The organism is Streptomyces sp. NPDC058051, from assembly GCF_042885475.1.
Lineage (GTDB): Bacteria > Actinomycetota > Actinomycetes > Streptomycetales > Streptomycetaceae > Streptomyces.
This window is the reverse complement of record NZ_JBHVRW010000011.1, coordinates 221,859-267,103: the sequence shown is the minus strand read 5'-3', so window position 1 is coordinate 267,103 and position 45,245 is coordinate 221,859. Positions and strand designations below refer to the sequence as shown.

Below are 45,245 nucleotides of genomic sequence, written 5' to 3'. Positions count from 1 at the left end.
ACCAACTGACGAATCAACGTCCCCAGATCATCACTCGAACCACGCGACTTCGACGACAGACTCGTAAGAACCTGCGCCCCCATGTCGAACTTCATGCCGGCGTCTCCCCCGTCCCGTGCATGGGCCCATGCCACATTGAGCTGACGAGGGTACCAAGGTGCCCTGTGGTGTGACGAGTGTTTCACCCGGCACTGAAGCGGCGCGGGTTCGTCCCGGGAACCGCGGAGTTCGGTCCTGTCGTCCTCACGCGCGCCACACCACGGGCCACGGCCCACGTCCCCCACGCAAGGAGCAACATGAGCGTCCATGGCAGCACGCGTACCCGGAGCGGCAGCGGCATCGTTTCCTTGACGCCCCGCGGTTCCCGTACGGCTCTGCTGGACGGTGCGAAGGCGGTACTCGCCGTCGCGCTCGTCCTGGGTGCCGCCACTGCCTGCGGTCCGTCGTCCAGCAGCGGGAGTGACAAGGTCAGGGAGTGGAAGGTCGGCGACTGCGCCGGGCCCGACCAGAGCGAGTCGAAGGACGGCTACCAGGCACTGGACTGCGACGACGACAAGGCGACGATCAAGGCTCTCGAAATCAAGAGCGGCGCCATATTCTCCGACTCCATCCAGTGTCCGGCCGGGACGGACACGATCATCTCGGTGAAGGTCTCCTACGGAGGCAAGGCCAGTTCCGGCATCCCCACCAAGACCATCTGCGGCCGCAACCTCTCCGGCGACCACCCCGGTGACGCGGGCGCGGGCGGCGGCCAGTTGGTGAAGGGCGACTGCGTGGACGACAACGCCAAGGAAGTCCCCTGCGGCAGCGGAGGCAGCGGGGTGAACAAGGTGCTCGACCTGACGAAGACGGTCGAGGAATGCCCGGCAGGAACGGACAACCCCCTGGAGTTGTTCCCGAGCCCGGGCAGGCCGTACAACGCGATCTGCACCACCAAGTCCTGACGCCTCTCCATCACGCCGCGCCCACGGGCACCTCATCACGCCGCGCCCACGGGCACCTCACCACCGACGCGGCACGCCCCCACCACCGACGCGGAACAGGGCCGTCCAGAGAAAGGACTCGCCGAAGTACGCGGAGTCCGGCGGCTCGTCGTGCATGCGGCGGAGTTCGACCTCCGTCAGGTCGGAGAAGATCCAGCGCAACGACTCCGGCGTGTAGGCGAGCCCGCCCCGCAGTCCGGCCCGGTCGTAGAAATCGGCATCGGAGAGTTCGGAACCCATGCCCGCCTCACCGGCTGCGAAGCAGGTGAGGGCGAGATGGCCACCGGGGGCAAGGAGTGCGTCGAGGAGACCGAGGTAGCTGACACGGCGGTGCGGCGGCAGGTGGTGGAAGCAGCCGGAGTCGTAGATCAGGTCGTACGGGCCGGTCAGCCCGTTCGTCGCGAGGGCGAACGCGTCACCGCAGTGGAACCGGACGTCGGCCCCTGCCGCGCGGGCGCGGTCCTCGGCCCAGGTGATGGCCGCCCGGGACAGATCCACCGCGTCGACCTCGAAGCCCAGGGAGGCGAGGTGAAGGGCGTTGCGCCCCGGGCCGCAGCCGAGGTCCAGGGCGCGGCCCGGGGCGATCAGGCCGCGGTCCGCGTACGAGACGAGATTCTCGTCGGGTTTCGCCACGAAGAACGGGACCGGCCGGGTCCGGTCCGCGTAGAAACCGTCCCACCACGACGCCCCGTCCGCGGTCCACCGGTCGGCCTCCCGGGTGAACAGCCCGTCCAGGAGGCTCAGTACGTCGTCCACCGTGCGTATGTTCCGGTCCATGCGGATTCGATCTCCTCTCCAGGAGGCGAACAGTAGAGCTGTTCGGCAGCGGAAACCCGGCCGGGCCGAACCGGTGAACGCCATCGGCGGGCTCCCGATGGCCCCGCGTGAGTGGGGCGGCAACCCCCCATCGCCCGCGGGTCGTTCGGCTGCGCGCACCCCCGTGACGTGGCGTGAAGAGGGGTTCTGCGGGTTCGCCGAGGGGTGTTTCTCGGTTCAGGGACGGCCGCTCGGAGTGTGCGTGTTCCGGATCGAGGTGCGTGGGGGGCTCGGGAGGTCCGAAACGGCGAACGCCTCGTATGTGTCGTCCGCCGGACCGTCCCGCGGCCTTCGGCGCGGGCGCGGGAGCGAAGTCGAAATTCAGACCGTAGCAGCAACGGTTCGATGCGCAATCGGACTTGATCGAGCTGCCGCCCTACGCGTGCCCGAACGCGTGGCGGACACCCCACCGACGCGGCGGAGAGTGGAGAGTGGGGGCAGCGGTACGGACGACGAAGGAGGACCGATGGTGGGTGTCGTGGCGAACCAGCGGAACAGAGCGGTCGGACAGACTCTGGAGGGACCGGGAGCGCGGGACCGACTCCTGGAAGCCGGACGTCAGTTGTTCGCCGCGTACGGATACGCGCACACGAGTGTCGAGGATCTGTGCGAGAAGGCGAAGGTTCCCGTCCACGTCTTCCAGCAGGAGTTCGTCTCGCGGGAGGTGCTCCTGATGGCGATCTACGACGAGGTGGCGACGCACGGGCTGCGCGCCGCCGAGAACGCCCTGATGGCCGAGGGCATGGAGGACTGTCCGACCGCGCGGCGGGTCCGGCTGCTCTTCGACGCCTATGTGAAGGCGGTCACCGAGGACCCGTGCACGGCGCGGGTGGCGTTCGTCGAGGTGCTGGGCGTGAGCCGGGAGGTGGACAACCACCTCGCGACCTGGCAGGCGATGTGGATCGACTTCCTGTCCTCCGAAGCCGAGCGTGCCGTGCGACGCGGCGAGGCGGAGCCGAGCGACCACATCGTGACCGTCACGGTGCTGAACCACGCGGTGGACGAACTCATGGCCCACCACGGACGCCGGCCACGGCAGGTCGACGCCGAGTGGCTGACCGATGAGCTGACCCGGCTCTCGCTCGCCATGATCCTGCCGTCCTGACACGCCCCGTTGCCGGAACGGCAACCCGGTAGGGCGAATAATGGGGAGATGGAAGAAGACGGCGACCGGCCGGGGCGCGAGGCCCCCGCGGACGACGAGATCGCGACCGTCCTGACGGGGGTCGGCCCGCGGCTGCGCGCTCTGCGCCAGGAACGCGGTACGACCCTGGCGCAGCTCAGCGAGACGACCGGGATCTCCCTCAGCACCCTCTCCCGCCTGGAGTCGGGCGGCCGCAAACCCACGCTCGAACTGCTGCTGCCCCTGGCCAGGGCCTACGGCGTGCAACTGGACGAACTCGTCGGTGCCCCCGCCACCGGGGATCCGCGCATCCACTTCCGCCCCTTCACCCGGGACGGCATGACGTTCGTCCCGCTCACCCGGCACTTCGGCGGGCTGCACGCCTACAAGCAGATCCTGCCCGGCGGCCGGGGAGCGACGGGGCCGCTGGAACAGCGGGTGCATGAGGGGTACGAGTGGGTGTACGTACTGGCGGGGCGGCTGAGGCTGGTGCTGGGCGAGCACGATCTGGTGCTCACGGCCGGCGAGGTCGCCGAGTTCGACACGCGTACGCCGCATGCGTGGGCCAGCGCGGGGCCCGATCCGGTCGAGTTCCTCAGCCTGTTCGGGCAGCAGGGCGAGCGGATGCACGTGAGGGCCAAACCCGCGAACCGGTGAGAGCCTGCCGGGTGACCTCCGACCGGGCGGCCACGGACGCGGCTACGGGCGGGCCGCGTACCGGCCGTACAGGCCCCACGCCTGGTGCATCGCGTCGGCGAACGCGGCCGCCAGCTTGTGCTCACCGGTCGGACCGGGGTGCGTGCCGTCGTACGTGTCCCGGTGGATGTCGTACCCCGGTGGGCGGGAGGCCAGCAGGATCGGGGACGCCGGGCCGTCGAGGTCGGCCACGGCCTTCGCCAGGAGGTCGTTGAAACGGTCGCACTCGGCCGCGAACGGGGCGTCCGACTCGGCCCGCACGTTCGGTATCACGGGCAGCAGCACCATCTTGACGCGCGGGTTCGCGGCGCGGGCCGCCGCGATGAACGCCCGAGCGTTCAGGGCGGTCTGTCGACTGTCCGTGTAGAACCCGAGGTCTATCAGGCCGAGCGAGACGAGCAGGATGTCCGTGCGGTGCGCGGTGACCGTGTCCGCGATCACGGGGGCCATGTGCAGCCAGCCCTCGCCCCAGCCGGCCAGATGGGCGCGGGCCTCGGCGGGGAAGTCCGGTGCGCCGTACGCGCACGAGACGGGGGCGTTCGCCTCGGTGTCGTACAGCTCGCTGCGCGGGCCGACGATCGCGAACGGGGCACCGGAAGCCGAGGCGAGGTGCTGCCACATCCGGTAGCGCCAGGTGATGTCGCCGGCGCGACCGATCGTCATGGAATCGCCGACAAACGTGAAACGCATGGCGTCATCATCGCGGATCACTCCTCCGACCTGCGACGTGACGATGGACACTTGGGTCATGCGTTCGTACCTGACTGCGTCCGGAACCGCCGCGCTGCTCCTCCTCGCCGGGGCGGCCCCTGCTGTGGCGTCCGGAGACGGCGCCGACCGGAGCTTCACGATCGAGGACCCCAGGATCATCGAGTCCAGCGGCCTCGCCGCCAGCCGCGCCCACCCCGGCATCTACTGGACGCACAACGACAGCGACGACGGGCCGTACGTCTACGCCGTCGACTCCCGCACCGGGCGCACCGTCGCGACGATCACCATGCGGGGGGTGGGGCGGCCACGCGATGTGGAGGCCATCTCGCTCGGACCCGACGGCAACCTGTACGTCGGAGACATCGGTGACAACCTGAACGGCACCTGGGACCACGTGTGGATCTACCGCTTCCCGGAGCCGAAGGAGCTGAGGGACGCGACGGTCCGGGCGACCCAGTTCGACGTGAAGTACGCGGACGGGCCGCGCAACGCCGAGGCACTGATGGTCCACCCCACGACCGGGCGCGTCTACATCGCGTCGAAGAACGAGGACGGCGGCGGACTGTACGAGGGCCCCGCGAAGCTCACCACCGGCTCCACCAACGTCTTCCGGCGCGTGGACGAGGTGCCGTGGGTGACGGACGGGGCGTTCTCGCCGGACGGCAAGGAGCTGGTGCTGCGCTCCTACTTCAGCGCCCGTGCGTACGCCTTCGAGAACGGCAGGCTCGGCGCCGACCACGCGGTCCGGGCACCGCTCCAGCGGCAGGCCGAGTCGGTGACGTACACGGCGGACGGCTCGGCGCTGATGTTCGGCTCGGAAGGGAAGCGGAGCGATGTGGTGCGGGTGGAGGTGGACCGGCCCGACGGCGGGGGCGACGGGAAGGCGTCGCCGTCCCGGGACAGCGGCTCGCCGTCGGCGTCCGCCGAAGCGGGAGGCGGGGGCGACGGGAACACGAAGGGCACGACCCTGACCGGCGTCCTGGTGCTCGCCGGGATCGGCTTCCTGGTGTTCATGGGGCGGCGGCGGAAGGCGGGCTGAACTCCGGCGCACCGTCGACCCCGGCGTGTGTAGGGTCGGGCACCCATGGAGAACCGAACGATTCCCGAGCCCGAGCCCTTCGCCACCGCCCGGCTCGACGCCCTGCCGCTGCGGATCGCGCACGCGGACGAGATGGCCGCGGTGCTGGACGACCCCGCCCTGCACACCTACACCGGAGGCGCCCCGGAGACGGTCGACGAGCTGACGGCCCGCTACGAACGCTGGAGCGCCGGTTCGCCGGACCCCGGGGTGGCCTGGTGGAACTGGGTGCTGCGGGTACGCGAAGAGGACCGCCTGGCCGGATACGTACAGGCGACGGTCCAGGCGCGGGACGCGGAGGCGGAGATCGCCTGGGTGATCGGGACGCGCCGGCAGGGGCGGGGGTACGCGAAGGAGGCCGCGGCAGGGCTGGTGGCCCGGCTGCTGGAAACAGAGGTGGTGCGTACCGTCGTCGCCCACATCCATCCGGACCATGCCGCCTCCGCGGCCGTGGCCGCCGCGGCGGGGCTGGTCCCCACACAGGAGTGGTGCGACGGTGAACGGCGCTGGAGGCGGGGCGGCGGCACGGACTGACACACACCGGGTGATCAGGACGTGGCGCGACCTGCCCGGATGAGTTCGGCCACGTCGAGTGTCACCGGGGCGCCGATCGAATCGGGCAGCGTGGCCGACTGCCCGGGGGCGTACACCTGGTGGCTGTCGTAACCACCGCCCATGGGCTCGGTCAGGACATGCACCCGGCCGTGCTTGCGGTCGACGATCACGTACACCGGGATCTTGGCCTCGGCGTAGGCGGCGACCTTGTTGCGCAGGTCGTTGTTGTAGTTGCTGGAGGTGACTTCCAGGACGAGGCGGAAGACGGCGGGGTCGTAGCAGTTGTTCTCGACGTGATGCTCGTCGAGATCGGCGTCGACGACGGCCAGATCGGGGATGGCGTAGTCCTCGGGGCCGCTGGGGAGCCACAGACCGATGCCTTGAAGGACCTCGGTCCCCCCGTCGTCGAGACCGGCGGCGAGAAAGGGAATCATGAGCGTGGTCAGCGCATGGGCGTGTCGGCCGTTCGGGAGCGGGGCCACCGTGACGACGCCTCCGATGATCTCGACGCGGTATCCCGGGTGCTGCTCCATGATCATTCCGGCGGTATCGAGCAGCGTCCTCGGCTCACCGTCACAGGGGTGCTCGACTTCTGCCGCAGACATTGCGGGCCTCCTGGAGGGGTGATGTCGAGGCCATCTTCGTAGAACGGACGGGACGGAATCACCGGAAGCCGTTCCGCCACCCGGACGGGTGAACGACGAAGGGCCCCGCGTACGGGGCCCTTCTCCTGCGCGTATGCGGATGCGTTACAGCTTCTCGATCACGTAGTCGATGCACGCGGTCAGCGCCTGGATGTCCGACGGGTCGATCGCCGGGAACATCGCGACGCGCAGCTGGTTGCGGCCCAGCTTGCGGTACGGCTCGGTGTCGACGATGCCGTTGGCGCGCAGCGCCTTGGCGACGGCCGAGGCGTCGATCTCGTCGGCGAAGTCGATCGTGCCGATGACCTGCGAGCGCTTCGCCGGGTCGGTGACGAACGGGGTCGCGTACTTGGACTCCTCGGCCCAGCCGTACAGGTTCCGCGCCGACGTGGCCGTGCGGCCGACCGAGAAGTCCAGGCCGCCCTGGCTGTTCAGCCAGTTCAGCTGCTCGTTCAGGAGGAAGAGCGTGGCCAGGGCCGGGGTGTTGTACGTCTGGTTCTTGAGCGAGTTGTCGATCGCCGTGGGCAGGCTGAAGAACTCGGGGATGTGCCGGCCCGAGGCGTGGATGCGCGCGGCGCGCTCCAGGGCTGCCGGGGAGAACACACCGATCCAGAGGCCGCCGTCGGAGGCGAAGGACTTCTGCGGGGCGAAGTAGTAGACGTCCGACTCGGTGATGTCGACCGGCAGGCCGCCCGCACCGGAGGTGGCGTCCACCAGGACGAGGGAGCCCTCGTCGGCGCCGTCGACGCGCTTGATCGGTGCGGCGACACCGGTCGACGTCTCGTTGTGCGTGAAGGCGTAGACGTCGACGCCCGCCTCGGCCCGCGGGTCCGGGTGGGTGCCCGGGTCGGAGGCGATCACGGTCGGGTCGGCCAGCCACGGGGCGAGCTTGGCCGCCTTCGCGAACTTCGACGAGAACTCGCCGAAGTTGAGGTGCTGGGACTTCGTCTCGATGAGTCCGTGCGTCGCGATGTCCCAGAAGGCGGTGGAGCCGCCGTTGCCCAGGATCACCTCGTAGCCCTCGGGGAGGGAGAAGAGGTCGCGCACGCCCTGACGCACCGCGCCGACCAGGTTCTTGACCGGGGCCTGGCGGTGGGACGTACCGAGAAGAGACGCCCCGGTGGCGGCCAGCGCGTCGAGCGCCTCCGTCCGCACCTTGGAAGGACCGGCGCCGAAGCGTCCGTCGGCGGGCTTGATGTCAGCGGGAATCTGGATATCGGCCACGAAGCGGAGCGTAGTACCTCACGGACACGGCCGAGGACCGTGTCCGTCGGATGAGACACCCGCTCCGGCCCGTGGGCCGCCTGCCGGCAGTGGGTCAGCCCAGTTCCACCGGCAGGTCGTACAGGTCGTTCTGGGTGACGATCGGCTTGTTCCGCAGCTCGGAGGCCGGGACGGCGAGATCCAGATCCGGGAACCGTTCGTACAGGGCGGGCAGTGCCACTCCGGCCTCCAGGCGGGAGAGTGCCGCACCGGGGCAGACGTGCGGGCCGTGGCCGAACGCGATGTGGCGGTTGGGGGAGCGGGTGATGTCGAAGTCACCGGCCGTCGGGCCGTGCTGCGCCTCGTCGCGGCCCAGCGCGCCGAACGAGACGATCAGCGCCTCGCCCTTCGGCAGGACCTTGTCCCCCACCTCGACGTCCTCCGTGGCGAACCGGATCAGGACATGGGACGTGGGGGTGTTCCAGCGCAGGGTCTCCTCGATCACGTTCTCCCACGGCACCTGACCGCTCAGCACCTGCTTCCGCTGTTCGGGGTGGGTCTGGAGGGCGGCGACCGCGTTCACGATCAGGCTGATCGTGGTCTCGTGACCGGCGGCGATGATCAGCTGGAGGGTGTTGACGATCTCCTCGTCGCTGAGGTGGTCGCCCTCCTCGGAGGCCGCGATCAGGGCGCTGGTGAGGTCGTCGCCCGGGTTCTCCCGCTTCGAGTCGACGATCTTCGTGAAGAGCGTGCCGAGGTCCGCCATCATCTGCGGGACCTCCTCCGGCGGCGTCTGCGTCGAGAAGAACTTCTCGAAGAGTTCCTTGAGCCGGGGGTGATCGGCGCCGTCCACGCCCATCAGCTCGCTGATCACGTTCATGGGCAGCGGGTACGCGAACTCCGCCTTCAGATCGACCTTCTCGCCCTTGGGCAGCGCGGCCAGCCGGTCCAGGCTCGCCGTGGTCAGGGCCTCGATGCCGGCCCGCAGCCGCTCCACCCGCTTGACCGTCAGCGCCTGTGCGACCAGGGTGCGCAGCCGGCGGTGGTCCGCGCCGTCGACCGTGAGCATGGAGCGGCCCGGGTTGGCGAGGCCGATGAGCGGCCAGTCCATCGGTATCTCACCGCGCTGCCAGGCGCCCCAGACGTTGATGTCCTTCACGATCCGGCTGTCGGTGAGCAGTTGCCGCGCCTCGGCGTGGTGGGTGACCGCGTAGCAGTGCACCCCGCCCGGCAGCTCCACCTCGGCGAGCGGGCCCGCCGCACGCAGCCGGGCGCTCTCGCCGTCGAGGTCGGCGACGAAGGGGTCAAGGGCGATCCGGGTCATCTCTGGCCTCCGGTGGCGTGTTCGACGGCGGGCACGGCTCTGACAGTGGGGGCGGGGGTGAAGACGACCGGCAGGTCCGTCAGACCCCGCAGCCACGGGGACGGGCGCCGGGTGAGCCGCTCGGCGGGGACCGCGAGGTCGATGTCCGGCAGCCGGTCCAGCAGCACCTCGATGCCGGTACGGGCGATGACCTCGGCGGTCTCCTGGGCCGGGAACGGGCAGCGGTGCTCGCCGTGGCCGAAGGAGAGGAACGCGTTGTTGCCGCCGGTCAGCGCGGAACCGTCGGTGCGTACCTGCGGGTCCGCGTTGGCGGCGGCGATGCCCAGCAGCAGCAGGTCGCCCGCCTGGATGTGGCGCCCGCCGAGATGGGTGTCGCGCGAGGCCCAGCGCCCGGCGACGTTCTGTGTCGGAGTGTCCTCCCAGAGGACCTCGTTCATGGCCTCGGCGACGCTGTGCCGGCCGCCCGAGAGGGAGGCGGCGAACCGGTCGTCGGTGAGCATCAGCCGCAGCGAGTTGCCGATCCAGTCGGCCGTCGGCTGGTGGCCCGCGGCCATCATGACCATCAGGTCCTGGGCGACCTCCTCGTCGGTGAAACCGCCCGTGTCGGCGAGCATCCGGGTGGCGACGTCGTCGCCGGGCCGGGCGTGCTTGTCGACCAGCAGCTGGACCATGGACGTGGCGAGGTGCCGCTGCCCGGCGAGGGCCCGCTCCCGGCCGTCGATCATGTCGTTGATCGAGCCGACGAGCTCCGCGCCGACGGTGTCGCTGAAGCCGTAGATCTTCGCCAGGACGAGGGCGGGGAGCAGCATCGCGTACTCGGCGATGATCTCGGTCGCGCCCGTGGAGCAGAACCGGTCGACGAGTCCGTCGGCGAAGTCCTCCGCGTACCGCTTGAGCGCGAACGGGTCGACGGCCTCCAGCGCGTTGCTGATCATCCTGGCCCGCTCGGTGTGCCGCGGGCCGACCGTGTAGAGGATCGACGGCTGCTTGCGGCCGATCATCGGCAGCAGCGGCCAGTCGTCGGAGATGCGGTCCCACTGGTTCCACAGGTCGGAGTCGCGGCTGAAGAGCACCGGGTCGCCGGTGACCTGGTGCAGTTCGCGGTAGCCGAGCACGAGCCAGGCGGGGATGTCGCCGTCGAGGACGACGGGTGCCACGGCTCCGTGGTCGCGGCGCATCTCCCGGTACAGCCGGGTCGGTTCGGTCTGGAACCGGGGGCCGGAGAGCGGCGCGCGGCCCTGGGACGCGGGGCAGCCGGCGGGCGGTGCCGGGGGCTGGGTCACGAGGTGGGCTCCGGGGTCTTCTCCGGCGTGGTCTCCGGAGGGGCGGCGGACGGGGCGGAGGCCTTGCCCTGCGACAGGGCCTGGAGGTATTCGACCAGCGTGATCAGTACGTACTTGCTGGACGAACGGTCCCGGGCGTCGCACTCCACCAGGGGTACGTGCTCCGAGAGGTCGAGCGCCTCCCGTATCTGCTGTTCGGTGTGGAGCGGTCCGCCGAAGTCGTTGCACGCCACGATGAACGGCGTGCCGTGGTGCTCCAGGCGGTCGATCGCGTACCAGGAGTCGGCGAGCCTGCGGGTGTCGACGAGGACGACGGCACCGAGCGTCCCCGAGAACAGCCGGTCCCACAGGAACCAGAACCGTTCCTGGCCGGGCGCGCCGAAGAGGTACAGCACCGAGCGTTCGTCGAGCGAGATCCGGCCGAAGTCGAAGGCGACCGTGGTGGATGTCTTCGCATGCACACCGTCGAGGTGGTCGACGGCCTCGCCCGCGCGGGTCATGGTCTCTTCCGTGTTCAGCGGACGGATCTCGCTGACGGAGCGGACCATGGTGGTCTTGCCGACCCCGAAGCCGCCGACGACGACGATCTTCAGTCCGTTGTCGGCCGTCGCCTGCAGGGCGGCACGGTCAGAGGTTGCGGAGTCCAACGAGCACCTGTTCCAGGATGTCGGGGTCGGGGAGCCGGTCCGCGACGCGGGCGGTCCGCGGGTGACGTGCGCTGATCCGGCCGGTGTCCAGCAGGTCGGACAGCATGATCCGGACGATGCCGACGGGCAGCTTGAGGGCCGCCGCGATCTCCACGACCGCGATGGGCCGCGTGCACATCCGCAGGATCGTGACGTGTTCCGACTGCATGCCGGGGGCCGGCTCGCACTCGGAGACGATCAGTGTCACCAGGTCGAACGCGTCCGAACCGGACCGGCTGCGGCCACCGGTGAGGGTGTACAGCCGGTCCGGGTCGTCGTCCCGGCCAGGGCGGGGGCGGGTCATACGTTCGCGGTCGCGTCGACGACCGCGGATTCCGAGGGGGAGCGCGGCGGGGCGCTCAGGTGCTCGCCCAGCTGCTCGACGAGTTCGCTCATGTTGTGGCCGACGAGGCCGACGTCGGCGTCCTCGTCGGCGACGACCGCGAGATGGGCGCCGGCGCCCGCCTCGACGATGAACAGCACGCCGCCGTAGAACTCGGCCATCGCGGACCGTACGCCGCCGGTGCCGTCACCGAACTCGACGGACGCGCCGTGCGACAGGCTCTGGATACCGGCGGAGATCGCGGCCAACTGGTCGGCCTGATCGACGGAGAGCTCGGGGGTACGGCACAGCTTGAGGCCGTCCCTGGACAGGACGAGGGCGTGACGGGTGCCGGGGGTGCGCTTCAGGAGCCCCTCCAGCAGCCAGTTGAGCTTCTCGTCGGTGGTCGCGGTCATCGGGTGTTGCCTTCTTCCGGGTGCGGGGAGTTGGCCCGAACAGCTCGGCGGAAGCTGCTGAAGCGGGCTGCCTGTTCCTTGGGGTCGGCGGTACGGGGCCGGGCAGTCGGGGTGGTGCCGCCCGCGTGGGCGCGGGCCTCGGCGGCGGCGAGGGTCCGGCCGCGGGGGCGCTTGGGGAGCCCGCTCTCGCCGAACAGGGGGAGGTTGCCGGTGGTCTCGGACGCGGGGGCGTCCGTGGAGTCCGTCGAGTCCGGGGAGTCCGTCGAGTCCGGGGAGTTCGTGGAGTCCGGGAAGTCCGGCGAGTCCACGGGGGTGGTACCGGCCTCCGGGCCCTGCCGGTTCTGCGGGCGCTGCGCGTCCGTCGTGGCCGGTGCGGCAGCCGATTCGTGCGCGGGTTCCGGCTCGGGCACGGCCGCGGACGGCGGCTCCGGGACGGTGACCCGGGTGAGCAGTTCCTGCGGGAGCATCATCAGGGCGCCGGTGCCGCCGCGCGCGGAGGGGCGGAACGAGACGGTCAGGCCGTGCTTCCGGGCCAGCCGGCCGACGACGGCGAGGCCGATCCGGGTGCCGGAGAGCCCCGTCAGTCCCTCGTCGGTGGCCGACACCGCGCGCTCGGCGCGGCGCAGCTGCACATCGCTCATGACCAGACCGCTGTCCTCGACGGTCAGGACGATGCCGGCCGGCACCTCCTCGACGTAGACGTGGACCTCCGCCGTGGGCGGCGAGAAGTTGGCCGCGTTGTCGAGGAGTTCGGCGAGTGTGTGCATGACGCCCTCGGCGGCGTGGCCGGCGACCGCGACCTCACTGGTCGAGTGGAGACGCACCCGCTGATAGCCGCTGATCCGGCCCATCGCGCCGCGCAGGATCGACTCCATCACGATCGGCTTCGCCCAGCGCCGTCCGGAGCGGGCTCCGGTCAGTACCGCGATGGAGTCGGCGAGCCGGCCCGCCTGGGCGGTGCGGTGGTCCAGGTGGAGCAGGTCTCCGAGCACGTCCTCGGCGGAGTGCCGGTGCTCCATCTGGCGCAGGTCGGCGAGCATGCTGGTGGTCAGGGCCTGCATCCGTCCCGCGGCGTTGGCGCAGGCGGCGACCGCGGCGGAGCGCTCGGTGTCGCTGCGGGCCGCGCGGGCTGCGAGCCGTTCGACCTCGGCGGTGAGCCGTGCGGAGTCGGCGGCGGCCTGCGCGGTGAGCCGGGCGGTCTCGGCCTCGGCCGCGGCCCTGATCCGGGCGGTCTCGGCGGTGAACCGCTGGCCTTCGGCCGCGGAGCCGGAGACGAGCCGGCTGATCTCACCGGTGAAGCGCTGGCTCTCCGCCGCGAGACGGGCACGCAGCCGGTTCGTGGTGGCGCGGGCGTGGACGGCGGTGGCCACGGCGACGGACAGCAGCACGGCGGCGGCGCCCGCCCCCCAGGCCGCCGTGGTCCGTACCGAGTCGGGGGCAGCGACGACCGCCCACAGGCACAGGGAACCGGTGACGGCCAGTGAGATCAGCAGGGCCAGTGCGGTCGGCCGGGATGAGGGGCTCAAGTGGAGTCCTTGGGGGCGGACGGGACATACGGACGGGACGCGACGGACGCGACGGACGCGACGGACACGACGGACGCGACGGGTGGGACGGGTGGGACAGGTGGGACGGGCCGACGATACGGGCGGACGAGATGTGGCGGGTGGGACGGGTGGGGTGCTCGGACCGGCGCCTCGCGCACGGCGGGCGGGCCGACAGGTCTGACGGGACAGTTCGATACGACGGGGGAGAAACGCGACAACTGGAGCTGCAAATTCCCAGGCAAGTCGTGGTCACTATATGAGAATTGACGCTCATTTTGGGAAGTGCATATGGCGTTCTCTGTCGCTCGGATGGCTACGCGCTCGGCGTATTCCGACGTATTGACTTTCGGGGAACTCTTGTCGACGTATTCGGGGACTCGCGCGGGCGTGGCGGCGCCGTGCGACCGGATCGGCGGCATCCTGGGCCCATGGCCGCACATCGGAGTCCCGCAGAACGCACCGCACTCGCCCGGGCGCTGGGCGCCACGGTCCGCGGAGAGGTCGATTTCGGACCCACCGCACGGGCGTTGACGACGATGGACGCCTCCAACTACCGCCGCGTACCGCTCGGCGTCGTCACCCCGCGCGACGCCGACGACGTGGCCGCCGCACTCGCCGTCTGCCGTGCGCACGAGGTGCCCGTGGTCCCGCGCGGCGGCGGCACCTCCATCGCGGGCCAGGCCACCGGTACCGGTGTCGTCCTCGACCTCACCCGCCACCTGCGGAGGATCGTCGCGCTGGATCCCGACTCCCGCACCGCCGTCGTCCAGCCGGGGGTGATCCTGGACGACCTGCGCACGGCCGCTCGCGCGCACGGCCTCACCTTCGGACCCGACCCCTCCACGCACAGCCGCTGCACGCTGGGCGGCATGATCGGCAACAACTCCTGCGGCGCGCATTCGGTCGCCTGGGGCACCACCGCCGACCAGGTGCACGCCCTGACCGTGGCGCGCTACGGCGGCGACACACTGCGTCTGGACCGGGAGGCCCCCCTGCCCGCGGGACTTCCCGGGCTCGCCGGACTCATCGGTACGAACCTGGCCCTTCTGCGCACCGGATTCCCCGAACTCCCGCGCCGTATCTCCGGGTATGCCCTGGACGCGCTCCTGCCCGAGCGCGGCACCGACCTCGCCCGCGCCTTCTGCGGCAGCGAGGGGACGCTCGGGGTGGTGACGGAGGCGACCGTGCGCCTGGTCGAGGCACCGGCGGCCCGCGCGCTCGCCGTACTGGCCTACGCCGACGAGTCGGAGGCCGCCGAAGCCGCCCCCGGCCTGCTCCCGTACCGCCCGCTGACCCTGGAGGGCATGGCCGCCGATCTCGTACGGGAGCCGGCCGGGCTGCCGCGCGGCGGCGCCTGGCTCTTCGTCGAGACGGGCGGCGCCGACCCGGCCGAGGCACGGGCGCACGCCGAGCGCATCCTGCGGGCGGCGGACGCGCTGGACGGCGCGGTCGTCACCGACCCGGCCCGGCAGCGGGCCCTGTGGCGCATCCGCGAGGACGCCGCCGGCACCGCCACCCGGATGCCGGACGGCACGGAGGCGTGGCCCGGCTGGGAGGACTGCGCCGTACCGCCTGCCCGCCTCGGCCCGTACCTGCGCGACTTCCGCGCCCTGCTCGCCGCCCACGGTCTGCGCGGCACCCCGTACGGGCACTTCGGCGACGGCTGCATCCACGTCCGGATCGACTTCGACCTGCTCGGCGCCGACGGCGTGGCCCGCTTCCGCCGGTTCTCCGAGGAACTGGCCGATCTGGTCGTCGCGCACGGCGGCTCACTGAGCGGTGAACACGGCGACGGCCAGGCCCGCGCCGAACTTCTCCCGCGCATGTACGGGGACGAACTGGTCGCGCTCTTCGCCCGGTTCAAGAACATCTGGGATCCCAGCGGCGGCATGAACCCCGGCATCCTCACCGACCCCGCCCGGCTCGACGAGAACCTGCGCTTCGAGGTCCTGCCGAAGCGCCCGGTCGACGTCACCTTCGGATACCCGCACGACGGCGGCGACTTCTCGGCCGCGGTCCGCAGATGCGTGGGCGTCGCCCGATGCCGTACGGCGGAACCGGCGGGCGCGGGCGTGATGTGCCCGTCGTTCCGGGCGACCGGTGAGGAGGCCCACTCCACCCGCGGCCGGGCCCGGCTGCTGCACGAGATGCTCGCGGGTGAGGTGATCACGGACGGCTGGCGGTCGACGGAGGTACGCGACGCGCTCGATCTCTGCCTGTCCTGCAAGGGCTGCCGCAGCGACTGCCCGGTGGGCGTCGACATGGCCACGTACAAGGCGGAGTTCCTGTCCCACCACTACCGGGGGCGGCTGCGCCCGGCCGCCCACTACACGATGGGACGGCTGCCGGCCTGGCTGCGCGCGGCGGCCCCGTTCGCACCCGTCCTCAACGCCCTGGCCCGGGTGGGACCGCTGGCGTCCCTGGTGAAACGGCTGGCGGGGATCGCCCCGGAACGGACGCTCCCGGTTCTGCCGCGGGAGACGTTCACCCGGTGGATCCGCAAGGGCCGGGACGGCAGGACGCACATCCTGTCGAGCGACCGGTGGCGGGCGCGGACGGTGACCGTCTGGCCGGACACCTTCACGACGTACCTCTCGCCGGAGGTCGGCAAGGCGGCGGTCCGGGTCCTGGAGGCGGTGGGCCGCACCGCCGTGTACCCCGGACGGGGCGTGTGCTGCGGCCTCACCTACGTGTCCACGGGCCAGCTCGGCAAGGCCCGCAAGGTCATGCGGCGGACCCTGGACCGGATGGGCGCCCGCCTGGGCGACCCGCTCGTCGTCCTCGAACCGAGCTGCGCCGCCACGCTCCGCACCGACCTGCCCGAACTCCTCCCCGACGACCCGCGCGCGGCCGAACTCGCGGGGTCGGTCCGGACGCTGGCGCAGTACCTGGAGGAGTTCGCCCCCGCCTGGCGGCCACCCCGCCTGGACCGCCCCGTCGCCGGACAGACCCACTGCCACCAGCACGCCGTCCTGGGTGACGCGGCCGACCGCCGCCTGCGCGAACGGGCCGGTCTGACCGGCGAGTTGAGCGGCGGCTGTTGCGGACTGGCCGGGAACTTCGGCTTCGAACGGGGCCATTGGGCGGTGTCGGCGGCCTGCGCGGAGGAGACCCTGCTGCCGTCCGTACGGTCCGCCGATCCCGGCACCGAGTTCCTCGCGGACGGCTTCTCCTGCCGGACGCAACTGGCACAGCTGGGCGGTGTGCGGGCCAGGCACCTGGCGGAGGTGCTGGCGGAGGGCCTGGGGGAGAAGCCGGGCGAGGAGCCGGGGAGGGACGAGGGGAGGGACGGGGGGAGGGGCTGACGGCCCGACCGGTGGCACCCGTCCGAACGTGAACCGTGACGTCCGGCCGGGTGGTGACGCACTCCCGGGCGGACAGCCGGAGTCCGAGCTCCGGGAGCCCGGCTTCGGTCTTCGAGCTTCGGCTTTCGAGCTTCGGCTTTCGAGCTTTGAGCTTCGGCCTTCGAGCTTCGGGCTTCAGGGAAGGCTTGTTCACTCTTTCGGGGTGCGCGGTGGGGGCCGGGGCGGGGTCGTGAGCTTCGGGCTTCGGGGGCCGGGATCCGGATGCCGGGATTCGAGCGGTGTCGTACAACCGGTGGGTAAGAGAAGGGGGTTGGGGAAACCTCCCCACCCTCCCCGACCTGTCACGGCCAGCAAGTATGACTAATCGTGACCAACTTGCGGCGCGGAGTCGCGGCTGCTTACCGTGCCCAACGTAACGACCCCGACGCGGTGTTCTCAGCACCGGCCGGGGTCTGACCCCAAGATCGAAAGAAGCGATCCCGTGGCTGTCTCAAACCTTAGCCCTGCCCTGCGCGCACCCGCATCCTCGCGCGCCCATCCGAAGGCCAAGCACGGCTACGGAAAGCGATCCGTTCCGAAACAACGCCCTTGTGGCGAGAGTGACTTCGCGTTGCTGCCCGAACGCGAGCGGCACATCGCCGGTTACGTCGACGCGCTGCCCGACGGCGCGGCGATGGACATCAAATCGCTGGCCAGGAGCCAGCCGCTGTACGGGCAGATGGCCGTCGGCAGTGCTCTGCGGGCCCTGGGCGTGGCCGGTCATCTGCGGCATGTCCGGTGCCTGAGCGGCGAGGGCGACCAGGTCCGCTGGGTCACCCGCACCTTCTGGTCCCGCACCGCCCGCGACAACGAGTGGTGGAACGCCTTCCTGACCGCCGAGGAGCGCAGTTCCGCCCCGCAGGGTGTCGCAGAGGCCGCGACGACCACCGCGCCCCCGCCGTGGATTCCCGCCGAACCCGCTGACCCCGCCGAACCCGCCGCTCCCGAGGCGGACGTCTCGTCCGAGGTCGCCGCACCCGGACGCGCGCAGTCGCCCCTCACGACGGTGCCGGTGCCGCAGGCGACTGCGGACCGGCCGTCCGCCGCTTTCCTGGCCCTGGCCCACCTCGGCCGTATCGACTCCCGCGTGGCCCTTTCGGGGGCGGAATGTGCGGCGCTGGAACAGGCGGCGGCCGAGTGGTTCGCCCGCGGCGTGGACGCCGACCACCTGACGCGCGCCCTCACCGCCGGACTCCCCGCGTCCATCGACACGCCCTTCGGTTTCGTCCGCCGCCGTCTCCGCGACAAGCTCCCGCCCCGCCTGCCCGCCGCAGCCCCGGCGGCGCCGGGAGCTCCCGTACGCCGCCTGATGGTCGAGTGCACCGACTGCGGCGTACCCGGAAGGCCCGAAGTCTTCCGCGACGGGCTGTGCAGGCCCTGCCGCGACACCGACCCGGCCTGACGGGCACAACGCCAACCGGCGCAACGCCAGGAGGCACGCGGCAGGCAGCGCGGCACTACCAAGCGGACGAACGCGCCGAAGGTGCCGAAAACTGTCAATTTCATGCGAAGGGGCGCTCTTCGCGCGACCGGCAGAGGGAGTTCGGCGCCCTGTTGTGTCGCCGACCCACACGGCTACGGTGCGCAACGGATCACCAGTCGCGGGAGGACACCATGGCTCGAAAACTGCGCAAGGTCGGCACCAACTCGGGCAACGACGGATGCCCGACCCTGTACGAGATCCCTGGCACCGATCGATACGTCGTCCAGGGCGACCGCGTTACTGACGCAGCCGAACTCGACCAGCTCGACAACCTGACCTCCGAAGAGGGCGCTGTCACCGTCCCGCGCGAACTGCTCGCGAACTTCGGCCCCAAGGAGCCCGTGCACGTGCCTCAGTTCATCACCTTCGACGTGTTCGCAGGCATGTTCGCCAAGCTGAAGCACTCGGCCTGGAGGCTGGAGACGCGCCGCCGCTATGCCTCGGACGAGGAGACCGACACGTATCGACAGTTCCTCGCCGAGGGGCGCGTCGACTGGGACCTCGACGACCCGTGGTGCACCGGACGGCGCGATCAGTCCGCGCTCGGCAAACGGTTCGAGCGCGTCCGTATTCTCGACGAGCCTCCCACCCCCGGGCAGCGCTACCTCCTCGACAACGCCCGCCGCAACACCGCGGTGGGCGAGAACATCCTCGTGCTGGCCCGCAGCAGGGCCGACGAACTCCATCTGCCGCAAGAGGACTTCTGGATTTTCGACAGCCGAGTTGTGGCCCTTCTCCACCACAACGACGCCGACGAGATGACCGGGGTCGAGCTGATCACGAACCCCGTGGATGTCCTGCGATACGCGCAGGTTCGCGAGGCTGCCGCGCACCACGCCGTGCCCTACGACCAGGCGCAGAGGTAGTTTCGCCGTGTGAGCACTGACTTCCAGCACGCCCGTGAGGCGCTCGGCCGTCGGCTCCGCGAGCTGCGTGGTACGACGACGCAACGAGCCCTGGCGGCCGAGCTGGGGTGGCCACAGGCCAAGGTTTCCAAGCTGGAGACCGGCCGGCAGACGGCCACCCCGGACGACCTCACGGCGTGGGCCACGGGCATGGGGCGCCCCGAGGCCGCTGAAGAGCTCCATGCCCACGTCCGGGGGCTGGAGACCCGCACCCGTTCGTGGCGCCGCCAGTTGAGTGCCGGTCACCGACCGGTGCAGGACGCGCTCACCATCGAGTACGAGCGGTCGGCCCACCTGCGGGCGTGGCAGGGGGCCATGGTCGTCGGCCTGCTTCAGACCCCGGACTACGCCCGGCACGTCTTCGCCGGGTTCGCCGCGCTCCACCAGTCGCCCCGTGACATCGAGGCGGCGGTACGGGCCCGTATGCGCCGCCAGGACCTGCTCTATCGGTCGGGCCGAACGTTCGACATCGTCATGTGGGAGGCCGCTCTTCACGCCGGAGTGTGCCCTCCCGATGTGCTCTCCGCTCAGCTCGACCGGCTCGTCGGTGCGATCGGATTGGACACCGTCCGGCTCGGCCTCGTCCCGCTCGGCGCACAGGTGGCCATCCCACCGGGGCCGGGGTTCTGGCTGTATGACGACCGGCTGGCCATCGTCGAGGACTGGCACGCCGAACTCTGGATCGATGATCCCGAGAGCACCGGTGTGTACCGACGAGTGTGGGACAGCCTCGCAGCATCAGCTGTGTACGGGACCGGTGCGCATCGGCTGATCGCACGGGCGCGGGCCCAATTGAACCTCTCGTGAGCATCATCGCGCATCACGCCGGACAGGCAGAGAATATTCGCGAATCGCGGCCTGGCCTGATTCTCCCGAACTCCTAACCTGCTGTTCATGGCCTTACGGACATGTGATCCGGACTCGGAATGGCCGGCGTCCTGCGCCCCGAACCCGGTACTGATTCACCGCAAGTGGGCGGTCGGCGGACTCGCGCCCGTCCGCACCGGTTGCGGCTTGGGGGCCCTGGCAGAGGTGTTCCGTTGACCGCCGCGGGTGTTCCTCGGGAGCTTCCCCCGGTCGCGTCGCTGTCGGATGCCCAGCAGCGCGGCGTGTGCTGTGTGTTCTGTGGCATCGCGTTGTCCGCCGGAACCGCCGTCGACCTTGGCCCCCGGGCGATCGACGCATGCGGATCCACCGTTCACTGGTTCCCCCGTTCTTGCCGGAAGGACATGCCGACGTGATCGCCCTGACGAAACTCGTCCGCTCGCGCAGCGACGAGGCGTACCGAGCGCTCCTCGGCCACACCTGCACCTGCGCTGCCTGCCGGTGCGTGCCGTGTTCGGTCGCGATCCGCCTCAACCGTGTGTGGCGGGAGGACCGCCGGTGATGCGCGACTGCTGCCGACAACCAGCTGTCCGAGGAAAGCCGGGCGACTTCCCGCGGACACTGTCCCGCCAGGCACGCCGTCCGGCCTGCCTCCTCGACGGTGATGTGGTGATATCCCGGCGAGGTCCGTTTCTCAGCCGGTGGTGCCCCGGGCCACGATCTCGCGGGCGAGCGCGGCCAGCTTCGGCAGCGCGGGATGGCCGGGGGCGTCGCGCCGGGCGAGCAGGACCGGGACGGTCGGGGCGTCGACGAGCGGGCGGAAGGCCACTCCGGCGTGCGGGTGCATGCCCACCGTGGACGCGGCGGAGACCCCGGCGCCGCGCCCCGCCGCGATGGCGGTCAGCCAGTCGTCGGTGTTGGCGACGGTGAGGGTCGCGACGGGCCTGGCGTCCGGCGGCCACAGGTCGAGGGTGGTGGTGCCCGAGACGGTGTTGAGGACGACGGTGCCGCCCGCCAGATCGGCGAGACGGAGCGTGGCGCGGGCGGCGAGCGGGCCGTCCGCGGCCACCGCCGCCACCCGGTCCTCGTCGAACAGCACCTCGGTGACGAGCCCCGGCGCCTCGACGGTGCCCCGCAGCAGTGCGGCATCCACCTCGCCACGGGTGAGCCCGGCGGTGCGGTCGTCGATCCGCAGCAGTTCGAGCGGGGTCTGCGGATACCGCTCCTCCCAGCGGCGCAGCAGCGGCGTGGTGTACGGGCCGAACGCGGACCAGGCGTGCCCGAGCCGCAGCGGCCAGTGGCGCAGCCCGCCGGGGTCGAGTGCCGTGTCGAACGCGGCGACCGCGGCGGAGGCCCTGTCCCGGAAGGCGACGCCCTCCGGGGTGAGGGCGAGATGGTGGGTGGACCGGTCGACGAGCCGGATGCCGAGGTGCTGCTCCAGTGCGGCGAGGGTCCGGGAGACCGCGGGCTGGGTGAGACCCAGGCGGGCGGCGGCGCGGGTGACGTTGCCCTCGTCGGCGATCGCGAGGAAGACGCGCAGATGACGGACCTCGATGCCGCGGCCGGAACCACGGCCCGCAGGACTCTCCGTGTCGCCGTCACCGCTGCGTCCAGGGCTCATGCGTGGGAAGCATAACGGGAGCCCACTAGGCATTTCACGGGGAACGCGGAGATACCTACCGTGAGAAAGGGGGCGAGCGGCGCGCAGTGCAGTATCTTCGATCGCACAGTGCATTGAAGTGAACTATCGGATTCGGGAGGAAGGCCGCAGGTGGACGATCAGCGCAGGGCAGCAGGGGCGGTGACTGCGGAGCGGGCCGCGGCCGTCGCCGTACCGGAGGCGGCGACCGCCGTGGGCGGCGCGGCGGATTCCGTGCGTCCCGGGAGCCGCAGGGCGGCGCTCGCCCCGGTCGCGCTGGTGGTCGCGGGCGGCCTCTCCGTCCAGTTCGGCTCCGCGGTCGCTGTCCTGCTGATGCCGCGGGCCGGTGCGCTCGGCGTCGTCAGCCTGCGCCTGGCCGCCGCCGCGCTCGTCCTGCTGGTCGTCTGCCGTCCGAAACTGCGCGGTCACTCGCGGGCCGACTGGGGCACGGTCCTCGCGTTCGGAGTGGCCATGGGTGCCATGAACACGCTGTTCTACCAGGCCGCCGACCGCATCCCGCTGGGCGCCGCCGTCACCCTGGAGGTGCTCGGCCCGCTGGCTCTGTCGGTGATCGCCTCACGCCGACTGGTCAACGTGGTGTGGGCGGGCCTCGCGCTGGGCGGGATCGTGCTGCTGGGCGGGGGCGGCTTCGACCGCCTCGATCCGGTGGGCGCCGCGTTCGCGCTGGGCGCGGGCGCCATGTGGGCCGCGTACATCGTCTTCAGCGCCCGCACCGGCCGCCGCTTCCCCCAGGCGGACGGCCTGGCCCTGGCCATGGCGGTCGCCGCACTCCTCTCCCTGCCCCTCGGCATCCTGGAGTCCGGCTCGAAACTGCTGGTCCCGTCCACGCTGGGGCTGGGCGCGGCGGTGGCGCTGCTGAGCTCGGTCCTCCCGTACACCCTCGAACTCATGGCGCTGCGCCGCCTGCCCGCACCCACCTTCGCGATCCTCATGAGCCTGGAACCGGCGATCGCGGCCACGGCCGGCTTCCTCATCCTCGACCAGGCCCTCTCCGCGACGGACGCCCTGGCCATCGCCCTGGTCATCGGGGCGAGCATGGGCGCGGTGCGCAGCCAGGTGGGCGCGAGAGCGAACGCCTGAGGGCTTGCGGGGAAGCAACACCTTCGATTCCCCGCAGGTTCCCGGAAAACCGGTTCCCGGAAAACCGGATCCCGGACGGCGCGTGGAAGCCGGGTCACCAAAATCATGCAAGCATGCTTGCTTGTTTATCGGCCCGCTGCCATGCTCCTGGGCACACCGCCTTGCCCCGAGGGGAGCGCACCGTGCCCGATGTCGCAGCCGTGATCGACGACTTGCGCGAGGAGAGCAGCGAACTCGACGCACTGGTGGGGGAGTTGAGCGCCGGACAGTGGGCCGCCGCGACCCCCGCGCCCGGCTGGAGCATCGCGCACCAGATCGCCCACCTCACCTGGACCGACGCGGTCGCGCTGCTCGCCGCGACCGACGCCGACGCGTTCGCCGGAGAGGTGGCCAGGGCCATGGAGGCGCCCGACACCTTCGTCGACCGGGGCGCCGAGGAGCTGGCCGTGCTCGCCCCGGACGTGCTGCTCGCCCGGTGGCGGGACGGCCGGGCGCGGCTGGAAGCGGCGTTGCGGGACGCTCCGGCCGGTGCCCGTCTCCCCTGGTACGGACCGCCGATGAGCGTCGCCTCGATGGCGACCGCCCGGATCATGGAGACCTGGGCGCACGGTCAGGACGTCGCCGACGCCCTCAGGGTCGCCAGGACCCCCACCCGCCGGCTGCGGCACGTCGCCCGGATCGGGGTGCGGGCCAGGGACTACGCCTACCTGGTGCGGGGCATCAAGGCGCCCGGGGAAGAGTTCCGGGTCGAACTCCGCGCACCGGACGGTGAGCTGATCGCGTTCGGGCCACAGGACGCGCCGCAGCGCGTCACCGGACCGCTGACCGACTTCTGCCTCCTCGTCACCCAGCGCGCCCACCGCGACGACCTCGCCGTCCGGGCGGTCGGCCCCGACGCCGACCAGTGGCTCGACATCGCGCAGGCGTTCGCCGGGCCCGCCGGAGCGGGCCGCGCACCCCGGGGAACGGGCCGCGCACCCAGGGGAGGAGGCATATGACGACGCCGCTGCGGATCGGCAACGCCTCCGGGTTCTACGGCGACCGCTTCGACGCCCTGCGCGAGATGCTCACCCACGGCCCCCTCGACGTCCTCACCGGTGACTACCTCGCCGAGCTGACCATGCTCATCCTCGGCCGGAGCCGCCTCAAGGACCCCGCACGCGGATACGCCACCACCTTTCTGCGCCAGCTCGAAGAGGGCCTCGGGCTCGCCCACGAGCGCGGAGTGAAGATCGTCACCAATGCCGGAGGGCTCAATCCGGCCGGGCTGGCCGACGCCGTGCGGGAGTTGGCGCAGAAGGTGGGCGTGCCCGTGCGCGTCGCCCATGTGGAGGGCGACAGCCTCCCCGTACCCGAAGGCTTTCTCACCGCCAACGCCTACCTCGGGGGTGCCGGGATCAGCGCCTGCCTGACCGCCGGGGCCGATGTCGTGGTCACCGGACGGGTCACCGACGCCGCCCTCGTCACCGGGCCCGCCGCCGCCCGCTTCGGCTGGGGGCCCGACGACCACGACGCCCTCGCCGGGGCCGTCGTCGCCGGACACGTGCTGGAGTGCGGAACCCAGGCCACCGGGGGGAACTACGCGTTCTTCCGGGACCACGACCTGCGGCGGCCCGGCTTCCCCCTCGCCGAGATCCACGCCGACGGGTCGTCCGTCATCACCAAGCACGACGGCACGGGCGGCGTCGTCGACGTCGGCACCGTCACCGCCCAACTGCTGTACGAGACCGGCGGCGCCCGGTACGCCGGGCCGGACGTCACCGCGCGGCTCGACACCGTACGGCTGACCCAGGAAGGCCCCGACCGGGTACGGATCACCGGCGTGCGCGGCGAGGCCCCGCCGCCCACCCTCAAAGTCGGCCTCAACCGGGTCGGCGGCTGGCGCAACGAGGTCGTCTTCGTGCTCACCGGCCTCGATGTCGAGGCCAAGGCGCAGCTCGTCCAGGACCAGGTCGCCCAGGCGTTCGACCGGTCCGGCACCCGGCCCGGCGACGTGCGGTGGGAGCTGGCCCGGACCGACCGGGCCGACGCCGGTACCGAGGAGAGCGCCAGCGCCCTGCTCCGGCTCGTCGTCCGCGACCCGGATCCGGAGGCCGTCGGGCGCGCCGTCTCCGGCGCCGCGATCGAGCTGGCCCTCGGCAGCTACCCGGGCTTCCACGTCACGGCCCCGCCCGGAAAGGGCGCACCGTACGGGGTGTTCGAGGCGACCTCCGTACCGGCCGGCGAGGTCCCGCATGTCGCCGTCCTCCCGGACGGGCGCCGGGAGAGCCGGCGCCCTCCCGTACGGACGCGGCCCCTCCGGGACGTCGCGGAACCACCCCTGCCGAAACCCCTGCCGTCCGGCACCCCCGCCCGTACCGCCCCGCTCGGCCGGATCGCGGGCGCCCGCAGCGGCGACAAGGGCGGCGACGCCAACGTGGGGGTGTGGGCCGTCAGCGACGACGCCTGGCGGTGGCTGGCCCACGAGCTGACCGTCGAACGGCTGCGGGACCTGCTGCCGGAGACCGCCGGCCTCACCGTCGTACGCCATGTCCTGCCGAACCTCCGCGCCCTGAACTTCGTCGTCCACGGGCTGCTCGGCGAGGGGGCCGCCGCCCAGCACCGGTTCGATCCGCAGGCCAAGGCGGTCGGGGAGTGGCTGCGCTCCCGGTGCCTCCCCATCCCCGTGACGCTGCTGGAAGCCGTCCACGCACCGGAGGTGAACGCATGAGCGTCCTGCCCACCGCGCTCGACACCGCGAGCCCCGAATACGCCGCGAACCGCGCGGCCATGCTCACGAAACTCGACGAACTGGCCGGTGAGCACAGCAAGGCACAGGCGGGCGGCGGCGAGAAGTACACCGAGCGGCACCGTTCACGCGGCAAACTCCTGGCCCGCGAGCGGATCGAGCTGCTGGTCGACGAGGACACCCCGTTCCTGGAACTGTCGCCGCTCGCCGCCTGGGGCAGCGAGGCCCCCGCGTACACGGTCGGCGCCTCGCTCGTCACCGGAATCGGGGTGGTGTCGGGCGTGGAATGCCTCATCACCGCCAATGACCCGACCGTGCGCGGCGGCGCCTCCAACCCCTGGACCCTGAGGAAGGCCCTGCGCGCGAACGAGATCGCGTTCGCCAACCGGCTGCCCTGCATCAGCCTCGTCGAGTCGGGAGGTGCCGACCTTCCGTCGCAGAAGGAGATCTTCATCCCGGGAGGGGCGCTCTTCCGCGACCTCACCCGGCTGTCGGCGGCCGGCATCCCGACCGTGGCGGTCGTCTTCGGGAACTCGACGGCCGGCGGGGCCTACGTGCCCGGCATGTCCGACCACACCGTCATGATCAAGGAACGGTCCAAGGTGTTCCTCGGCGGACCGCCCCTGGTGAAGATGGCGACCGGCGAGGAGAGCGACGACGAATCACTCGGCGGCGCCGAGATGCACGCCCGCACCTCCGGCCTCGCCGACCACTTCGCCGTCGACGAGCAGGACGCGCTGCGCCAGGCCCGCCGCATCGTCGCCCGCCTCAACTGGCGCAAGGCCCACGCCGATCCGGGCCCGGCCGAGCCGCCGAAGTACGACGAGGACGAGCTGATCGGCATCGTGCCCGGCGACCTGAAGGCGCCCTTCGACCCGCGCGAGGTCATCGCCCGCCTCGTCGACGGCTCCGACTTCGACGCGTTCAAGCCGCTGTACGGGACCAGCCTGGTCACCGGGTGGGCCACCCTCCACGGCTACCCGGTCGGCGTCCTCGCCAACGCGCAGGGGGTGCTGTTCAGCGAGGAGTCGCAGAAGGCCGCCCAGTTCATCCAGCTCGCCAACCAGCGCGACATCCCGCTGCTCTTCCTGCACAACACCACCGGCTACATGGTCGGCAAGGAGTACGAACAGGGCGGCATCGTCAAACACGGCGCGATGATGATCAACGCGGTGGCAAACTCCAAGGTCCCGCACCTGTCCGTACTCATGGGAGCCTCCTACGGGGCCGGCCACTACGGCATGTGCGGGCGCGCCTACGACCCCCGCTTCCTCTTCACCTGGCCGAGCAGCAAGTCCGCCGTGATGGGGCCGCAGCAACTGGCCGGGGTGCTGTCCATCGTCGCCCGCGCCTCCGCCGCCGCGAAGGGCCGCCCCTACGACGACGAGGCCGACGCCGGGCTGCGCGCCATGGTCGAGCAGCAGATCGAGTCCGAGTCGCTGCCCATGTTCCTGTCCGGGCGGCTGTACGACGACGGGGTCATCGACCCGCGCGACACCAGGACCGTGCTCGGGATGTGCCTGTCCGCGATCCACACCGCCCCCGTCGAAGGCGCGCGCGGCGGCTTCGGCGTCTTCCGGATGTGAGGCCAGGAATGACCAGGACGACGCAGACGACGCAGACGACGCAGACGACGCAGACGACCGGGACTGTCGGGGCCACCGGGGCCACCGGGGCCACCGGGGCCACCGGGACGACCGGGACTGCCGGGACTGCCGGGACGGCTTACGAGGCGGCCGGAACGGCTCGGACGACCGGGGGGCCGGAAATGATCTCCACACTGCTCGTCGCCAACCGGGGCGAGATCGCCTGCCGGATCTTCCGTACCTGCCGCGCGCTGGGCATCGCCACCGTCGCCGTGTACTCCGACGCGGATGCCGACGCGCTCCACGTACGGGAAGCCGACACCGCCGTACGGCTGCCGGGCGCCGCTCCGTCCGCCACCTATCTGCGCGGCGACCTCGTCGTCGCTGCCGCGCTCGCGGCCGGCGCCGACGCCGTCCACCCCGGGTACGGCTTCCTCTCCGAGAACGCCGGATTCGCCCGGGCCGTGCGGGACGCCGGCCTCGTGTGGGTGGGGCCACCGGCCGAGGCCATCGCGCTGATGGCGTCCAAGACCCGCGCGAAGGAGCTGATGGCCGCCGCCGGAGTGCCGCTGCTCGCACCCGTCGACACGGAGAAGGCCGGTGCCGAGGACCTGCCGCTGCTGCTGAAAGCGGCGGCGGGCGGGGGCGGGCGCGGCATGCGGATCGTCCGCGAACTGGCCGATCTCCCCGCTGAGCTGACGGCCGCCGCCGCCGAGGCCGCCGGGGCGTTCGGGGACGGTGAGGTCTTCGCGGAGCCGTACGTGGAACGCGGCCGGCACGTCGAGGTCCAGGTCATGGCCGACGAGCACGGCGGGGTCTGGGCGCTCGGCACCCGGGACTGCTCGCTCCAGCGACGCCACCAGAAGGTCGTCGAGGAGGCCCCCGCGCCCGGCCTCGACGACGCGCTGCGGACCCGGCTGCACGAGTCCGCCGTCGCCGCCGCCCGTGCCGTCGGCTACCGGGGCGCGGGCACCGTCGAATTCCTCGTCACCGCCGACGGGCGACCGTACTTCCTGGAGATGAACACCCGCCTCCAGGTCGAACACCCCGTCACCGAAGCGGTCTTCGGGCTCGACCTCGTCGCCCTGCAACTGCGCGTCGCGGAAGGCGAACCGCTGCCCACCGCCGCACCCCCCGAGCCGCACGGCCACGCGGTCGAGGCCCGGCTCTACGCCGAGGACCCCGCCCGCGACTGGCAGCCGCAGACCGGAGCACTGCTCACACTGGAGGTGCCGGTCGAATCCGGTCTGCGGCTCGACACCGGATACACCGGCGGCGACACCATCGGCGTGCACTACGACCCGATGCTCGCCAAGGTCATCGCCCACGCACCCACCCGCACCGAAGCCGTACGCCTCCTCGCCCGCGCCCTGGAACGCACCCGCATCCACGGCCCAGTCACCAACCGCGACCTGCTCGTACGGTCCCTGCGCCACCCCGACTTCCGCGCCGCCCGCCTCGACACGGGCTTCTACGACCGCCACGTGGACGACCTCACCCGCGCACCGGACGCCGCGGAGCGCCACCTCGCCGCCCTGGCCGCCGCTCTCGCCGACGCCGCCGCCCGCCGGCACGGACCCGGACCGGGCCCCACCCGCTTCGGCGCCTGGCGGAACATCTCCTCGCAACCCCAGGTCAAGCGCTACCGCGCCGAACCCGACGGCGCCGAACACCAGGCCGCGTACCGCACCACGCGCACCGGCCCCGTCCCCGAAACCGGGGAGCGCGTCCTCATCGCCCGCCCCGACCGCGTCACCCTCGAAGTCGGCTCCGTCACCCGCCACTTCGCCGTCACCCTGCACCGGGACACGGCGTACGTGGACACCGCCACCGGCTCGCACACCTTCACCGCCCTGCCCCGCTTCACCGACCCCGCCGACCGCACCGAACCCGGCTCGCTGCTCGCCCCCATGCCCGGCACCGTCGTCCGCGTCGCCGACGGTCTCGGCGCCGGGGCGGCGGTCGAGGCAGGGCAGCCGCTGATCTGGCTGGAGGCGATGAAGATGGAACACCGCATCCTCGCCCCGGCCTCCGGCACCCTCACCGCACTGCATGCCGCACCCGGCCTCCAGGTGGAGGTCGGTGCCCTGCTCGCCGTCGTGCACGACGCACAGGAGGAACCGAAGCCATGAGCACCGTCCTCGAAACCGAAGAGCACCAGGCCCTGCGCGCAGCCGTCGCCGCCCTCGGGAAGCGTTACGGGCGGGACTACATGACGTCCGTCGTGCGCGAAGGAGCCCACCCGCGCGAACTGTGGACCGAAGCCGCGAAGCTCGGCTACCTCGGCGTGAACCTCCCCGAGGAGTACGGCGGCGGAGGCAGCGGGATGGCGGAACTCTCCATCGTGCTCGAAGAGCTGGGCGCCGCGGGCAGTCCGCTGCTCATGATGGTCGTCTCCCCGGCCATCTGCGGCACCGTCATCGCCCGCTTCGGCACCGAGTCCCAGAAGCGGCAGTGGCTTCCCGGCCTCGCCGACGGCAGCCTCACCATGGCCTTCGGCATCACGGAACCGGACGCCGGCTCCAACTCCCACCGCATCACCACCACCGCCCGCAAGGACGGCGACGCGTGGCTGCTCACCGGACGCAAGGTCTTCGTCTCCGGAGTCGACATCGCCGACGCCACCCTCATCGTCGGCCGTACCGAGGACGCCAGGTCCGGCAGGCTCAAGCCCTGCCTCTTCATCGTCCCGCGCGACGCCCCCGGCTTCGGCCGCACACCGATCGACATGGAACTCCACGCCCCGGAGAAGCAGTTCGAGCTGGTGCTCGACGACGTACGACTGCCTGCCGACGCCCTCGTCGGCGATGAGGACGCCGGGCTGCTCCAGCTCTTCGCCGGACTCAATCCCGAACGCATCATGACCGCCGCGTTCGGCATCGGCATGGGCCGCTACGCACTCGGCCGCGCCGTCGAGTACGCCAGGACCCGGCAGGTGTGGAAGGAACCCATCGGCTCCCACCAGGCCATCGCGCACCCGCTCGCCCAGGCCCACATAGAACTGGAACTGGCCCGGCTGATGATGCAGAAGGCCGCCCGCCTCTACGACGACGGCGACGACATCGGTGCGGGCGAGGCCGCCAACATGGCGAAATACGCGGCGGGCGAGGCCTGCGTCAAAGCCGTCGACCAGGCCGTGCACACCCTCGGCGGCAACGGCCTCACCCGCGAATACGGTCTCGCGTCCCTGATCACGGCGGCCCGCGTCGCCCGGATCGCTCCCGTCAGCAGGGAAATGATCCTGAACTACGTGTCCCACCAGTCCCTGGGTCTCCCCAAGTCGTACTGACACGGGTCACGCTGCCCCTGCTCCTGCTCCTGCTCCTGCTCCTGCCCCCGTCCCCACCCGCCGCGACCGCCCGTCATCGCCGCGGAGCGCCTGCTTTCTCCGCCACAGCCCGTCACCGCCGTTCCTGCCGTCTCGAAGGGACCTACCGCCATGGTGCACGTGTTCCACAGCGACCATCCGGCCGTCCAGGCGCTCGACGTACCCATTCATGAAGCGGTCCTCGGAGAGGCCACCACCGCGTTCGGCGACACGGTCGCCCTGATCGACGGCACGAACGACAGCTCCACCCTCACCTACCGGCAACTCGACGCCTTCCACCGGAAGATCGCCGCGGCGCTCGCCGCCGCCGGAGTCCGCAAGGGCGACGTCCTCGCCCTGCACAGCCCCAACACCATCGCCTACCCGGCGGTCTTCTTCGGAGCGGCCCGGGCCGGCGCCACCGTCACCACCGTCCACCCGCTGGCCACGGCCGAGGAGTTCGCCAAACAACTCCGCGACTCCTCCGCCCGCTGGATCGTCACCGTCTCCCCGCTCCTCGAAACGGCCGGCCGCGCTGCCGAACTCGCCTCCGGCATCGAGGAGATATTCGTCTGCGACCAGGCCGACGGACACACCTCCGTACTCGACATGCTCGCCACGACCGCCCCCGAACCCCGCGTCGCCATCGACCCGGCCGAGGACATCGCCGCCCTCCCGTACTCCTCCGGCACCACCGGAACCCCCAAGGGCGTCATGCTCACCCACCGCTCCATGGCCACCAATCTGGAGCAACTGCGCCCCTTCATCCCCACGGGCCCCGGGAAAAGCATCCTCGCGGTCCTTCCCTTCTTCCACATCTACGGGCTGACAGCCCTGATGAACGCCCCGCTGCGGACGGGCGCCACCGTCGTCGTACTGCCGCGCTTCGACCTCGACCAGTTCCTCGCCGCGATAGAGAAGCACCGGATCACCGGCCTGTACGTGGCCCCGCCGATCGTCCTCGCCCTGGCGAAGCACCCCTCGGTCGACCGGTACGACCTGTCCTCGCTGGAGTACGTCGTCAGCGCCGCCGCACCGCTCGACGCGGAGCTCGCCACGGCCTGTTCGCGGCGCCTGGGCCTGCCGCCCGTGCGTCAGGCGTACGGCATGACGGAACTCTCGCCCGGCACCCATGTCGTTCCGCTCACCGCCGAGAACCCGCCGCCCGGCGCCGTCGGCAGACTCCTGCCCAGTACCGAGATGCGGATCGTCTCCCTCGACGACGCCGCCGCGGACGCCCCGGCCGGTGCCGACGGCGAGATCCTGATCCGTGGACCACAGGTGATGAAGGGTTATCTGGGCCGCCCGGACGCCACCGCCGCCATGATCGACGCCGACGGCTGGCTGCACACCGGCGACGTCGGACACGTCGACGCCGACGGCTGGCTGTTCGTCGTCGACCGGGTGAAGGAACTGATCAAGTACAAGGGTTACCAGGTCGCCCCCGCCGAACTCGAAGCGCTGCTGCTCGGTCATGAGGCGATCGAGGACGCCGCCGTCATCGGGGTGTACGACGCCGACGGCAACGAGGTCCCCAAGGCGTATCTGGTCCGCCGGCCCTCCGCGGCGGGCGAGGACCTCACGGCTCAGGACGTCATGGCGTACGTCGCCGAGCGCGTCGCGCCGTACAAGAAGGTCCGGCAGGTCGAATTCATCGCGACGGTACCCCGCGCGACCTCGGGCAAGATCCTCCGGCGCGAACTGCGCGAACTGCGCGAACTGCGCGACAGCGAGCCGGCCCGCAGGACGACCGGCTGAGGGGCCTGCGGGCCGGACCGGCTGAAGGACCGGGGGACGACCGCTGGGAAACGCTCCGGCTGCGAGGCCCGCAGGTCGCGGGACGGCTGCCGGGAACCGCTCCGGCCGAGAGGCCCGCAGCAAGACGAGCACGACGACCGGTTGAAGGCCGCCCGACAGGCCCCGCGAGAAGGAGACGGACCCATGACACCGCTCGCCGCCCCCACCCACGACCGGGGCATCACCACCCTCGCCCTCGACTCACCGGCCGGCCGCAACGCACTCTCCGCGCGGCTGGTCGGCGCGCTCTCCACCGCCCTGGACGCGTGCGCGGCCGACGACACCGTCCGCGCCGTCGTCCTCACCCACACCGGCACCACCTTCTGCGCGGGCGCCGACCTGACCGGACCGCCCGACCCGGCGGCCTTCGTCGCCCTGCTGCGGCAGATCGTCGCCCTGCCCAAGCCCGTCGTCGCCCGCGTCACAGGACACGTCCGGGCGGGCGGCCTCGGGCTTCTCAGCGCCTGCGACATCTCCGCCGCCGGCCCCGACGCCTCGTTCGCCCTCACCGAATCCCGGCTCGGCCTCGCCCCCGCCGTCATCTCCATGCCCCTGCTGCCCCGCACCGACCCGCGCGCCGCCGCCCGCTACTACCTCACCGGCGAACGCTTCGACGCGACCGAGGCGGCCCGCATCGGCCTGATCACGATCGCCGCCGAGAACGTGGACAAGGCACTCGAACCCGTACTGGACGGACTGCGCAAGGCGTCGCCCCAGGGGCTGACGGCTTCGAAGGAGCTGGTCACGGCTACTGTGCTGGAGAGTTTCGACCAGGACGCCGAAGACCTCATCGCCCGCTCGGCAGCACTCTTCGCCTCCGCCGAGGCACGGGAGGGGATGACGGCCTTCCTCGAACGACGGGATCCCGCATGGGTGCTGTGACGCCCTCCACCGACAGGACCCCCAAGCAGGACCGCAGCCGCGCCACCCGCCGGCGACTCCTCGAAGCCGCGGTCGCCTGCCTCGCCGAGCACGGCTGGGCCGGCTCGACCGTCTCCGTCGTCGCCGAACGCGCGGGTGTCTCGCGCGGCGCCGCCCAGCACCACTTCCCGACCCGCGAGGACCTGTTCACCGCCGCCGTCGAGTACGTCGCCGAGGAACGCTCCGCCGCCCTGCGCGCCCTGCCCGTCCAGAGCCGGACGGCAGTCGTCGGCGCCCTCGTCGACCTGTACACGGGCCCGCTCTTCCGGGCCGCGCTCCAGCTCTGGGTGGCCGCGTCCAACGAGGAACAACTCCGCCCGCGCGTCACCGAACTCGAAGCCCGCGTCGGCCGCGAGACCCACCGCATCGCCGTCGGACTCCTCGCCGCCGACGAATCCAGGCCCGGCGTACGCGAAACCGTCCAGGGCCTCCTCGACATGGCCCGCGGCCTGGGCCTGGCCAACCTGCTCACCGACGACACCACCCGGCGCCGCAGGGTCGTGGCACAGTGGGCGGCACTGCTCGACGACGCACTCGACTGACCGCGGGGGACCTGTGGGCGACTACTTCCAGACGATCGTCGACCTCGACGCCACCGAGCGGGACGCCGCTCCACTCGGCGCCGGGCTTCTCGACTGGCTGATCGCCGACGGATTCGTCGACGCCGAACGCACCGACTGCGTCCTCGGCGGAGACGGCTACGGCAACCCGCCGGGTCCGAACTACGCCAAGGCCGTCGACGACCCGGAACCGGTCGACCTGTGGACCAACGGTCTCCACATCGCGACCGGGCGCACCGTCTTCGACAGCGGCCAGGGCGACGCGGGAGCCGCCACCTGCCCGCTCTGCACCACCGAGGTCCGCCTCGTCGACGACACCTGGTGTCCCGTCGACGAGGCATGGCAGCCGTTCGAGGGCCGGTTCGACGCCTGGGCGAACGGCGGTGACGGCACGGTGGAGTGCCCCTCCTGCCGCCGGCCCTCCGGCATCGACCGCTGGAGCTGGGAGGACGACTACTACGCCTGCGGGCTGCTCGGCCTCACCTTCTGGAACTGGGCGGAGCTGACCCACGGCTTCGAACAGGAGGTGCGGCGCCGCCTCGGCGGACACCGCACCGTCACGCTCCGCGGCAAGCTGTAGCGCACGCGGCATCGCGCCGCGCCGGATCGCGTCGCGCCGCATCACACCGGCTCGCGCGGTACCGGGACCAGGGCCGGTACCGGGACCGGGACCAGGGCCAGGACCGTCAGTTCCCCAGATCCGTGATCTGCTCGTACCCCTCGATCTCGCGGGGATCGCGCGCCCCCGGCCCGACGTACTTCGCCGAAGGACGCACCAGCCGACCCGTCCGCTTCTGCTCCAGAATGTGCGCCGACCAGCCCGCCGTACGCGCGCACGTGAACATCGACGTGAACATGTGGGCCGGAACCTCCGCGAAGTCCAGCATGATGGCCGCCCAGAACTCCACGTTCGTCGCCAGCACCCGGTCCGGGCGCCGCGCGTGCAACTCCTCCAGCGCGGCCTTCTCCAGCGCCCGCGCCACCTCGAAGCGCGGTGCGCCCAGTTCCTCGGCCGTCCGCCGCAGCACGCGCGCCCGAGGGTCCTCCGCCCGGTAGACCCGGTGTCCGAAGCCCATCAGCCGCTCACCCTTGTCCAGGGCCCTCTTCACGTACGCGGTCGCGTCCCCGGTCCGCTCGATCTCCTCGATCATGCCGAGGACCCGGGACGGCGCACCACCGTGCAGCGGCCCCGACATCGCACCCACCGCACCCGACAGCGCCGCGGCCACGTCGGCGCCGGTCGACGCGATGACGCGGGCGGTGAACGTGGACGCGTTCATGCCGTGCTCGGCGGCCGACGTCCAGTACGCGTCGACGGCCTTGACGTGCTTGGGGTCCGGCTCACCGCGCCAGCGGATCATGAACCGCTCCACCACGGACTGCGCCTTGTCGATCTCGCTCTGCGGAACCATCGGCAGCCCCTGCCCGCGCGCCGACTGGGCGACGTACGACAGCGCCATCACGGCGGCCCGCGCCAGATCGTTGCGGGCCGTCTCCTCGTCGATGTCGAGCAGCGGCTTCAGACCCCACACCGGGGCGAGCATCGCCAGCGCCGACTGCACGTCGACGCGGATGTCCCCGGAGTGCACCGGGATCGGGAACGGCTCGGCGGGCGGCAGACCCGGGTTGAACGCCCCGTCGACCAGCAGACCCCAGACGTTCCCGAACGACACCTGGCCGACGAGGTCCTCGATGTCGACACCGCGGTAACGGAGCGAACCGCCTTCCTTGTCCGGTTCGGCGATCTCCGTCTCGAACGCGACGACTCCCTCTAGTCCCGGTACGAAGTCGGACATGGCGGCTCCCTCGGTGGACGGCTGTACACAGGCCACAGTGGCCTGCCCCAAATATTGGCGGGTTCCCACGACGCGGGGAAGCGTGACATCCGGCACAACTTCCCTCTTCACCGGAGACGGATCGAACCCTCCTTGTCGGGCGGAGTCGGCCTCTGCGGCAGGATGACCCCGTGCCCACCGCAGACTCGCCCTCCGATTCCATCACCGATCCGGCCGCGATGCGCGAGCAGTACCGCTCCGAGCGCTTCACCGAGGACACGCTGGCCGCCGACCCGATGCAGCAGTTCGCCCACTGGTTCCGGCAGGTCGCCGTGGGCGGGCTGCTCCACGAGCCGAACGCCATGGTGGTGTCCACGGCGACGCCCGAGGGCCGGCCGTCCTCGCGCACGGTGCTGCTGAAGAAGTACGACGAACGCGGCTTCGTCTTCTTCACCAACTACGAGTCCCGCAAGGGCCGCGAACTGGCGGCCAACCCGTACGTCTCGCTGCTCTTCCCGTGGCACCCGATGGCCCGCCAGGTCGTCGTCACCGGCTCGGCGGCCCGCGTCGGCCGCGACGAGACGGTCGCCTACTTCCGCACCCGCCCGCACGGTTCCCAGCTGGGTGCCTGGGCGAGCGCCCAGTCGACGGTGATCGGCTCCCGGGACGAGCTGATCGCACGCTACGAGGACCTGGCGGCCCGCTACCCCGAGGGCGAGCACGTCCCCGTGCCCCCGCACTGGGGCGGCTTCCGCGTCGTCCCCGACACGATCGAGTTCTGGCAGGGCCACGAGAACCGGCTGCACGACCGGCTGCGGTACGTGCGCGAGGCCGAGGGCTGGCGCGTCGAGCGCCTGTGCCCGTAGACGGTCCACGCCCTGTGCTCCGGTGAACGGCCCGGGACAAGCGGAAACCCGCAGGCTCTGGTCCCTCCTTGCGGAGGAGCCGGCCGGATTACCGGCGAGCCTGCGGGTCGGTGACTGCTTGGGTTTCGGCAGACAGCCTGCCGAGATGCACGGGGTGCGACGACGGGCTGTCAGCCCGCAGCCACCTCACGAATCCGATAAGACTGCACTTTTCGGATCACCTCCTTTCATCGCTGGCAGCAGCTTAGGAACCCCTCCCGGACCGCACAAGGGAATTAATGGAGCGGCCTATTTCAGAGAAGTCGGTGTGCGCCGGGTCGTGGTCGAGTTCAATGGTCTGACGTGCGGTGATGCCGAATACGTCCTGCGGGGGTACGGGGATGAGTGCGTCCACAAGCAGTGGAACGACCGACGCGCTCGGGCCCGACGAGCGCCCAGGGGCCGGGCCCGGGCCCGGGGCCGAACTGCTCGCGGCGCTCCTCGACGGGATGGACGCGGCGCTCTGCGCGTTCGACGCGCACGGCACCGTCACCCACTGGAACCGTGAGGCCGAGCGGGTTCTCGGCTGGTCCGCCGCGGAGGCCGTGGGCCGCCCCGGTCTCGCCGGATGGGCGGTGCGGCGGGCGGACGCGGAGGACGTGCAGGCGCGGCTGATGGCCGCCATGGACGGCTCCGGCCGCCGGGTCCACGAGTTCGCGCTGCTGCGCAAGGACGGCGGACGGGTGCTCGTACGGACGCAGTCGGCGGGGGTCCGGGGCGCGGACGGGAAACCGGCGGGGGTGTACTGCGCGTTCGGCGAGGTGCACGCGCAGATCGATCTGGAACGGTCGATCGCGCTGAGCGAGGCCCTGTTCGAGGACGCGTCGTGGGGTGTGGTGCTGGTCGACGCGGATCTGCGGCCGGCGGTCGTCAACGCGCACGCGGCACGGGCGCTGGGCGGCGGCCGTACGACGCTGCTGGGCCGTCCGCTGGGAGAGCTGATCAGGCAGGGCGTCGAGGACCTGGAGGGCGCGCTCCAGCACGTACTCGCCGAGGGCGCGCCACCGGCGCCCGCCGAGCTGTGGGTGACGCTGCGGTCGGCGGAGGGGGACCGGCGGCGCTGCTGGCGCAGCGGCTTTGTGCGACTGGCGTCGCCCCTGACGCAGGAGCCGGTTCCGTTGGGGGTCGGCTGGCTGTTCCAGGACGTGACGACGGAGAAACTGGCGGCGCAGGAGGCGGACCGGGTGCGGTTCCGCTCGAACCAACTGCACCGGGCCTCGCGGTCGGCCTCCGAGTGCGAGGACCCGATGGAGGCGGCGACGTCCCATCTGGACTACGCCCTCGCGGGCTTCGCCGACCACGCGCTCGTCGACCTGGTGGCGGGGGAGCGGCTGGTGCGGGTGGCGGCGACCCCGTCCGGTGAGCCCGGCCCGTGTCTGCCGGTGGCCGGCGGCGGTATCCCGCTGCGGTACGCGGCGGGGCACCCGGCCCTTCAGGCGGTGGACCGTACGGGTTCGGTACGGGCCAGCGCGGGCGGGGGGCCCGGGGCCGGGGAGTGGGCCGCCGAACGGCAGTGGCCGGCGGATTCGGTGCACGCGCTGTGCGCGGTGCTCCGGAGCAGGGGGCGCACGCTGGGTGTGGTGACGTTTCTGCGCGCCGCCCACCGCGCCGCCTTCGAACGCCCCGACGCGGCCTACGCGGAGAGTGTCGCGGTCCGGGTCGCGGCAGCGGTGGACCTGGCCCAGGTGCTGGCGACGACTGCTACGACAGCGACTACGACGACTTCGACTTCGACGACGAGGTGACAGCGGCAGGCCGCTGTCCTGGGTGCGGGCTGCGGGCCACCGGTGCGGGGCGGCGTCCGGAGGCCCCCGCCCTCACCCCTGGCGGTAGAAGATCCGGTCCCGGTACTCCGTCATGACGCGCCCGTTCCATTCGTGACCGCCGTCGACGTTCCCCGACCGCAGCAGCGGCGGCTCGATCCCCCGCTCCACGAGCTGCTCCGCCGCGGCGGCCATCATCGCCTGCATCACCGCACTGGTGACGACCGTCGACGCGGGCGCGAACGGTGCCTCGATCCCGTCGACGGTCAGCTCCGCGTCGCCGATGGCGATCTTGCTGTCGAGCACGATGTCGCAGTGGTCCCGCAGGAAGCCGCCCGAGCCGTGCCGGGACCGGGTGCCGTCCGCGTACGCCACCGAGGTGACGCCGATGACCTTCAGGCCGAGCGCCCGCGCGTTCATCGCCATCTCCACCGGGAGCGCGTTGCGCCCGGAGAGCGAGATGATCACGAGGACGTCGCCCGCCTCGGCGGGGCTGGAGTCGAGCACCGCGGCGGCGAGCCCGTCGACCCGCTCCAGCGCCGAACCGAGCGTCGCGGGCATGACGTCGACGCCGACCGTGCCCGGTACGGCGAGGAGGTTCATCAGGGCGAGTCCGCCCGCCCGGTAGACGACGTCCTGCGCGGCGAGCGAGGAGTGCCCGGCGCCGAACGCGAAGAGCCTGCCGCCCGCGGCGACCGTGTCGGCGATCGCCGCACCGGCCGCCGCGACGGCACCGGACTCCTCGTCGCGTACGCGCTCCAGCAGGCTGATCGCTGCGTCGAAGAAGTGACCGGCCAGCGTGCTGTCGCTCATTGAGGAGGCCCTTTCCGGCGGGTGAGGTGTCCGTGCCGCGGATCACGTTGCGGTCTGGACCAGTGGCCTGTCAATACCACCCCCGCCGTTGTCCGCACGGTGTTCGGCCGGCGCGGCACGGTTGTCGGCGGTATGCGTCAGAATTGGGTGAGGGCCAGCGCACGACGTTTTCATGTCACAGCATCGAGGGGCACGAATGTCCGGACTGATCGACACCACGGAGATGTACCTCCGCACCATCCTCGAACTCGAAGAGGAAGGCGTGGTCCCCATGCGCGCCCGGATTGCGGAACGGCTGGACCAGAGCGGTCCGACGGTCAGCCAGACGGTCGCGCGCATGGAGCGCGACGGCCTGGTGCAGGTCGCGGGCGACCGCCACCTGGAGCTGACCGAGGAGGGGCGCCGCCTCGCGACCCGCGTCATGCGCAAGCACCGGCTCGCCGAGTGCCTGCTCGTCGACGTGATCGGCCTGGAGTGGGAGCAGGTCCACGCCGAGGCGTGCCGCTGGGAGCACGTGATGAGCGAGGCCGTCGAGCGACGGGTGCTGGAGCTGCTGCGCCACCCGACGGAGTCCCCGTACGGGAATCCGATCCCGGGTCTGGAGGAGCTGGGGGAGAAGGCCGAGGCCGACCCGTTCCTCGACGCGGGCATGGTGAGCCTGTCGGAGCTCGACCCGGGAGTCGACGGCAAGACGGTGGTCGTGCGCCGGATCGGTGAGCCGATCCAGACGGACGCCCAGCTGATGTACACGCTGCGGCGGGCGGGCGTGCAGCCCGGCTCCGTGGTGAGCGTGACCCAGTCGCCCGGCGGGGTGCTGGTCGGCAGCAGCGGCGAGGCGGCGGAGCTGGAGGACGAGGTCGCCTCGCACGTGTTCGTGGCCAAGCGCTGACGGACACCGCCGAGCTGACGGACGCCACCGGAAGGACACGCTGAAGACATCGCTCAAGGGCGCTGACGGGGCCACCGGAGGTCACCACTGACGGGATCACCGGAGGTCACCGTTGACGGGCGCCCACGGACGCGTGCCCGCAAGGCGTTGAAGCGCGGCGTCCGCCTTCTGATTTTCCGCCCGGAACCGCAGCGCCCGAGCGGATCCCGTGCCAGGCTGTGGCTGAGGCATACCTGAGAGTGTCGGCCACGTGGCTGTGCGGTCAGGGAGGGAGCAGGTGCATGCGCCCGTCGTACTGGCAAGTCCGGCATGTCCGGCACGTCTGCTGGGGGGCCGGTGCCGCCGCCCGCGGGCCGCGCAGGACGGGGGGCCGTGTGTCGCGCCCGTCGCCCGCCCGTGACGGCGGTGCCCGCGTGCCGTGTGCCGCCGCCGCGTGGCCGGTGCCGCCCGTGCTGCCGCCGCCCGCGCACGGGTTCCGGTGCCGGTCGCTCCCGAACAGCAGAGGGCCCCGGCGCCTTGCGGCGCCGGGGCCTGCCCTCCCCTGTTTCGACCTGGAGCCCCGAGCTCTCAAGGTCGATTCCCGCGGGCCCTCATCCCCGAGTGGCCCGCCACGGGCCCTCATCCCCGAGCGGCCCGCCTCCCGGAGAACATCTCCCCTCCGCGGCCGTCGGCAATCCTTGGAGCCGGTCACTCGAACGAGGGGTGTTGGATGGCGGAACCCGGTTTTCGAATAAAGGTTCGATAGTCTGCCGTGGCGCGACCACACGGTGATCGAGCGGTGAATCCAGCGGTGATCGAGGACCAGAAGGGGGTGCCAGAACATATGGTGCGGCGCATCGATGTGACCGGGACCGGCGGAGTACGCCTTGCGGCCTGGGAGTTCGCCGACCCGCCCAAGGGGCGCACGGAGGGCGAGCGCGCCCCCGGGGTCTTATTGCTCCACGGTCTGATGGGCCGGGCCTCGCACTGGGCCTCGACCACCCGCTGGCTCGCCGAGCGGTACCGGGCCGTCGGTCTCGACCAGCGGGGCCACGGCCGCAGCGAGAAGCCCGCCGAAGGCCCGTACACCCGTGAGGCGTACGTCGCCGATGTCGAGGCGGCGATCGAACAGCTCGGCCTCGCCCCCGTCACCCTCGTCGGGCACGCGATGGGAGCGCTCACCGCCTGGCAGCTCGCCGCGAAGCGCCCCGATCTCGTCCGGGCACTCGTCGTCTGCGACATGCGGGCCTCCGCGCTCGGCGCGGCCTCGCAGCGGGAGTGGGAGGACTGGTTCACGTCCTGGCCGGTGCCGTTCGCGACGCTCTCCGACGTACGGAAGTGGTTCGGCGAGGACGACCCCTGGGTGGAGCGGCCCAACCCGGCGCGCGGCGAGTTCTTCGCCGAGGTGATGGCGGAGCGGGCCGACGGCTGGCGACCCGTCTTCTCCCGCCGCCGGATGCTCCAGTCCCGCGCGACCTGGGTGTTCGACGCGCACTGGGAGGAGCTGGCACAGGTCCGGTGCCCGACTCTGGTGCTCCGCGGCCTCGACGGCGAGCTGGGCCGGGCGGAGGCTCAGGAGATGGTCCGCGTTCTGCCGCGCGGGCAGTACGCGGAAGTGGCCGACGCCGGCCATCTCGTCCACTACGACCAGCCGGAGGGCTGGCGCACAGCGGTCGAGCCGTTCCTCGAACAGTTCGCCGAAGACCCCCAGGCCGACCGCGAGCCCGTGTCCCCGTGAGCACGAGCCCGTACGCCTGAGACGGCGGCCACGAGCCCGTACGCCTGAGACGGCGGCCACGAGCCCGTCCTCCGCACGGCCGGCCGCGAGCTCGTGTCCCGCACACGCGAGCCCGTACCGCCGAGGAGCCAGGCCCTGCGCGACGGGCGGGCCCCCTTGCTGCCCGCCCCCTCGCAGGCCGGTCGTGCTCCCAGCCCTCGCCGGCCGCTCCTGCCTTCAGCCCTTGCTGACCGCCGTCAGGATCTCCGGGAGCCGGTTCGCCGTGCGGGGAGCGGCGAGCCGTAGCCCCGCCCAGGCGATCAGCGCCCCGTACACGGCGCCCGCGGGCAGCAGCAGCCACAGCCACTGCCGCAGGTCGGCGACGTGCAGCCAGATCGTCACCGCGATCACGGGGAAACTGAGCACCGCCGCCGAGACCAGGCCGCCGAAGAGCGAGATCCAGGCGAGCCCGGCCTGCCCGGGCGCCATGTTCTTGAACGCCCCGTCCTGCGGGATCGAGTACGCGAAGTTCGCGGACGCCATCGCGCCCGTCGCCAGCATCGCGCCCAGCATCGCGAGCGACAGCCCCATGGCACCGGGCAGGGCCTCCCAGTCGCCGAGCATCGCGGCCGTCACCACCGTCACCACCACCGAGTAGGGCAGGGTGATCAGCAGCAACGCCATCGCCCGGGCCCGCAGTTCGAGGTACGCGTCCCGGGTGGAGGAGATGGTCAGCGCCACCATCCAGAACGCGGAGGTGTCCTGCCCGAACTGGTTGTACATCTGGATGCCGAGCATCCCGGCGGCGAAGCAGGCGAAGTAGACCGAGCCGGCGCCCTGCAACGCGTTGAGGACCGGCACGATCAAGCCGATCGCCAGCGCCGTCACCCAGGCGGCCTTGGTCTTCGGGTCGCGTGCGACGTACCGCAGACTGCGCTCCATCACCGGCCCCGTACGCCCCGCGGGCAGCAGCGCGGAGAGCCTGGAGCCGCTCTTGCCCGCCTTCTCCCGGCCCGGTCCGGCGGCGGCCAGGGTCGAACCGTCCGGAGCCGTCATCAGCTTCACCAGGCTGCGCTCCCACAGCCACAGCAGTGCCAGGAACGCCGCCACGGACAGCAGCAACTGCGCGACGGCCTCCCCGTAGGAGCCCCGTGACGCCGCGTCCACGGACCCGATCGCCGAGGCCGGCGGCAGCCAGCGCACCACGTCCGCCACCGGATCGAGGGCGGACAGGCCGCCCGCCCGACCGAGGCGCTGCGCGACGAAGTTGACGAACTGGAAACCCACCGCGATCACGAGCCCGCTGAGCACCGCCAGATCGCGGCCCTTGCGCGAGGTCAGCAGCCGGGTGTTGGCCGCGGTCACGGCCCGTGTCAGCGCGACGCACACCAGCAGGGTCAGCGGCGCGGCCACCACGGCGAACACCGCCGCCGCCGCCCCGTGCGCCACCGCGAACACCGAACCGGCCGCCAGGCAGAGCGTGAAGAGCGGACCGATCCCGACGAGCGACGCCGCCAGCAGCGCCGTGATCAGCGGGCGCGGGCGCAACGGCAGCATCACCAGGCGGCTCGGGTCGAGAGTCTCGTCACCGCTGGGGACGAACAGTGGCATCACCGCCCAGCCGACCGCCAGCACCCCGGTCAACAGGAAGACGAGGGCGCTGACATGGGCGTGCCCGCGCAGCGCGACCAGCCCGATCAGCTGACCCGCGGCGATCAGCAGGGTGACGGCGACGGAGGTGATGTACACGGCCCGCCGGCCGGCCGACTGCCGCAGCCCGTTGCGGAGCAGGGTCAGCTTGAGCCGCACGAAGACGGGGACGAGGCTCCTGCCGTCGCCCGTGTCCGCCCGGCGGCTGCCCGCTCCCACGGGGGCGTCGAGCACGCTCATCGGCCGCCGCCCAGCCAGTCCAGGGTGTCCCCGGTGGTCCGGGATCCCGCGCCGACGAGTTCGAGGAAGGCGTTCTGCAGCGAGGGCGCCCCGCCGCGCACCTGGTCCAGGGTGCCCTGGGCCCGGATCGTGCCGGCGGCCATGACGGCCACCCAGTCGCAGAGGGACTCGACGAGCTCCATCACATGGCTGGAGAAGACGACGGTCGCCCCCGAGCGGGTGTAACGCTCCAGAACCTCGCGGATGGTCTGCGCCGACACCGGGTCGACGCCCTCGAACGGCTCGTCCAGGAAGAGCACTTCGGGGTTGTGCAGCAGTGCCGCCGCGAGCCCGATCTTCTTCCGCATACCGGTCGAATAGTCGACGACCAGCTTGTGCTGGGAACCCGCCAGATCGAGCACGTCGAGAAGCTGGGTGGCGCGCTTGTCGACCTCGGCTCCCGGCAGCCCGCGCAACCGGCCGGTGTACGCGAGGAGTTCGCGTCCCGAGAGGCGTTCGAAGAGCCGCAGCCCCTCCGGGAGCACACCGATCCGGGACTTCACCCGGACCGGGTCGCGCCACACGTCGTGGCCGCCGACCTCGATCAGCCCCTGGTCGGGGCGGAGCAGTCCGGTGATCATCGACAGCGTGGTGGTCTTGCCCGCGCCGTTGGGCCCCACCAGACCGATGAACTTGCCCGCGGGCAGCGCCAGATCGATCCCGGCCACCGCGGTCTGCGCACCGAACCGCTTCCACAGGCCCTGTACGCGGACGGCGGGCGGCGCCACCGGCACTCCGCCCGCCGCCTCCGGTCCCGCCGGCGCTCTGTCCGCCCCGTCCGGTCCCGCCGGCACTCCGTCCGCCTCCGGTCCCGCCGCCGCTCTGCCGGTCTCTGTCCGGTCCTGCATGGTGTGTGCCTTTCGGAGTCCCCGTCTATGGGGACAGCCTACGAAAGGGCTTCCGGCGACGAGCGTGCTCGTGCGTCGGCCGCTTCCCGCGCGCAGGCGTAGGCGAGCGGACCGATGAGCTCCGCCGCGTCCGGAAGCCACCGGTTGGCGGGGGTGGGGTGGCGGGCCCACTGCACCGCCCCGCGGTCGCCGACCCGGGTCGGCGGGCCCGTCACGTAGTGGCCGTCTCCGCGGCCGACGAGGTCGATCGCGGCGGCCCGCCAGCCCGACTTCCGTACCAGGTCGTCCGTCTTGGCCGCCGCCCCCGGCAGGACGAAGAAGAACATCCGGCGGTCGGGGGTGCGCGTGACGGGTCCGAGCGGCACGCCCATCCGCTCCATCCGGGCCAGCGCCAGGAAACCGGCGGACTCCGGGACGTCGATCGCGTCGAAGGTGCGCCCGGTGGGCAGAAGGATCGACGCCCCGGGACGCTCGGACCACATCCGGCGGGCCGCTCCACCGCTGCCGGTCGCCCGGCCCGCCCAGTCGGGCCCCTGGGGGTGGGCGCCGGGTGCGGCGCAGCCGGTGTCATCGCACGAGCACCGCACGGCCCCCTCCGCCGCCTCCAGCCAGGTGCCGGGGCACACGTCCCAGTGCCGCTCCTCCGCGTACCGCACCGCGGCGTCGACCAGTTGCTCACCCCGTTGCGGGGGGATCCTCGCGGCTTCCATGACTCCGATGGGTTCTTCGACCCCGATGGGCTCTTCCACGCCCAGCACAACTACCGCCATCAGCAGGGGTTACGGGCGCGGTGGACGTGGCCACGGCCCATCGATCCGGCACGCGGGGCGCATGGGTGCATGGGCGGGGGCGCGCGTGCGGGGGCGTCCGATCGGGCGGGTAACCCTATACGGGCAACTCCGGAACGGTCGGCCTTTGTCATATGCCGACATGAAGAGCAAGGAACGCAACGAACATAACGATCACGATGTATGTGTGCATTTTCCGCGTATTCGCCGGGCAGTGATCCGCTCATCGATCACTGCGGCCTCAGGGGGAAACATG

The 45,245-nt window shown here is 71.8% G+C and carries 40 protein-coding genes and 1 pseudogene (1 of these 41 only partly in view); 24 read left to right on the top strand and 17 right to left on the bottom strand.

Features of this window, described 5'->3' with window-relative positions; all coding sequences use genetic code 11:
* Window positions 1-296: 296 nt before the first annotated feature.
* Window positions 297-944, top strand: coding sequence for a hypothetical protein (locus tag ACFVUT_RS19910; protein ID WP_389652844.1), 648 nt, complete (start codon window positions 297-299; stop codon window positions 942-944).
* A gap of 57 nt (window positions 945-1,001) precedes the next feature.
* Here ACFVUT_RS19910 and ACFVUT_RS19905 read toward each other — a convergent pair whose 3' ends face one another.
* Window positions 1,002-1,760, bottom strand: a complete 759-nt coding sequence (locus tag ACFVUT_RS19905) for a class I SAM-dependent methyltransferase (RefSeq protein WP_389652841.1) — start codon at window positions 1,758-1,760, stop codon at window positions 1,002-1,004.
* A 505-nt stretch (window positions 1,761-2,265) separates the two neighbouring features.
* Between ACFVUT_RS19905 and ACFVUT_RS19900 the strand changes: the two genes are divergently transcribed.
* The gene (locus ACFVUT_RS19900; RefSeq protein WP_389652838.1) at window positions 2,266-2,904 is read left to right on the top strand and encodes a TetR/AcrR family transcriptional regulator; all 639 of its coding nucleotides are present in this window, start codon (window positions 2,266-2,268) and stop codon (window positions 2,902-2,904) included.
* Window positions 2,905-2,952: 48 nt separating this feature from the next.
* Window positions 2,953-3,579: a helix-turn-helix domain-containing protein gene (locus tag ACFVUT_RS19895; protein ID WP_389652835.1), complete on the top strand. Its 627-nt coding sequence runs from the start codon at window positions 2,953-2,955 to the stop codon at window positions 3,577-3,579.
* A 42-nt stretch (window positions 3,580-3,621) separates the two neighbouring features.
* On the opposite strand, the gene ACFVUT_RS19890 is transcribed toward ACFVUT_RS19895, so the two are convergent.
* Window positions 3,622-4,308 (bottom strand): GDSL-type esterase/lipase family protein, encoded by a 687-nt coding sequence (locus ACFVUT_RS19890; protein ID WP_389652833.1) that lies wholly within the window; start codon window positions 4,306-4,308, stop codon window positions 3,622-3,624.
* 58 nt (window positions 4,309-4,366) lie between these two features.
* On the opposite strand from ACFVUT_RS19890, the gene ACFVUT_RS19885 reads away from it, so the two are divergent.
* Together ACFVUT_RS19885 and ACFVUT_RS19880 are read left to right on the top strand one after the other, a co-directional pair.
* Window positions 4,367-5,368, top strand: coding sequence for a WD40 repeat domain-containing protein (locus tag ACFVUT_RS19885; RefSeq protein WP_389652830.1), 1,002 nt, complete (start codon window positions 4,367-4,369; stop codon window positions 5,366-5,368).
* Between the two features lie 45 nt (window positions 5,369-5,413).
* Window positions 5,414-5,941, top strand: coding sequence for a GNAT family N-acetyltransferase (locus tag ACFVUT_RS19880; RefSeq protein ID WP_389652827.1), 528 nt, complete (start codon window positions 5,414-5,416; stop codon window positions 5,939-5,941).
* A gap of 14 nt (window positions 5,942-5,955) precedes the next feature.
* Here ACFVUT_RS19880 and ACFVUT_RS19875 read toward each other — a convergent pair whose 3' ends face one another.
* The 8 genes from ACFVUT_RS19875 to ACFVUT_RS19840 all read right to left on the bottom strand — a co-directional run bounded on the left by ACFVUT_RS19875 (window position 5,956) and on the right by ACFVUT_RS19840 (window position 13,366).
* Window positions 5,956-6,567: a Uma2 family endonuclease gene (locus ACFVUT_RS19875; RefSeq protein ID WP_389652824.1), complete on the bottom strand. Its 612-nt coding sequence runs from the start codon at window positions 6,565-6,567 to the stop codon at window positions 5,956-5,958.
* Window positions 6,568-6,711: 144 nt separating this feature from the next.
* Window positions 6,712-7,830, bottom strand: coding sequence for a phosphoserine transaminase (gene serC / locus ACFVUT_RS19870; RefSeq protein WP_389652822.1), 1,119 nt, complete (start codon window positions 7,828-7,830; stop codon window positions 6,712-6,714).
* Between the two features lie 94 nt (window positions 7,831-7,924).
* Complete coding sequence (locus tag ACFVUT_RS19865) at window positions 7,925-9,133, bottom strand: cytochrome P450 (RefSeq protein WP_389652819.1); 1,209 nt, start codon at window positions 9,131-9,133, stop codon at window positions 7,925-7,927.
* Entirely contained in the window at window positions 9,130-10,416 is a 1,287-nt protein-coding gene (locus ACFVUT_RS19860; protein WP_389652816.1) for a cytochrome P450, read from the bottom strand. The genes ACFVUT_RS19865 and ACFVUT_RS19860 overlap by 4 nt, the downstream gene beginning before the upstream one ends.
* Window positions 10,413-11,063, bottom strand: a complete 651-nt coding sequence (locus ACFVUT_RS19855) for an ATP/GTP-binding protein (RefSeq protein ID WP_389652815.1) — start codon at window positions 11,061-11,063, stop codon at window positions 10,413-10,415. The genes ACFVUT_RS19860 and ACFVUT_RS19855 overlap by 4 nt, the downstream gene beginning before the upstream one ends.
* On the bottom strand, window positions 11,044-11,406 hold the full coding sequence (locus tag ACFVUT_RS19850) for a DUF742 domain-containing protein (protein ID WP_389652813.1): 363 nt from the start codon (window positions 11,404-11,406) through the stop codon (window positions 11,044-11,046). Before ACFVUT_RS19850 ends, ACFVUT_RS19855 begins: the two co-directional genes overlap by 20 nt.
* Window positions 11,403-11,840, bottom strand: a complete 438-nt coding sequence (locus ACFVUT_RS19845; protein WP_389652811.1) for a roadblock/LC7 domain-containing protein — start codon at window positions 11,838-11,840, stop codon at window positions 11,403-11,405. Before ACFVUT_RS19845 ends, ACFVUT_RS19850 begins: the two co-directional genes overlap by 4 nt.
* Window positions 11,837-13,366: an ATP-binding protein gene (locus tag ACFVUT_RS19840; RefSeq protein ID WP_389652809.1), complete on the bottom strand. Its 1,530-nt coding sequence runs from the start codon at window positions 13,364-13,366 to the stop codon at window positions 11,837-11,839. The genes ACFVUT_RS19845 and ACFVUT_RS19840 overlap by 4 nt, the downstream gene beginning before the upstream one ends.
* A 449-nt stretch (window positions 13,367-13,815) precedes the next feature.
* Here ACFVUT_RS19840 and ACFVUT_RS19835 point away from each other — a divergent pair, with 449 nt between their 5' ends.
* The 4 genes from ACFVUT_RS19835 to ACFVUT_RS19820 all read left to right on the top strand — a co-directional run bounded on the left by ACFVUT_RS19835 (window position 13,816) and on the right by ACFVUT_RS19820 (window position 19,926).
* Window positions 13,816-16,692 (top strand): FAD-binding and (Fe-S)-binding domain-containing protein, encoded by a 2,877-nt coding sequence (locus ACFVUT_RS19835; protein WP_389652807.1) that lies wholly within the window; start codon window positions 13,816-13,818, stop codon window positions 16,690-16,692.
* 610 nt (window positions 16,693-17,302) lie between these two features.
* Entirely contained in the window at window positions 17,303-18,133 is an 831-nt protein-coding gene (locus ACFVUT_RS19830; protein WP_389671013.1) for a MarR family transcriptional regulator, read from the top strand.
* 212 nt (window positions 18,134-18,345) lie between these two features.
* Entirely contained in the window at window positions 18,346-19,080 is a 735-nt protein-coding gene (locus tag ACFVUT_RS19825; protein ID WP_389652803.1) for a DUF6879 family protein, read from the top strand.
* Window positions 19,081-19,089: 9 nt separating this feature from the next.
* The gene (locus ACFVUT_RS19820) at window positions 19,090-19,926 is read left to right on the top strand and encodes a helix-turn-helix domain-containing protein (protein WP_389652800.1); all 837 of its coding nucleotides are present in this window, start codon (window positions 19,090-19,092) and stop codon (window positions 19,924-19,926) included.
* A gap of 633 nt (window positions 19,927-20,559) precedes the next feature.
* On the opposite strand, the pseudogene ACFVUT_RS19815 reads toward ACFVUT_RS19820, so the two are convergent.
* Window positions 20,560-20,703: pseudogene (locus tag ACFVUT_RS19815) on the bottom strand (RidA family protein); the annotation flags it as partial.
* Window positions 20,639-21,565 (bottom strand): LysR family transcriptional regulator, encoded by a 927-nt coding sequence (locus ACFVUT_RS19810; protein ID WP_389652797.1) that lies wholly within the window; start codon window positions 21,563-21,565, stop codon window positions 20,639-20,641. The gene ACFVUT_RS19810 and the pseudogene ACFVUT_RS19815, both read right to left, overlap by 65 nt.
* A 150-nt stretch (window positions 21,566-21,715) precedes the next feature.
* Here ACFVUT_RS19810 and ACFVUT_RS19805 point away from each other — a divergent pair, with 150 nt between their 5' ends.
* From ACFVUT_RS19805 to ACFVUT_RS19760, 10 genes are all read left to right on the top strand, one after another.
* Window positions 21,716-22,684: a DMT family transporter gene (locus tag ACFVUT_RS19805; protein WP_389652794.1), complete on the top strand. Its 969-nt coding sequence runs from the start codon at window positions 21,716-21,718 to the stop codon at window positions 22,682-22,684.
* 182 nt (window positions 22,685-22,866) lie between these two features.
* Window positions 22,867-23,682 (top strand): TIGR03084 family metal-binding protein, encoded by an 816-nt coding sequence (locus ACFVUT_RS19800; protein WP_389652791.1) that lies wholly within the window; start codon window positions 22,867-22,869, stop codon window positions 23,680-23,682.
* Window positions 23,679-25,394 (top strand): acyclic terpene utilization AtuA family protein, encoded by a 1,716-nt coding sequence (locus tag ACFVUT_RS19795; protein ID WP_389652788.1) that lies wholly within the window; start codon window positions 23,679-23,681, stop codon window positions 25,392-25,394. The genes ACFVUT_RS19800 and ACFVUT_RS19795 overlap by 4 nt, the downstream gene beginning before the upstream one ends.
* Complete coding sequence (locus tag ACFVUT_RS19790; RefSeq protein WP_389652785.1) at window positions 25,391-26,998, top strand: acyl-CoA carboxylase subunit beta; 1,608 nt, start codon at window positions 25,391-25,393, stop codon at window positions 26,996-26,998. Before ACFVUT_RS19795 ends, ACFVUT_RS19790 begins: the two co-directional genes overlap by 4 nt.
* A gap of 182 nt (window positions 26,999-27,180) precedes the next feature.
* The gene (locus tag ACFVUT_RS19785; protein ID WP_389652782.1) at window positions 27,181-29,130 is read left to right on the top strand and encodes an acetyl/propionyl/methylcrotonyl-CoA carboxylase subunit alpha; all 1,950 of its coding nucleotides are present in this window, start codon (window positions 27,181-27,183) and stop codon (window positions 29,128-29,130) included.
* Entirely contained in the window at window positions 29,127-30,287 is a 1,161-nt protein-coding gene (locus ACFVUT_RS19780; RefSeq protein ID WP_389652779.1) for an acyl-CoA dehydrogenase family protein, read from the top strand. The genes ACFVUT_RS19785 and ACFVUT_RS19780 overlap by 4 nt, the downstream gene beginning before the upstream one ends.
* A 150-nt stretch (window positions 30,288-30,437) precedes the next feature.
* Window positions 30,438-32,063, top strand: coding sequence for an AMP-binding protein (locus ACFVUT_RS19775; RefSeq protein ID WP_389652776.1), 1,626 nt, complete (start codon window positions 30,438-30,440; stop codon window positions 32,061-32,063).
* Between the two features lie 183 nt (window positions 32,064-32,246).
* The gene (locus ACFVUT_RS19770) at window positions 32,247-32,984 is read left to right on the top strand and encodes an enoyl-CoA hydratase family protein (protein WP_389652773.1); all 738 of its coding nucleotides are present in this window, start codon (window positions 32,247-32,249) and stop codon (window positions 32,982-32,984) included.
* Window positions 32,972-33,565 carry a TetR/AcrR family transcriptional regulator gene (locus tag ACFVUT_RS19765; RefSeq protein ID WP_389652770.1) on the top strand — a complete coding sequence of 198 codons (594 nt, stop codon included), beginning with the start codon at window positions 32,972-32,974 and terminating at the stop codon, window positions 33,563-33,565. Before ACFVUT_RS19770 ends, ACFVUT_RS19765 begins: the two co-directional genes overlap by 13 nt.
* A gap of 13 nt (window positions 33,566-33,578) precedes the next feature.
* Window positions 33,579-34,163, top strand: coding sequence for a hypothetical protein (locus ACFVUT_RS19760; RefSeq protein WP_389652767.1), 585 nt, complete (start codon window positions 33,579-33,581; stop codon window positions 34,161-34,163).
* A gap of 106 nt (window positions 34,164-34,269) precedes the next feature.
* On the opposite strand, the gene ACFVUT_RS19755 is transcribed toward ACFVUT_RS19760, so the two are convergent.
* The gene (locus tag ACFVUT_RS19755) at window positions 34,270-35,379 is read right to left on the bottom strand and encodes a citrate synthase 2 (protein ID WP_389652764.1); all 1,110 of its coding nucleotides are present in this window, start codon (window positions 35,377-35,379) and stop codon (window positions 34,270-34,272) included.
* Between the two features lie 218 nt (window positions 35,380-35,597).
* On the opposite strand from ACFVUT_RS19755, the gene pdxH reads away from it, so the two are divergent.
* Together pdxH and ACFVUT_RS19745 are read left to right on the top strand one after the other, a co-directional pair.
* Window positions 35,598-36,224, top strand: coding sequence for a pyridoxamine 5'-phosphate oxidase (gene pdxH, locus ACFVUT_RS19750; protein WP_389652972.1), 627 nt, complete (start codon window positions 35,598-35,600; stop codon window positions 36,222-36,224).
* Between the two features lie 380 nt (window positions 36,225-36,604).
* Entirely contained in the window at window positions 36,605-38,008 is a 1,404-nt protein-coding gene (locus ACFVUT_RS19745; RefSeq protein WP_389652760.1) for a PAS domain-containing protein, read from the top strand.
* A gap of 72 nt (window positions 38,009-38,080) precedes the next feature.
* On the opposite strand, the gene ACFVUT_RS19740 is transcribed toward ACFVUT_RS19745, so the two are convergent.
* Window positions 38,081-38,839, bottom strand: coding sequence for an SIS domain-containing protein (locus ACFVUT_RS19740; protein WP_389652757.1), 759 nt, complete (start codon window positions 38,837-38,839; stop codon window positions 38,081-38,083).
* A gap of 196 nt (window positions 38,840-39,035) precedes the next feature.
* On the opposite strand from ACFVUT_RS19740, the gene ACFVUT_RS19735 reads away from it, so the two are divergent.
* On the top strand, window positions 39,036-39,728 hold the full coding sequence (locus ACFVUT_RS19735) for a metal-dependent transcriptional regulator (RefSeq protein ID WP_389652754.1): 693 nt from the start codon (window positions 39,036-39,038) through the stop codon (window positions 39,726-39,728).
* An 823-nt stretch (window positions 39,729-40,551) separates the two neighbouring features.
* Entirely contained in the window at window positions 40,552-41,445 is an 894-nt protein-coding gene (locus ACFVUT_RS19730; protein ID WP_389652970.1) for an alpha/beta fold hydrolase, read from the top strand.
* 216 nt (window positions 41,446-41,661) lie between these two features.
* Here the strand turns inward: ACFVUT_RS19730 and ACFVUT_RS19725 are convergent, their stop codons facing one another.
* Genes ACFVUT_RS19725 through ACFVUT_RS19715 form a run of 3 tightly spaced genes read right to left on the bottom strand, consistent with a single transcriptional unit; the run spans window position 41,662 to window position 44,971 of the window.
* A complete protein-coding gene (locus ACFVUT_RS19725; protein ID WP_389652751.1) occupies window positions 41,662-43,314 on the bottom strand; it encodes a transporter in 1,653 nt (550 codons plus the stop codon).
* Window positions 43,311-44,201: an ABC transporter ATP-binding protein gene (locus ACFVUT_RS19720; protein WP_389652748.1), complete on the bottom strand. Its 891-nt coding sequence runs from the start codon at window positions 44,199-44,201 to the stop codon at window positions 43,311-43,313. Before ACFVUT_RS19720 ends, ACFVUT_RS19725 begins: the two co-directional genes overlap by 4 nt.
* 38 nt (window positions 44,202-44,239) lie before the next feature.
* Window positions 44,240-44,971, bottom strand: coding sequence for a bifunctional DNA primase/polymerase (locus ACFVUT_RS19715; RefSeq protein ID WP_389652745.1), 732 nt, complete (start codon window positions 44,969-44,971; stop codon window positions 44,240-44,242).
* Between the two features lie 271 nt (window positions 44,972-45,242).
* On the opposite strand from ACFVUT_RS19715, the gene ACFVUT_RS19710 reads away from it, so the two are divergent.
* On the top strand, window positions 45,243-45,245 hold the 5' portion of the coding sequence (locus ACFVUT_RS19710; protein ID WP_389652742.1) for a transcriptional regulator. It continues 1,380 nt past the right edge of the window; only the first 3 of its 1,383 coding nucleotides appear in the window; its start codon is at window positions 45,243-45,245; its stop codon lies beyond the right edge, outside the window.

What these genes read in the sequence shown, in the direction of transcription:
- ACFVUT_RS19795 (WP_389652788.1), top strand. Translation starts at nt 23,679, where the DNA reads ATGACGACGCCGCTGCGGATCGGCAACGCCTCCGGGTTCTACGGCGAC.
- ACFVUT_RS19720 (WP_389652748.1), bottom strand. Translation starts at nt 44,201, where the DNA reads ATGCAGGACCGGACAGAGACCGGCAGAGCGGCGGCGGGACCGGAGGCG.
- ACFVUT_RS19880 (WP_389652827.1), top strand. Translation starts at nt 5,414, where the DNA reads ATGGAGAACCGAACGATTCCCGAGCCCGAGCCCTTCGCCACCGCCCGG.
- ACFVUT_RS19905 (WP_389652841.1), bottom strand. Translation starts at nt 1,760, where the DNA reads ATGGACCGGAACATACGCACGGTGGACGACGTACTGAGCCTCCTGGAC.
- ACFVUT_RS19770 (WP_389652773.1), top strand. Translation starts at nt 32,247, where the DNA reads ATGACACCGCTCGCCGCCCCCACCCACGACCGGGGCATCACCACCCTC.
- ACFVUT_RS19895 (WP_389652835.1), top strand. Translation starts at nt 2,953, where the DNA reads ATGGAAGAAGACGGCGACCGGCCGGGGCGCGAGGCCCCCGCGGACGAC.
- ACFVUT_RS19900 (WP_389652838.1), top strand. Translation starts at nt 2,266, where the DNA reads ATGGTGGGTGTCGTGGCGAACCAGCGGAACAGAGCGGTCGGACAGACT.
- ACFVUT_RS19790 (WP_389652785.1), top strand. Translation starts at nt 25,391, where the DNA reads ATGAGCGTCCTGCCCACCGCGCTCGACACCGCGAGCCCCGAATACGCC.
- pdxH (WP_389652972.1), top strand. Translation starts at nt 35,598, where the DNA reads ATGCGCGAGCAGTACCGCTCCGAGCGCTTCACCGAGGACACGCTGGCC.
- ACFVUT_RS19885 (WP_389652830.1), top strand. Translation starts at nt 4,367, where the DNA reads ATGCGTTCGTACCTGACTGCGTCCGGAACCGCCGCGCTGCTCCTCCTC.
- ACFVUT_RS19865 (WP_389652819.1), bottom strand. Translation starts at nt 9,133, where the DNA reads ATGACCCGGATCGCCCTTGACCCCTTCGTCGCCGACCTCGACGGCGAG.
- ACFVUT_RS19775 (WP_389652776.1), top strand. Translation starts at nt 30,438, where the DNA reads ATGGTGCACGTGTTCCACAGCGACCATCCGGCCGTCCAGGCGCTCGAC.
- ACFVUT_RS19735 (WP_389652754.1), top strand. Translation starts at nt 39,036, where the DNA reads ATGTCCGGACTGATCGACACCACGGAGATGTACCTCCGCACCATCCTC.
- ACFVUT_RS19910 (WP_389652844.1), top strand. Translation starts at nt 297, where the DNA reads ATGAGCGTCCATGGCAGCACGCGTACCCGGAGCGGCAGCGGCATCGTT.
- ACFVUT_RS19755 (WP_389652764.1), bottom strand. Translation starts at nt 35,379, where the DNA reads ATGTCCGACTTCGTACCGGGACTAGAGGGAGTCGTCGCGTTCGAGACG.
- ACFVUT_RS19715 (WP_389652745.1), bottom strand. Translation starts at nt 44,971, where the DNA reads ATGGCGGTAGTTGTGCTGGGCGTGGAAGAGCCCATCGGGGTCGAAGAA.
- ACFVUT_RS19745 (WP_389652760.1), top strand. Translation starts at nt 36,605, where the DNA reads ATGAGTGCGTCCACAAGCAGTGGAACGACCGACGCGCTCGGGCCCGAC.
- ACFVUT_RS19785 (WP_389652782.1), top strand. Translation starts at nt 27,181, where the DNA reads ATGATCTCCACACTGCTCGTCGCCAACCGGGGCGAGATCGCCTGCCGG.
- ACFVUT_RS19875 (WP_389652824.1), bottom strand. Translation starts at nt 6,567, where the DNA reads ATGTCTGCGGCAGAAGTCGAGCACCCCTGTGACGGTGAGCCGAGGACG.
- ACFVUT_RS19810 (WP_389652797.1), bottom strand. Translation starts at nt 21,565, where the DNA reads ATGAGCCCTGGACGCAGCGGTGACGGCGACACGGAGAGTCCTGCGGGC.
- ACFVUT_RS19850 (WP_389652813.1), bottom strand. Translation starts at nt 11,406, where the DNA reads ATGACCCGCCCCCGCCCTGGCCGGGACGACGACCCGGACCGGCTGTAC.
- ACFVUT_RS19825 (WP_389652803.1), top strand. Translation starts at nt 18,346, where the DNA reads ATGGCTCGAAAACTGCGCAAGGTCGGCACCAACTCGGGCAACGACGGA.
- ACFVUT_RS19890 (WP_389652833.1), bottom strand. Translation starts at nt 4,308, where the DNA reads ATGCGTTTCACGTTTGTCGGCGATTCCATGACGATCGGTCGCGCCGGC.
- ACFVUT_RS19730 (WP_389652970.1), top strand. Translation starts at nt 40,552, where the DNA reads ATGGTGCGGCGCATCGATGTGACCGGGACCGGCGGAGTACGCCTTGCG.
- ACFVUT_RS19780 (WP_389652779.1), top strand. Translation starts at nt 29,127, where the DNA reads ATGAGCACCGTCCTCGAAACCGAAGAGCACCAGGCCCTGCGCGCAGCC.
- ACFVUT_RS19845 (WP_389652811.1), bottom strand. Translation starts at nt 11,840, where the DNA reads ATGACCGCGACCACCGACGAGAAGCTCAACTGGCTGCTGGAGGGGCTC.
- ACFVUT_RS19725 (WP_389652751.1), bottom strand. Translation starts at nt 43,314, where the DNA reads ATGAGCGTGCTCGACGCCCCCGTGGGAGCGGGCAGCCGCCGGGCGGAC.
- ACFVUT_RS19740 (WP_389652757.1), bottom strand. Translation starts at nt 38,839, where the DNA reads ATGAGCGACAGCACGCTGGCCGGTCACTTCTTCGACGCAGCGATCAGC.
- ACFVUT_RS19835 (WP_389652807.1), top strand. Translation starts at nt 13,816, where the DNA reads ATGGCCGCACATCGGAGTCCCGCAGAACGCACCGCACTCGCCCGGGCG.
- ACFVUT_RS19765 (WP_389652770.1), top strand. Translation starts at nt 32,972, where the DNA reads ATGGGTGCTGTGACGCCCTCCACCGACAGGACCCCCAAGCAGGACCGC.